Source organism: Vibrio orientalis CIP 102891 = ATCC 33934, assembly GCF_000176235.1.
GTDB lineage: Bacteria > Pseudomonadota > Gammaproteobacteria > Enterobacterales > Vibrionaceae > Vibrio > Vibrio orientalis.
This window is the reverse complement of the sequence record NZ_ACZV01000005.1, coordinates 1,441,787-1,499,457: the sequence shown is the minus strand read 5'-3', so window position 1 is coordinate 1,499,457 and position 57,671 is coordinate 1,441,787. Positions and strand designations below refer to the sequence as shown.

The window sequence follows — 57,671 nt, the reverse complement described above, 5'->3', positions numbered from 1 at the left end:
GTCACGGCGATCTATCAAAGCTCTTCACAATTACTTCGCAAAGTAAAAAAATTACCAGGTTGTTGATATTCGGAGTGCTCTATGTACATGGCTCAACCTGGCCATATTGATCATATCAAGCAGGTCAATGCTGGCCGTGTATATAAACTCATTGATCAAAAAGGTCCAATTTCTCGAATCGAGCTCTCTAAAAAGAGTGAGCTCGCGCCTGCGAGTATTACTAAAATTACTCGTGAGCTCATCGAGGCTCATCTAATTCATGAAACTACGGTTCAGGAAGCGACTAGTCGTGGGCGCCCTGCTGTTGGTCTACAGGTCAACAACGAAGGGTGGCAGTTTCTTTCGATGCGTTTAGGACGTGGCTACTTGACGATTGCGTTGCATGAGTTGGGTGGTGATGTGTTGATCGACACCAAAATTGATATCCATGAAGTCGACCAAGAAGATGTGCTTGCTAGGCTGTTGCATGAAATTGATGAGTTTTTCCAAACCTATACCGAACAGTTAGATCGTGTCACGAGTATTGCGATCACCCTACCTGGCCTAGTGAACTCTGAGCAGGGAGTGGTGTTGCAGATGCCACACTACAATGTAGAGAACTTGCCACTTGGCCCTGAAATTTACAAAGCGACGGGTCTTCCTGTTTTTATTGCCAATGACACTCGTGCTTGGGCGCTGGCTGAAAAATTGTTTGGTCATTCGCAAGACAATGAAAACTCCGTTCTGATCTCGATTCACCATGGGCTAGGTGCGGGGATTGTCCTTGATGGCCGAGTGCTACAAGGACGTCACGGTAATATCGGTGAACTTGGTCATATTCAAATTGATCCTCAAGGAAAGCTTTGTCATTGTGGCAACCGTGGCTGTCTTGAAACCGTCGCCAGCTCGCAAGCTATTCGTAGTGAAGTGACCGAACGAATTGCCCAAGGTGAAGACTCTTGCCTTGCGGAAATTGAAGAAGTGTCGGTTGAAGATATTTGTGAAGCAGCAGCAAACGGTGATCCACTGGCCGTTGATGTGATTGAAAAGCTCGGACGTTATCTAGGTTCAGCGATAGCGATTGTGATTAACCTATTTAACCCAGAGAAAGTGCTGATTGGTGGGGCGATTAACCAAGCTAAAGAAGTACTTTACCCTGCAATTCAAACTTGTATTGAAGAGCAAAGCTTACCAGTATACCACCAAGACCTAGAACTGGTGGAGTCGCGCTTTTATAAACAGGCAACAATGCCAGGTGCCGCTTTGATTAAACAGGCATTGTATGATGGCTTATTGTTAATGAAAGTGATTGAAGGCTAAGATCACAGATACTGCTCACTTACTGTTAAATTCTAAATAAACCCATATAATCTTGAGTGATGTATGGGTTTATTTTTATCTTAGCCTGTCTATAGGCTATTTTTACATTATCCACCTTTGGCGAGAAGTAGTATGTCTGGAGTTTTAAATACAGTTGATCAGCGAACCAACCTTGTAGGTGAGAACCGCTTGGAGCTGTTGCTATTCAGTTTGAACAGCAGACAGATTTTTGCCATCAATGTGTTCAAAGTACGGGAAGTGATTAAGGTCCCGCCCCTAACCAAAATGCCGGGATCCCACCACCATATTACCGGTGTGGCCTCATTGCGTGGCGTTTCTGTACCTGTGATCGATCTTCGAGCGGCGATAGGCTTTCCTCCATCGCGTTTAGAAAACCAAGAAGAAAACCTCATCATTACCGAGTACAACCGAACAGTACAGGGCTTTTTAGTTGGCCAAGTTCGCAATATCGTTAATACCGCTTGGACGGAAATTCAACCGCCACCAAAGACGGCGGGTAGAGCGAACTATTTAACCGCAATCACTCATGTAAAAGATGGCGATGAACTCAATATTGTTGAGATTATCGACGTAGAAAAAGTATTGGCTCAAATTATTGATTACGATATTTCTATTTCTGAAGGTGTGCTTGATCAAGATCTAGCCAATGAAATGGTAGGGCGTAATGTTCTTATTGTTGATGACTCGTCGACGGCCCGTTCTCAGGTTCGTGGAACACTCTCTCAGCTAGGGCTCAATATCATTGAATGTCGTGATGGTCTAGAAGCGCTCAAATTGCTTAAGTCTTGGGCCGATGAAGGTAAGAATGTGGTAGAAGAGCTATTGCTAATGATTACCGATGCTGAAATGCCAGAAATGGATGGCTATAAGCTTACCCATGAGATCCGCACTGATCCTCGTATGAAGGATCTCTATGTCACGTTGAATACATCACTCAGTGGTAGCTTTAATGACGCCATGGTCAAGAAGGTGGGTTGTGATCGCTTTATTTCTAAGTTCCAACCTGACTTATTGGTCGAGGTTGCCCAAGACCGACTAAGACAAGTGTTAAGCAAATAGAGCATCACCCGATCAATAGGGCGTGACCGTAATTCGGCTGAATGCTATATTTATGGGGTTATTTTGTTAATCAAAATGATGTAACTATCAAATGCAACTTTTCATCAGACTCTTAAGGTAGTTCTTATTAATGATATGGCTTTCTTCTAAGGTTGTTATGACCTTATGTATGTTGCTATATAGGGAATATAAGAAAAGAAGTATGGACGCTGAAGACAAGTTTTAGTTTGTCAAAGTAACAGCAAAAAGGGAGCTTCGGCTCCCTTTTTTTCTTGCCACTGAAACGTTAATGGAAATCTCTCGATTTGCTATGTAGCCCTTGCAAGCTATCGGTCATGTCGATCAAACGCCCCGCAATGACATGATGAACATCACCTTCTTTTTCTAAAATCCCTTTTACTTGTAATATTTTCGCGGTTAAGTAGGCGGATTTTTGCGCTCTCGCCGTTGCTTTCCAAACTACAACATTAATGTTGCCTGTATCATCTTCTAAGGTGAAGAAGGTAACACCCGCTGCTGTGCCAGGTGATTGCTTACCTGTCACGACCCCTGTCACCGTGACTAATGATTGGTGCTGCTTATTTTTTAACTCTTGCATACGAGTAAAGCGGCCGAGTACGCCTGCGTCATCGAGTAGAGTAATAGGGTGTTTAGCCAGAGAAAGTCCCGTTGCGGCATAATCTTCAAGTAATGTTTGGCTTTCTGTTGGTGTCCCAATAAGTGGCGCTGTGTCATCTTGGGTATCTTGAAACAGGGGTAAATCGGAGAGTGAGTCCATCATTGCCCAGCGGGTTTGATAGCGATTCTGACTCAGAGTGTGCATGGCATTCGCGGAAGCAAGTAGGTCGACATCTCGGCGGTTTAGGCCAATATGTTTGATTTGGCCTGCGTGAGTAAAACCACTTTTGGCTCTTGCGTGGATGAGTTGTTTGGCGCTTTGCGGGCTGAACCCCTTTATTTGCCGAAACCCTAGGCGTATTGCCCAACCACCTTGATGAGAGACCATCTGATGGTCGTAGAGCGATACATTAACGCAAATAGGCAAGATGACTACCTTGTGTCGATGAGCATCTTGTACCAGCTGTGAGGCGCTATAAAAGCCCATCGGTAGGCTGTTAAGTAAAGATGTATAAAACGCTTCAGGGTAATAGTGTTTTAGCCATGCTGAACAATAAGCAAGGACAGCAAAAGAGGCTGAATGACTTTCAGGAAACCCATACTCACCAAAGCCCAGAATTTGCTCAAAGATTCGTTTGGCAAATTCTAGCTCATAGCCACGACTGAGCATGCCTTCGATAAGTTTGGTCTTAAACTTTACGAGGTCACCACTTTTCTTCCAAGCGGCCATCGCTCGTCTTAACTGATCGGCTTCACCACCGCTAAAGCCAGCCGCAACCATCGCAATTTTAATCACTTGTTCTTGGAAAATAGGTACGCCAAGAGTGCGTTGTAAGACACTGCGTACTTCTTCGGATGGGTAGTTGATTTGTTCTTCACCATTTCTACGCTTGAGGAATGGATGGACCATATCGCCTTGAATCGGGCCCGGTCTGACAATCGCAATTTGAATCACCAAGTCATAGTAAGTTGCGGGTTTTAGTCGTGGCAGCATACTCATTTGAGCGCGTGACTCGATTTGGAACACACCTACAGTGTCTGCTCGCTGAATCATTTGGTAGACATTGGCATCGTCTTGACGACGGGTGATTTCAGCGATGCTAAGGGATTGCTGGTGGTACTTTTCCACCAAGTTAAAGCATTTTCGAATGGCAGATAGCATACCAAGTGCAAGGACATCCACCTTAAGCAGCTTGAGTGATTCCAAATCGTCTTTATCCCATTGGATGACGGTACGATCCGCCATTGAAGCATTTTCAACGGGGACGAGTTCATACAGTGGCCCTGCGGCAATAATAAAACCGCCCACATGCTGGGAGAGATGGCGTGGGAAACCCAGAATATCGTTGATCAAGGTAATAAATTGCTCACCTTTGAGCGAGTCTGGTTGTAGGCCCAATTCAACGATTTGCGCTTGCCAGCCTTGAGCCCGGTCTCGACGATTAACGTTTTTAATAAAGTAATCGAGCTGGCTTTCTTCAATACCGAGCGCTTTACCGACATCACGCACAGCACTTTTAAAGCGGTAAGAGATGACCGTGGCGGCGAGAGCTGCGCGCTCACGGCCATATTTTTGGTAGATGTATTGAATCACTTCTTCACGTCGTTCATGTTCAAAATCGACATCAATATCAGGCGGCTCATCACGTTCTTTACTAATAAAGCGCTCAAACAAGACCGAGATTTGTCTTGGATCGACGGCAGTGATTTCTAAGCAGTAACAGACCACAGAGTTAGCGGCAGAGCCGCGCCCTTGATAGAGAATATGATGGCGCTTGGCAAACATCACGATGTCGTGAATGGTTAAAAAGTAAAAGGGGTAGTTGAGCTCTTCGATTAAGCACAGTTCTTTATTAATGGTTTGCTGAATGTCGCTAGGCACACCTTCTGGGAAGCGGCGCTTTTTCCCTGTTTCGACTAATTGCCTGAGATAGCTCATTGGCGAGTAACCGTCAGGAACAAGTTCGCTCGGGTATTCGTACTGAAGCTCCTTGAGGCTAAAACTGCATCGCTCGGCAATTGCAACGCTTTCCGCGAGCCATTCTGGCTTAAACAGTTTGCTGAGTTTTTCTTGGCTGCGCAGACTTCTTTCGGTATTGGTCAGCAGTTGTTCGCCTAGTTCATTGACACTGCAACCGTGTTTGATAGCAGTGAGTGTATGCTGCAAGGGCAGGCGTGTGGCGGTGTGCATTAATACCCCACCACAAGCGGTGATAGGTAAATGTAGTTGTTCTGCTAATTGTTGGCAGTATTCAAGGTACTGTTTGTCATCACAAGATAGATGGCGCTGAACCGCAAGCCATAGACGATGTTGATGCTGCTGAGCTAGCCAGTGTCCCCATTTTTTATCGCTTGGCTTGTGACAAGGCAGCCACAGAACGAAGCAATGTCGAATCGACATCAAGTCCCACTCAGACAGTTGGTATTGTCCTTTCTCTGAACGCCTTCTCGCATTGGTGATGATACGACATAGTTCGGCATACGCTTCTCGACTTGGGCAGATCAGCACCACTTGGCATTCCTCATTGAGCCAGAACATACTGCCGATAATCAGTTTGATGTTGAGCTGCTGATTTTTTATCGCACTATAAGCTCTCACTACTCCGGCAACCGAGCACTCATCAGTGATAGCCAGTGAGTGGTAGCGTAAAAAATCCGCCTGTAAGATCAGCTCCTGAGCATGGGAAGCGCCAGTTAAAAAGGAAAAGTTGCTCTGACAAAAAAGTTCAGCATAAGCCATGGCGTTACCTTGATTAACTAAATAGACCGTGGGTAAACCACTGCATCTCTTGGTTACGAAATACCCATAGCCAGCGTCCTTGATCGCTACGTGCGACGAAGTAATCTCGGGTCATGTCATCACCATCCCACCATCCAGTTACAAATCGTTCTGGGCCTTGAATCAGCGATACCTTTTCAGATAGAAGCTCTGGAGTTGGCAACATAAAGTTAGGTCGGAGCTTATTGCTCGCCAGTTTCTTTGGGATTGGCAAGGTAGGGTCACAGAGTAAGGTCGACTTTCCTGGGCGAGGATCGTGATTGTGCGCGGTTTTCCGTACCTGCTCTTTACCTAATTTGGCCTGCAGAAGACCGATTAGCTCCATTTCAGTTTGTTCGCCTTGAAAACCTTTAAATAGATCTGCGCTGGTGGATTCAAGCTCACCACTGCGGATTAAGCGTAGTGTTAAGCCTTGAACGGGGGCTTCAAGTTGCAAAGATTCCATCGTGAGCTGGCACAGCACCATCCAACGATTGGCAAAGTAATCCCCACTGGCGGAATAAAATGGAACGGAGCGCGCTTCTTTATCTCGTTGCTGCAAAACAAGTTCAAGCTCATAACCGACTTGATTACGTATGGTTAAGAAGATTTCTAGTTTTTTAAGTAGCTTAGATAACGGCTTTTCAAGCCACTGGATATTCTCAATATCAAACAGTAACTCTTGATAGCTCTCAAACTGTTCTGGTGGGTGATAGAAATCAATAGGGTGTTTAAACTGTCCCATTAGTCGGCCAATATAATTGACTAAATCAATATCGAAGCGGCGTGCCAACTCCTGCATGGGAATTTCCAGTAACTCACGTAAGGTTGCCACCCCAACTCTTTGTAGTTTCTCGACTTTGTTAATCTCTAACTCGGTGGCTTGGAGTGGGAAAGGCTTTAGAGCATCAATAATCACCTGTTTATCTAGTGTTAATAGCTGTGTATTAGCTTTCGCCAGTAACATGGCTGAAAAAGGAGAAAATCCTATCGAGAATTGATAGTGAAAATCGAGCTGATTTAAATGTTCGGATACGCGTTGCCAGTAAGCCTCTAATCCGCCATAGAGAGAAAGCATATTGGTGACTTTGAGCAGGATACCTTGGGGGGGAAATAAGCAAATATCAGACGTCACCATATACAGCCATTGGGCGATATTCATCAATGCTTGCTGCTCAACATTTTCATCATAAGGGTGGACTTGCAGTTGGTGACAGAGAGCACTGGCGGTCCCTAATCCCATACCAAGTTCAATACCTTGCTCATGGGCAGCCATATTGTGCTGGACGACCTTAAAGCGTTTGGATTCTACAATCGCTAAGGGTAGGGCAGTCTGCTCTGAAAACAGTCCATCTAACTGCAATGCAGGAAAGTGTAGGTATAACCAGCTCTGCATGTTTAACCTTGCTGCCTTAAAGGGAACGGAATAACCACTGGCGACTTTGGTTGTAGGGTTAGACTTGGCCAGTGAGATGTCATATCAATGATGAAGCTGCCTTGTGGCCACCCGCCTTTTCTTTTGGTAATAGTCACTTCGATCCCTGATGGGTGAGGGGCTAAATGCATGCTTAGATTAACGGGTAAAGAGAAAACGTTTTTGTTCTCGGTCTTAAACAAAAAGTGGACGGCATTACCGCGCTCACTCGCCACTTGTAAGCGCCTTGCTTGGTGAACTTCTAAGCTAGAGTGCCATAGCAGTACGTTGCTACAAGCCCCACTACGTAAGCATTGCTCTGCGGTCCATAATGCTTCTTTTTCACTCCTTGGGTAGACAAGTAAGACTTTATTGTTATCAATCCCTTCATTGCATAACTGTTCTGCACAGAGATCCCCCGGGGGCTGAATAAAGACCGATAAGCGCTCTTGGCTGGTATTTTTTAGATGTGGGATTAACAGACGCAATTCGCCAATACTTGAGGCGCCTTGGAGCTCAATAACACCATGTTTAGGAAATCCCCCCTCTAGCTTTTGATCAAGAAGATCATAGCCTGTTGGGTAGTGGTCAGAATGCTCCGGAGTTTGTACTCCAGACCAAAGCCATTGTTTCTGTTTAAGGTTTTCGATTAATTCATACATAATAATTTACCTGTATATATATACAGTATAAATTATTATTAATTATCGGCAAGGGGATGAAAGATTGAATGGATAAAAAAACGCCTTGTGCTTCGATTCAAAAACACAAGGCGCTGAATTTTATTTAGAAAAATAAGATCTATTTTTTTGGTTGGGCGTCAATACACTCGCCATTGACAGCTTGACCTTCTGGTGCCATCAAATATAGGTAAAGTGGCATGATATCCAGTGGTGTTTTTAGCAGATCGGCATCTTCTGCAGGGTAAGCTTTGGCACGCATTCCGGTACGTGTCGCACCTGGATTAATGGCATTAACGCGAATAGTGGTGTCGCTAAGTTCATCGGCAAGGATCTGCATCATACCTTCTGTAGCAAACTTCGACATTGCGTAAGTGCCCCAGAATGCGCGACCACTGTGACCAACAGTGGAAGAGGTAAATACAATACGAGCATCTTCTGATTTATGTAGCAAAGGAAGCACAGCTTGTGTCAGTAAGAATTGGGCCTTAACGTTGACCTGCATGATATCGTCAAAGTTATCTTCGCCGATTTGGTCAAACGGGCTGATCACACCGAGTAGACTTGCGTTGTGAAGTACGCCATCTAAGCGGCCGAATTGACCTTCAATGGTATCCACCATATCCAGGTAGTTTTGCTTCGTCGCGCCTTTCATATCGAGCGGAATAATCGCCGGCTGTGGGTAACCCGCAGCTTCAATTTCGTCGTAAGTTTGTTCCAGTTTTTTCACTGTACGACCAAGTAAAATCACGGTGGCGCCGTGCTGAGCATAAGAAAGCGCGGCTTGTTTACCAATACCCGCGCCCGCACCAGTAACCAGAATGACTTTACCCTTCAAGGCATCTGAAGAAACAGCATATTCCACGATGTGTATCCTTATTGTAATGATTTACTTTATGATTCCGTAAGATGGTGGTTACAATACACTAATTCGCACATTAGAGGATAATCACATTGGAATTTTTGTTGGACTACGGGCTGTTTTTAGCCAAGATTGTGACTGTCGTAGTCGCAGTGGTTGCGATTTTAGTTATAGCCAAAGCGGCTGGTGGAAAAAGCGGTGCGGCGAAAGGTGAGTTGGAAATTACCAACCTAACTGAACAGCACAAGCATACAGTAGAGCAGCTAGAGCACCACCTTCATGATGAAGCCTTTATCAAAGCTCGTGATAAAGCAGAGAAAAAACAGGATAAAGAGAAAAACAAAACTCGCGAGAAAGAGATCAAGAAAGCGTCAAAAGAAGGCGATCTTGATAGCAAACGCGAACCTCACCTGTTTGTGTTAGATTTTAAAGGCAGTATTGATGCTAAAGAAGTGGCATCGCTACGTGAAGAAGTAACCGCGATTCTAGCGGTGGCTCGTGAAGGTGATGAAGTGCTGCTACGCCTAGAGTCTGGCGGTGGTATGGTCCATGGTTATGGCCTTGCATCGTCTCAGCTTGATCGCCTTAAAGCGGCAAAGCTTCCATTGACTATCTCGGTAGATAAAGTGGCAGCAAGTGGCGGTTACATGATGGCATGTATTGCGGACAAAATTGTCTCTGCCCCATTTGCAATCGTAGGTTCTATCGGCGTGATTGCTCAGTTACCAAACTTTAATAAAGTGCTGAAAAAGTATGATATTGAGTATGAACAGTTAACGGCAGGTGAGTACAAACGCACTTTGACTATGTTCGGTGAAAATACCGATAAAGCGCGTGAGAAATTCAAGCAAGAGCTAGAAGAAACTCATGGCTTGTTCAAAGATTTTATCCGCGAGCGTCGCCCAGCACTTGAACTAGAGAAAGTGGCGACAGGTGAGCATTGGTTTGGCACACAAGCGCATGAACTAGGTTTGGTTGATGAGATTAAAACTTCAGACGATCTGGTTGTTGAGGCGTGTAAAGATAAAACCGTACTGGCTATTCACTATGTTGAGAAGAAAAAGTTAACCTCAAAGCTTGCAGGCCTTGCGGGTGAAGCTGCTGATAATGTATTGATGAAGCTAATCGACCGAGGTCAACGTCCAATTGTATAAATGGATGACCTATTAAGTAACGCCCGCCATTTGGTGGGCGTTTTTGTATTTAATGCGAAATAGGTGTTGTGGCCAGTGCGGCGGCTATAGCATGTCCCGAATTCGGAAATAAGACATGGCTAACACTAATGCAGGGGTGCGGAACAAGCGCCCACCCGGGAATGGGTGATGGGGAATCTTGTCAAAAATGGCGAAGCGCTCAGCAGTGGTCGCAATACATTCTGCCATTAAGGTGCCCGCCATACCGGTTGCAGCGATACCATGGCCGGAGAAGCCTTGTGCGAAGTAGACATTGGGCTTGATACGGCCAAAATGTGGGGCGCGATTGAGAGTGATGGCTACATTGCCACCCCAAGCAAAATCGATCTTGGCGTCTTTAAGTTGTGGGTAGATATCGACCATGCGTGACTGCATCGCTTTTTCAAGATTGAGTGGAGCAACCCCTGAATAGCTAACTCGGCCGCCAAATAACATTCGGTGATCGCCTGAGCAGCGGAAGTAGTCAAGTACAAAGTTAATGTCACACGCTGAGATGTGGTCTTTCATCAGTTGAGCTGTGACGTCTTCACCTAGTGGTTCAGTGGCACAGATATAAGTACCGACGGGCATAACACGATTTTCTAGTTTGGTTTCCAGCCCATCCATATAAGCATTACAGGCCAGCACCACATGATTTGCTTCGACGCTACCTTGAGCGGTAAATAGTGTCGCAGGGTCACCATGCTCAATCTTTTTACATTCACTCTGCTCATAGAATTCAACCCCCGCAGCTTGAGCGGCTTTAACCAAGCCTAGCGTGTAGTTCAGAGGGTGAAGATGGCCGCTGTTGGCATCAAACATACCGGATGTATAACGGTCACTAGCGATATGTTCCCGTGTCTTATCTTGATCCCACATTTCGAGAGATTGGTAGTCATAGTTTTCGGTAAGATCGTCATGCCATGCTTGGAGTTCTCGGTCATGCCTTGGCTTCATGCCCAAGTGCACCATACCATCGCGCCAATCACAGTCGATATTGTATTTTTTAATGTTAGCTTTAGTCAGTGTGAGAGCATCAACTGACATATCCCACAACTTACGAGCGTCTGATTTACCAACGAGCTTTTCTAAAGTGTGTTGCTCCGACGCCCAACCAAAAATCGCCTGTCCGCCACTACGGCCCGATGCGCCCCAGCCGACTCGCTTACCCTCAAGAACAATGACTTTAAAACCACGATTGGCAAGTTCAAGTGCAGCGGTCGCGCCCGTAATACCTGAGCCAACGACACAAACGTCTGCCTTGTGTGCGCCTTTTAACATCGGGAAATCGAAATTTTGATTTGCTGACGCTGCGTAGTAAGAGTGCGTGTGCTTTGCTTTCATAGCCTTGTCCTTAAAACTAAAGTTGAACTTACTTGTACCATTGGTACTCAAGTGGGGATACTTGAGCTGAAAAGTGCTCTTGCTCATGCTGTTTATTGGCGAGATAGATTTTACAAAACTGCTCGCTAAATTGGGCTTTAAAGAAATGACTTTGGTCGAACAATTCCAGTGCTGCTTGCCATGATGTGGGGATTGATGGGCCTTCAACCAATGAGGCATCACCTTCAATTGGAGCGGGAGGGAGTTGTTTCTTCTCTATTCCGTCGAGGATCGACGCTAGGATCACTGCTGTTGTTAAGTAAGGGTTTACATCAGCACCGGCAACTCGATGTTCAATGCGGCGGTTGCTGTTTTCACTGGCAGGTACACGGACGGCAACCGTTCGGTTATCCCAGCCCCAAGTCGCTTGTAGCGGAACAAACATATTGGGTTGTAGACGACGATAGGAGTTCGCATTCGGCGCTAACACGGCCATGCTCTCATCCATATGATTAAGGATGCCAGCAATTGCATGGAGCAGGGTATTTTGGTCGCCAGCGAAGATGTTTTCACCGTTGCTATCAAGCAGACTGACATGCACATGGCAGCCATTGCCCGCATGCTCCGTATAAGGTTTAGCCATAAAGTTGGCATAGAACCCATGCTTCTTCGCTACAGCGCGTACCACTCTTTTTAGCAGCATCGCTTGGTCACAGGCGAGTAGAACGTCGCTACAGTGACGCAAGTTAACCTCAAACTGCCCCGGCGCGTATTCAGCGGTAATATTGTCGGCGGGAATATTTTGTGTCTCGCATGTTGCGATCACTTCATCAAGGAACGCTTTAAACTCATCCAGCTCGTCGAGCGAATAGACCTGAGTCTGGGTCATTCGCTCACCACTGAGTGGCATGATTGGTGGCTGGGGCTGACCATCTGCATCCGGTTTTAAATCTTGCAGGTAGAACTCGAGTTCAATGGCAACACACGGTGTTAAGTCACGCTGAGCAAATTTGTCTAATTGTCCTTGTAGAACATGGCGCGGATCGGCAAAGAACGGTTGTTGGCTGTCCGGCTCATACATGGTGACAATTGCCTGCGCGCTGTTTTCAAGCCAAGGAGTGAGCTGTAATGAATGGTCGACTAGCATACATAGTCTATCGCCATCTCCCTGTTCGAACCCTAAACCTGTTTCTTCGACGGTTTCGCCGCAAATATCTAATGCAAAAACAGACGCGGGTAAGCATATCCCTTGCTCTGAGATTTTATCCAGTTGCGAAGCGTTGACCCTTTTACCACGGATAACTCCGTTAATATCAAACAGCATCAGGTCGACTGTGGTGACAAGAGGATTCGCACTGATGAACTGCTTTACCATGCCAGCAGTTCCGTGAACGGAGCGTGCCTCTTGTGGGGTGGTGATAGTTTGTTTGACTAGCTCGTTCATTGTTTATTCGTTTCCTTCAGTTGATTACCGTTTATGGGGGATGTGCAAGTGCGTCCTTACTTTCCTTCCTTCGTGTGTTGAGCCACACGTTAGCCATATTTTTGCCGATAACAATCCTACTCATAGTGATGAAAAAACATCCAACGCACGGTATTAACCTTACATAACGTTTAGTAAAACACAACACTATTGTTAATTATTTGTAAAATACATGTATCAAATTATCAAAATAATTAACAATTGTGGTTGACAATTAACCAGTTCAAGGTCAATCCTATTTCAAGTCGCTGACAAATTTGTCGCCAAACAATAGGTGAAGTATTCATGGAAAAGATAACTAAGTGGATTGAGAGTAATAGGATTACTGAGGTTGAATGCCTGATCCCAGACATTACCGGTAATGCGCGAGGCAAGATAATGCCTGCTAAAAAGTTTCTTCGAGAGGGAGGTATGCGCCTTCCCGAAGCGGTTTTTTTCCAAACAGTGACTGGTGACTGGCCCGATGATGAAAGCATGATTGACCTAACAGAGAAAGACATGCTTCTGGAACCGGACCCAAATACGATTCGTTTTGTTCCTTGGACTAAAGAGCCGACGGCGCAGGTCATTCATGACTGTTACACAGTGGAGGGTGATCCGGTCGATATCTCACCACGAGCTGTGCTGCGCCGCGTATTAGATCTCTACAAAAAAGAAGGCTGGAACCCGATTGTGGCGCCAGAACTAGAATTCTTTTTGGTGAAGAAAAACCTCGATTGGGATTACCCATTAGAGCCGCCAATTGGCCGTAATGGTCGCCCAGAAACTGCGCGTCAGTCATTCAGTATCGATGCGGTTAACGAGTTTGACCCTATCTTCGAAGATATGTACGACTATTGTGAAGCGCAAGAACTGGATGTAGATACTCTGGTTCACGAATCGGGTGCTGCTCAGATGGAGTTGAACTTCGATCACGGCGAACCACTCGACAGAGCCGATCAAGTGTTTCTATTTAAACGCACGGTTCGTGAAGCGGCACTTAAACATGATGTTTACGCAACCTTTATGGCCAAGCCGATGGAAGACGAACCAGGCAGTGCGATGCACATTCACCAAAGCTTGGTTGATGACAATGGTAAAAACCTGTTCGCTGATGAAGATGGCTCAAACAGCGAACTCTTCCTCAACTATATCGCCGGGATGCAGAAGTATACTCCAGCCGCGATTTCTTTCTTTGCTCCTAACGTCAACTCTTACCGCCGCCTGGTATTTGGTGAATCGGCACCAACCAATGTTGCTTGGGGGGAAGATAACCGCACCGTAGGTTTACGTGTACCCATTTCGGACAAAGGTTCGCGACGTATTGAAAACCGTTATGCCGGCGCAGATGCCAACCCATATTTGGCCATGGCACTGACTCTCGCGTGTGGTTACTTAGGCATGAAAGAGAAACTCACACCAACGGCTAAAAGCACTGGTGATATGACGACAGAACCGTACTCGTTACCACACACACTTGAAGATGCCTTGGTATTACTTGAGCAGAGTGATGAGCTGCGCGAGATATTAGGTGACCGTTTTGTCTCTGCTTATGTGGCTATCAAGCGCAAAGAGTATAAAACATTTTTCCAAGTGATCAGTTCTTGGGAGCGTGAGTTCCTATTACTGAACGTATAAATCACGACTTGAGTCATTTGGCACTATAGCCAATTGACCTGATGTAAGGCGAGCTAGTCAGGCAGTCAGTTTGCCAAGTTTATTTCGATATCTGATCAAGATGAGAGTTAACTATGTCTACATGGATTGAACAAGATAGTGCACATTGTCTGCACCCATTTACTAACTTTAAGTCACTAAATGCTAAGGGTTCTCGCATTATTACTAAAGCTGAGGGCGTTTATATTTACGATGAGGATGGTAATAAAATTCTTGATGGTATGGCGGGGCTATGGTGTGTCAACCTTGGCTACAGTAGCCAACCACTGATTGATGCAGCAACAGAGCAGCTCAAGCAATTGCCTTATTACAATCTGTTCTTCCAAACCACTCATCCACCGGCAGTCGAACTATCGACGCTACTAGCAGAAATTACACCAGAAGGGATGAACCACGTTTTCTTCACCGGTTCTGGCTCTGAGTGTAATGACACAGTGCTGCGTATGGTGCGTCACTACTGGGCGAGCAAAGGGAAAGCGAGTAAGCAAACGGTGATCAGTCGTCACAACGCTTACCACGGCAGTACCATGGCGGGTGCAAGTCTAGGTGGTATGAAGTTTATGCATGCACAAGGCGGTCTACCGCTACCAAATATTGTTCATATTGATCAGCCATACCACTTTGGTGAGGGCCAAGGACAAGACGTCAATGAATTTGGTTTAGAGCGAGCTCGTCAGCTTGAAGCGAAAATCCTCGAGCTAGGGGAAGACAACGTCGCAGCATTTATCGCAGAACCGATTCAAGGTGCGGGTGGCGTGATCATTCCACCAGACAGTTACTGGCCAGAAATCCAAAGAATTTGTGATAAGTACGAAATCTTATTGATTGTCGATGAAGTGATCTGTGGTTTTGGTCGTACTGGAGAATGGTTCGCTAGCCAAGCCTTTAACATTAAACCTGATCTGATGTGTATGGCGAAAGGCATTACGTCTGGATACCTACCGTTAGGCGGGGTGATGGTTCGAGATCATGTAGCCAAAGTGTTGACCGATGCCGATACCGAGTTTGCGCATGGCTTCACTTATTCAGGCCATCCGGCGGCGTGTGCGGTAGCTATTGCCAACATCAAAGAAATGCAGCGACTTAATGTCGTCAATCAAGTGCGTGAGGAGATTGCTCCATACTTTGCGCAGCGTTGGGGCGAGCTGGCGGATCATCCATTAGTCGGTCAAGCACGTTGCAAAGGCTTAGTTGGCGCGATTGAACTGGTCGCAGACAAGCAAACCAATCAGCGCTTTGACAAAGACCTCGATGTGGGCACGCGTTGTCGAGAGCACTGTTTTAATGCAGGCGTTGTATTACGAGCGGTGGGAGATTCGATGATCTGTTCGCCACCACTGATTATCAGCAAGGATGAAATCGATCAATTAGTCACTAAAGCGAAACAAGCATTAGATAACACATTGGCGGACGTCAAGTCTTAGTCGGTCACGTACACGAGCAACAAGCAAGAGGAACGGAGATCCAAATGGTTAAACTAAAAGCATATATCGGCATAGCGTTAGGCGCAGCGATCGCTGTTGTACCTTCAGTGGTGCACGCAGGCGAAGAGAAAGTTCTTAACGTTTATAACTGGTCAGATTATATCGCAGAAGACACGATAGCGAAGTTTGAACAAGAGACAGGCATTAAGGTCGTATACGATGTTTTTGATTCTAACGAAGTGTTAGAAGCAAAAATTCTCTCGGGCAATACTGGGTTTGATATTGTTGTACCGAGTAACGACTTTTTAGGACGTCAGGCCAAAGCGGGGGCTTTCCAGAAGCTAGACAAAGCTAAGCTAAGTAACTACAAAAACTTAGACCCTAAGTTGATGTCGATTCTGGCTGATACCGTTGATCCGAATAACGATTACTCGATTCCATATCTATGGGGCACGACGGGTATTGGTTATAACGTCGAAAAAGTAGCAGCAGTTCTTGGTAAGGACGCGCCAGTCGACAGTTGGGAGCTGGTCTTCAAGCCGGAGAATATGGAAAAGCTCGCTCAGTGTGGTGTGGGTTTCTTGAACGCTCCGTCTGAGATTATGGCGGCTTCACTTAACTATTTGGGTAAAGATCCAAATAGTACTAAAACCAGTGATTACAAACAGGATGCCCTTGCGTTACTTAAGCAAGTTCGTCCTTACGTGACTTACTTTCATTCTTCACAATATATCAATGACTTAGCTAATGGTGACATCTGTGTTGCTATCGGTTGGTCTGGTGATGTTCTTCAGGCGGCCGATCGTGCAGCTGAAGCGGATAATGGGGTAGAAATTGCCTACTCAATTCCGAAAGAAGGCGCACTTGCGTGGTTTGATTTGATGGCGATTCCGAAAGAAGCGAAACACCCAGAAAACGCTCACCTGTTTATCAACTTCCTAATGCGTCCAGAAGTCATTGCTGAAGTGAGTAACTATGTTTGGTACGCAAACCCTAACTTACCATCGCGTGAGTTTATCGATCAGGAAATCCTAGACGATCCAGGCATCTACCCTACGCCTGAGGCACAAGAGAAATTATATAGCTCGAAAATGTTGCCGCATAAAGTTTCACGCACAATAACCCGTACGTGGACTGACTTTATTAAAAACTAAGTTGTAAGGCGAGCTCTCAATGGGCTCGCCGTTGTAGGGAGAATGATATGAGTGTGATGTCTATTGAAACCGATTTAGCTCATAGCCAAATTGAACCTGAGCCGCCGAAACCTCTGCTTGAGATTCGCGGTTTGACCAAGGACTTTGGCGGCCATGTTGCGGTAGATAATGTTGATCTGACCATTAATCAAGGGGAACTGTTTGCTTTATTGGGAGCTTCTGGGTGCGGTAAATCGACGTTGCTGAGAATGTTAGCGGGTTTTGAACAGCCAACGGAAGGGCAAATTCTACTCGACGGAGAAGACCTAGCCAATATTCCACCTTATCGCCGTCCAGTAAATATGATGTTTCAATCCTACGCACTGTTTCCTCACATGACGGTGGCAAAGAATATTGCTTATGGATTAAAGCAAGATGGCATGCCGGCGAAAGAGATTGATGCGACCGTAAAGCAGATGTTGGAGTTAGTTAGAATGTCTGACTACGCCAAGCGTAAACCTCATCAACTGTCTGGTGGACAAAAACAACGGGTTGCGCTGGCTCGTAGTCTAGCCAAGAAACCTAAATTACTGCTTCTTGATGAGCCGATGGGGGCATTGGACAAGAACTTAAGAGAGAAAATGCAACTTGAGGTGGTCGACATTCTTGAAAGTGTTGGCGTGACATGTGTGATGGTAACGCACGACCAAGAAGAAGCGATGACGATGGCAAGTCGCATTGCGATCATGAATAAAGGCCAGTTTGTTCAGATCGGCTCGCCTGAAGCGATTTATGAACACCCGAACTCAAGATACACCGCAAGATTTATCGGCTCAGTTAATGTGTTTGAAGGTGTCCTAGCGACCAATAATAAAGATAGTGCCACCATTGCGACGCCAGACCTTGCTACACCAATTCAAATTGCACATGGCGTTTCCGGTGCGCCGGGTATTCCGGTTTATATCGCGATACGACCAGAGAAAATGATGCTCTGCGAACACGCATCCAATGCTGAGAACTTCTGTTCAGGTGTGGTTGAAGACATCGCTTATATGGGCAATCAATCTATCTATCATGTGCGATTAGACAGCGGTAAATTAGTGACAGCAACACTGCAAAACACCAGCCGACACCGCAAGGACATGCCGACATGGGAACAAAGAGTCAATCTTTGTTGGGAAATGGAAAGTAGTGTGGTGCTTAAGATATGAAAACTCATGCCAAACTCAACTTCTGGCGTGTTGTTCCCACGCCAAAGTGTTTATTACTATCGGTCCCCTATGGGTGGTTGTTACTGTTTTTCTTACTCCCGTTCTTAATTGTTTTCAAAATCAGTTTTGCAGAAGCACAGATTGCCATTCCACCCTATAGTGAACTGTGGAGTTATGCCGAGCAGCAAATACAGTTGCTGCTCAATATCGGCAACTACCAATATCTGGTTGAAGATGATCTCTATATCTCTTCTTATCTACAATCCATTCGTATCGCTTTGGTCTCGACGCTGCTATGTTTGCTGATTGGCTTTCCGATTGCTTGGGCGATTGTTCACTCAAATCCTGCGACGCGAAATGTTCTTTTAATGCTCATCATCTTGCCGTCATGGACCAGCTTCTTGATTCGTGTCTATGCCTGGATTGGCATTTTGAAAAACAATGGTTTGCTGAACAATATGTTGATGTCATTGGATGCGATTGACGAGCCTTTGAAGATCCTCCATACCGATGTTGCGGTCTATATTGGCATTGTATATACCTACCTTCCTTTTATGGTGCTGCCTATCTATACCGCCTTGATGCGAGTGGACTACTCATTAATTGAAGCATCGAGCGATCTTGGGGCTAAGCCTGTGACCACGCTATTTAGCATTCTAGTACCTCTGACCAGAGCTGGAATCATTGCGGGTTCGATGCTGGTGTTCATTCCAGCGGTGGGAGAGTTCGTCATTCCGGAACTGCTTGGCGGACCGGATTCAATATTGATAGGTAAAGTCCTATGGCAAGAGTTCTTCAATAATCGAGATTGGCCTGTGGCTTCCGCTGTCGCCATTGTGATGCTGTTACTGTTAATGATTCCGATACTGTGGTTCCACCGCTATCAAAAACGTGAGTTGGAGGCGAGCTAATGGACGCAATACCTGTATACAAAACCAAATGGAAGTGGGCAATACTCGCGGCGGGTCTAACGTTTCTATACCTACCCATTATGATTCTTATTATCTATTCATTTAATGAGAACAGATTGGTAACGGTATGGTCTGGTTTCTCTATTAAGTGGTACTTTGAGCTGTTAGAAGACGATCTGCTGATGGGCGGGGTTAAGCTGAGTTTGTTAATCGGCTTCCTGTCGGCCAGTGCTGCGGTTGTTCTCGGCACCATCGCGGCATTTGTCTTGAATCGATTTGGCAAATTCCGTGGTGAAACCGGCTTTGCCTTTATGATCACTGCACCACTGGTGATGCCGGAAGTGATTACGGGCTTGTCATTGCTGCTGCTGTTTATAGCACTCGGACAAGTGTTCGATATTTTTTCGCAGCGGGGTATGTTGACCATCTGGATAGCCCATGTGACTTTCTGTACAGCTTATGTAACAGTTGTCGTCAGCTCTCGCCTTCAAGAGGTCGATCGCTCGATTGAGGAAGCGGCGATGGACTTGGGTGCGCCACCGTGGAAAGTGTTCTTCCAAATTACCTTACCGACGATTGCTCCAGCGATTCTAGCTGGCTGGCTACTGGCGTTTACACTCTCTCTTGATGATCTAGTGATAGCGAGCTTTGTCTCTGGGCCAAGTGCGACGACATTACCGATGGTGGTGTTCTCCAGCGTGCGGTTGGGGGTTAGCCCCAAAATCAATGCACTAGCAACGTTGATTATCTTGGCGGTAGCCTGTGCGACCTTTATCGCTTGGTGGGTGATGGCCAAAGCGGAAAAGCGTCGGCAACTGGAAATGAAACTTGCTGACGAATAACATCATTGAAGGTGATGGTATAGCTTGCTATGTCATCACCTTTATTTATAATTGTTGGCTTAATTTTGCGTAATGATAATCAATTTGTGTTATTAGTGTTGCAATAACTTTCAGAGGATAGGCCATGGATGTTGGGAAACAACTGAAAACAATCAGAACGATGCGCGGGCTGTCTCAGAGAGAATTGGCTAAGCGCAGTGGTGTCACTAACTCAATGATTTCTCAAATCGAGCAGAACCTCGTCAATCCATCGGTGGGTTCACTGAAGAAAATCCTCGATGCCATTCCAATCTCTATGGGTGAGTTTTTTACGCTTGAAGTCGAGGCGAAAGACGACATCTTTTTTACGGTCGATCAAATGGCGGATCTCGGCGATGGCAAGATAAAGATGCTACTTGTTGGCGCTAAGCGTGAAGGTAGGCAGCTAGCCATTTTACGTGAATTCTATCCGCCGGGTTCAGATACCGGTCCGGATTTTCTGCAGCACGAAGGTGAAGAAGGTGGTGTGGTGATCCGCGGTGAAATTGAAATCACCGTCGGGAGCAAGACTCAGGTGCTTAAAGCGGGTGATTCATATTACTTTGAAACCAGAAAGCCGCACCGCTTCAGAAATAAAGGTAAAGTCGAGTGTGAGTTGATTAGTGCTGCGACACCGCCGACGTTTTAAACTTTTGCGCCCTGTTGGTGATGGCAGCCTGGCGTGAAGTACTTATCTATTTAACTAACTACCTAACTACCTAACTACCTATTTATGTCCCGTGACACCTTATAAACAAGGTACCACGGGATGTGTCGTTTTACGGGTGAGCGAGCTTAATCTAACTCAATCCATGTTGATTTCATTTCGGTGTATTTATCGAGTGCGTGCAATGACTTATCGCGTCCATTACCACTTTGTTTATAGCCGCCAAATGGCATGGTCATGTCGCCGCCATCCCAGTTATTGACGAACACTGTGCCAGCACGTAGCGCGCGTGAGCAGCGTACAGCGGTTGAAATATCCGCTGTCCAAATCCCGGCAGCTAAACCGTAGTCACTGTCATTCGCCAGTTCAATTGCCTCTTCGATGGTGTCAAATGTCGAGACACAGAGTACTGGACCGAAAATTTCTTCTTGGAAAATACGCATCTCACGAGTGACTTCAGTAAAAATTGCTGGCTGTATAAAGTAGCCGCCCGTCTCTTGACGTACTGGTTGACCGCCGCAGATGAGCTTAGCGCCTTCCTGTCGACCTATCTCAACGTAATCAAGAACGCGCTTAAACTGAGCTTCATCAACAATCGCACCAACGCGCGTATCTGACGCGAGAGGATCACCTGGCTGCCAGTTCTTAACCTTGTCTAGCAGCTTTTCGATAAACTGATCTTTGATCGAAGAGTGAACCAGTAACCGAGAGCCCGCAGTACACACTTCGCCTTGGTTATAACAGATGGCTGAAACCGCGGTCGCTGCGGCTTTATCAATATCCTTAACATCATGGTTAACGATATGAGGGCTTTTGCCGCCACATTCCATAAAGGCGCGTTTAAGGTTAGACTCGCCGGCAAAAGAGAGCAGTTTTTTACCTACCGCAGTTGAGCCTGTAAAGGTAATACAGTCAACGTCGTTATGCAGTGCTAACGCTTGCCCTGCTTCGTGACCAAAGCCGGGTAGAACCTGTAACACACCATCTGGGATACCCGCTTTCTTGGCTAATTCGGCCAGTAAAATCGCCGTGAGTGGAGATTTCTCTGATGGCTTAATGATCACCGAGTTACCAGTCGCAAGCGCAGGGCCGATTTTCCATGCAGCCATGACAGTTGGGAAGTTCCAAGGGACAATCGCGGCCACTACGCCAAGAGCTTCTCTGGTGACCAGTGCTAAAGCTCCCTCTGTCACTGGCGCAACTTCGTCATAGATCTTATCAATCGCTTCTGCATTCCACGCAATACAGCGCGCTGTCGCGGGCGCATCATAGCCCATCGCATCTCCGATTGGCTTACCCATGTCGAGTGATTCTAATACCGCAAACTGCTCCTTGTGCTCATCGAGCACTTTGGCGTAGTTAAGAAGAATGGCCTTTCGTTCCGAGGGGGGTAAACCTGCCCAAATACGACTTTCAAAGGTTTGGCGCGCGACTGATACGGCAAGATCAACATCTTGCTGAGCGCATCGCGCAACAGACGCGAGAACACGGCCAGTTGCAGGGTTAATGATCTCAAATGTTTCGCCACTGTTTGCGTCTTGCAATTGCCCATTAATAAACGCTTGTGTTGAAAACTTAATCGTCTCTGCTTTGTTCTGCCAGTACATAGTATCCATAGTTGTGCCTTAATCCTTAAAAGCTTGCTGGTGAATTTGCGCTTATGATGACGCACTCTTCTTCAGCCGTGTTTCTAAAACGGTGAGGGCGGGTACTATCAAAGTAATAACCATCCCCAACATGGAGTGTAACGGTATGGAGATCGACGGTAAGTTCAAGTTGGCCTTGAACGACAACACCGCACTCTTGGCCTTCATGCGTGAGCATTTCTTCGCCCGTATCGGCATCAGGCTTGAGGGTTTCTCGCAGCATACCGATATGCCGGTCGCCATGAAAATGACCAACCTGACGATAACTGATCTCTCCTTGTCCAATCTCTGGCTGCTCCTCCTTTCGTGTGTAGAACTGCTCTGGTTGTGGGTCGTCAATGGCAAAAAACTCGGCCATCGAAGTTGGTATTTTGCTAAGTAATTTGCTTAAAGAGGCCACTGAGGGGCTGACCGCGTTATTTTCTATCTGAGAAATAAAGCCATTTGTTACCCCTGCACGTTTAGCGAGCTCTCGCTGAGAGAGTCCTGCTTTCTCACGAAGTGCTTTAAAACGAGTGCCAATTGCCGTATCCATGATGTGAATCCTCAAAATACATCGGTGATTAGTAAATTAAACACGGATAGGTGTTTATTTCATCACTTTTGACCCGTAATGTTTAAAATTTAAACATTGCATGGCGAAAATTTCCGAGCTATAGTCGTTTTTGTTAAATATTTTATAACACAATTTTAACAAAATGGTTAGGCGTTTATTAAAAGAAACGCTTTAATTGATATCACAGACAACAACGTCTTAGTCATTGATTGAGGAAATGCACATGCAGGATCTCGAAAACACAAGCAACCTAGACGCATTTTGGATGCCGTTTACCGCTAATTCGCAGTTCAAGCAATCACCAAGAATGATGGTTTCAGCCGAAGGAATGTACTATCGCACAGATGACAACCGTCAGGTGCTCGATGGTACGGCAGGACTATGGTGTTGCAACGCAGGCCATGGACGCAGAGAGATCAGCGAAGCTGTGAGCCAGCAAATCCATAACCTAGATTTTGCGCCGACATTTCAAATGGGTCACCCTCTACCATTTCAGTTTGCTGAAGAGCTGGCGGAAATTGCCCCAGCAGGACTGAATAAAGTCTTTTTTACTAACTCAGGGTCTGAGTCCGTTGATACTGCGCTGAAGATTGCGCTGGCGTATCAACGCACGATTGGACAGGGAACTCGCACTCGCCTGATTGGTCGAGAAAGAGGCTACCACGGAGTAGGATTTGGCGGTATTTCGGTCGGTGGTATTGTCAACAACCGTAAAACCTTCGGTAGCCTTCTGACTGGGGTAGATCATCTTCCTCACACTCTCAGTATTGAACACAGTGGTTTTAGCCGTGGTCTACCAGATTATGATCCTGGTTGGGCAGAAAGTTTGCAAAACATCGTCACTCTGCATGATGCGAGCAACATCGCCGCGGTGATTGTTGAACCTATCGCAGGATCGACAGGGGTCATTCTGCCACCAAAAGGTTACCTGAAGAAGTTAAGAGAAATCTGTACTCAGCACGGTATTTTGCTGATCTTTGATGAGGTCATTACCGGTTTTGGACGCCTTGGCAGCCCATTTGCCGCGCAAGAATTTGATGTTATTCCAGACATCATTACCAGTGCCAAAGGACTCACCAATGGTGCGATCCCGATGGGAGCGGTGTTTGTTAGTGATGAGATCCACGATGCGATGGTCAGTCCAGAGAGTCAGGCGATCGAATTGTTTCACGGCTATACCTACTCAGGCCACCCTGTGGCAGCGGCAGCGGGATTAGCCACTCTCAATATCTATCGTCAAGAGAGCTTGTATACACGTGCTTCTGACCTTTCGCAATATTGGGAAGACGCAGTACACAGTCTTAAAGGGCTGCCGCATGTTATTGACCTGCGAAACTATGGACTGGTGGCAGGTATTGAGTTATCGAGTATTGCCGGTAAGCCGGGTTCTCGAGCTTTCCAAGTTTTCCAAGCCTGTTATGAGAAAGGGGCACTGATACGTGTCACTGGCGACATTATTGCCTTGTCACCACCACTCATTCTTGAAAAACACCATATTGATGAACTGTTTAATATTTTAAGTGATGTGCTGAGCACGATTGAATACAAGGAATAATTATGTCGATTTTGGTTTCAAACTTTATAAATGGATCGGTAGTTGAAAGTACAAGTTCTCGTAGCGCGGACCTGTTTAATCCCGCGACTGGTGAGCGACGTGGTCAAGTACAGCTATCAAGTGCACAGGAAGCAGAAGAGGTTGTACAGGTAGCCAAAAATGCTCAGGCAGCGTGGCAGGCGACACCGCCGCTACAACGTGCACGCGTTATGTTCAAGTTTAAACAGCTACTGGAAGAGAACGCGGATGATCTCGCGACTTTGATCACTGAAGAGCACGGTAAAGTGCACAGTGACGCGTTAGGCGAACTGACTCGTGGCCTTGAAGTGGTCGAGTTCTCTTGCGGTATTCCACATCTGCTAAAAGGTGAGCACTCCCTCAATGTGGGGCGCGAAATTGACAGCTATTCAATGATGCAGCCTGTTGGTGTGTGTGTCGGTATTACGCCATTTAACTTCCCGGTGATGGTTCCGCTGTGGATGATTCCAGTCTCTTTGGCATGTGGTAACAGCTTCATTCTTAAACCGTCAGAGAAAGATCCAAGTGCTGCTTTGGTACTGGCGAAACTACTGAAGCAAGCGGGTCTTCCGGATGGCGTCTTCAATGTGGTGCAAGGTGACAAAGAAGTGGTTGATGCGTTGCTAGAGTCACCAGATGTCGCTGCGGTGAGCTTTGTTGGTTCTACGCCAATTGCTGAAGCGATTTATGCTAAAGGCAGTGCTAACGGTAAGCGAGTGCAGGCATTAGGCGGTGCGAAGAACCACCTAGTTGTGATGCCGGATGCCGACCTTGATGGAGCAGTAAACGCGATTATGGGCGCGGCATATGGTGCGGCGGGTGAGCGCTGTATGGCGATTTCAGTTGCCGTCGCTGTCGGAGAAGAAACCGCGGACCGATTAGTTGAAAAGCTTAAACAGAAAGTCGAGGCATTACGTGTTGGGCCAGGGTTGGGTGTGACGCCTGAAAATGAAATGGGCCCACTGGTTAGTGAACCTCACAAGAACAAAGTGCTTGATTACATTCAGTCTGGTGTTGAACAAGGTGCCAAACTGGTCGTCGATGGACGTAATTTTAATGCGGGCGCTCCGGGTTACTTTGTCGGTGGTACTCTGTTTGATAACGTAACCGAAGACATGACAATTTATAAAGAAGAGATCTTTGGGCCGGTGCTTTCTGTCGTGCGAGCTGATGACTATCAGCATGCAGTCAACATGATTAATGAACATGAATTTGGCAACGGAACTGCTATCTTTACTCGTGATGGGGATACGGCACGCAACTTTGCTGAACAAATAGAAATTGGCATGGTTGGTGTCAACGTTCCAATTCCAGTACCTATGGCATTTCATAGCTTTGGTGGTTGGAAACGTTCAATCTTTGGCCCATTGAATGTCCATGGTAATGATGGCGTACGTTTCTATACTCGTATGAAGACCGTGACGGCGCGTTGGCCAAAAGGTCAAAGGGAAAGTGAATTTGTTATGCCAACAATGAAATAGGTGAACAATGAAGATAGGAATCATTACTTGCGGGCACGTGGACCCATCGTTAGCGAGCTACCATGGACAGTACTTCGACATGATTGCGGCATCGCTCTATGAAGTGAATAACCAATTGGAGTTCGTTGATTATGATGCCACACGAGGTGAATTGCCGTGTTTGGATCAGTGCGTTGGGTTTATTATCACCGGTAGTGTCCATAACGCCTATGATAATGATCCTTGGATTGTTGAGCTGGTTAGCTGGATACGTCGCTGCGAAGCGATTAGGCGGCCTTTAGTGGGCATTTGCTTCGGTCATCAGATTATCGCCAGAGCGTTAGGTGGCACAGTGATGAAGTCTGAAAAAGGCTGGGGGCTGGGCAGTTATACGGCGAATGTCAGCGTACAGAAAAAGTGGATGAACCTACCAATGGATAGCGTGAGGATGCTGGTCAGCCACCAAGATCAAGTTGTCACTGTTCCAAAGGGAATGAAGGTTATTGCTGGCAATGACTTTTGTCCTAACTTCATGCTAGCCAAAGATAATCACATTTTCACGGTACAAGGACACCCAGAGTTTAGTAGTGAGTTTACTGGCAAATTGGTTGAAAAACGACGTGAGATTATTGGTAGTGCTCATGCAGAAGATGCCTTCAGACAACTGAATAAGCCACAAGACTCGGCTCTGATCCTACATTGGATTGATTCCTTTCTTAACATGGTTGAGCAACCAGTCAGGCGATCCCCATCGCTGCACCATGTGCTCTAGATGTTCAATCTCTGCATTTAGCTAATGTTAGGGAAAATTTAACCTATCAGTTCTTTGAACTGGTAGGTTTTTCTTTTCAGGCGCTGAGTCACTATACCAATGGGGATAACGGTTGAAAGAATAAATAAAAATATTGCCATTTATTAAGGATAAATGAACGTATATACTTACAATATGTCGGATAGTATAAGAAGTACCAGGTACACTGGATGTTAATAAAAAAACTCGAAGCCCCACATGATATGCAAATTGGTGCGAGGTTTGAGACGAAAAAGCACGGTTATGTCACAGTGATTGAATACTATAATACGCACACTGTGATTGTTGCTTTTGAAAATACTGGAAACATCCGCGCCATTACTGCGGCAAAATTGCGTAGTGGTCAAGTTTCTGATCGCTCCGTTCCACCCCAATCCTCTATGGTAGGGGAGAAAGTTGAATCTATTAAACACGGTATATTAACCATCATCCAAGTTGAGTCGGAAAATATTGTTGTTTTAGAAAATGAAGAGGGTGAAGAGATCCGAATGTTGCTGCCTGCCGTGCAGAAATTAAAGGATAAAGTTGATGAGCTTGATGGTGAAAAAGAAGCACCTGAACTGCCAACGTCACTTAGCGCATTAACTAAACGCAATAAGAAAACCAAAGATGTAAATAGCCTGCTTAAAAAGATGCTGACAGACTACGGTAAGTAAAATACACCTTTTCCTTGTATAGTGAACAGGGTTCATACTCTAACTTCACATTTTTCTATTCCCTCCTTCATTGCAACTAAAATACATAAAATTATCCACTACTCCGAAAGGGTGATTGATGACCTTTTGTGCATTTTAGTTGCCCATTATCGAGATCTGCGTCACAAGGTCATTTTGATTTTGTGATGGTGATCTATTCTGTTTTGGTGTGATTTGGATATTATTCTTATCAACAAATAGACGGAAGTTAATTTATCTTCCTAATAAAACCTTACAGAGAAAATATTATGAAAAAAATTATGGTTGTTTGTGGAAACGGTCTTGGTACATCTCTAATGATGGAGATGGCAGTGAAAGAAGTAGCAGGAAAAATTGGTCTAGAAGCAGAGGTTGATCATGAGGATTTATCTTCTGCTGCGTCAAGCAACGCGGATATCTGGGTGGCAGCAACAGATGTAGCAAACCAACTTTCTGAAGCAGGTAAAACAAATATTGTTAGCCTAACAAATATTTTCGATAAAGCTTCAATTGAAGAGCAATTAAAAGCATTTATGTAAGGGGATAATATATGGCTAACTTCTTTGAATTTATGCTTGGCTTATTAAAAGAGCCAGCAATAATGGTGGGGTTAATTGCTTTTGTCGGTTTAATTGCTCAGAAAGCAGATATTTCAACTATTTTAAAGGGCACGATTAAAACCGTAATGGGTTTCCTAATTTTAGGATTTGGTGCAGGTGCGTTAGTTGGCGCACTAAATAACTTCTCAACGGTATTTACAGAAGCATTTGGTGTCAGTGGTGTTATTCCAAATAACGAAGCGATTGTTGCTTTAGCACAAGAAGCGTTTGGTTATGAAATGGCACTAATTATGTTCTTTGCCTTTGTGGTTAATATTCTTTTAGCGCGCTTTACTCCGCTTAAGTATATTTTCTTAACTGGTCACCACACTATGTTCATGTCTATGCTGGTTGCTGTAATCCTATCTACAGCAGGTATTACGGGCACAGCATTAGTGGCAATGGGTTCAGTGATTGTTGGATCTCTTATGGTTATCATGCCAGCACTTGCTCAGAAATATACTGAGAAAGTGATGGGTACAGATCAGCTAGCAATGGGTCACTTTTCGACTTTCTCTTACCTAGTTGCAGGCTTTATTGGTAGCAAGTTTGGTGACACGTCAAAGACAACTGAAGATATCAATGTACCTAAGAGCTTAATGTTCTTACGTGACACACCAGTAGCCGTTGCGACGACAATGGCTATCTTCTTCCTGTTTGCTTCAATCTTTGCTGGTGGCGACTTTGTAGAAACAGTCTCTGGCGGTCAAAACTGGGTTGTGTTTACCTTTATGCAATCACTGACGTTTGCAGGTGGTGTCTACATCGTTCTGCAAGGTGTGAAGATGCTGATCGCGGAAATCGTTCCTGCGTTTAAAGGTATCTCTGACAAGCTAGTACCGGGTGCAAAACCTGCTCTAGATTGCCCTATGGTATTCCCAGTGGCGCCAAACGCAGTCCTTATCGGCTTCCTATCTTCATTCGCGGCTGGTTTAGTAGCGATGGGTATCCAAGGTATGTTTGATTGGACAATTATCGTAGCGGGTGTAGTACCACACTTTTTCGTTGGTGGTGCAGCCGGTGTTTACGGTAACGCAACGGGCGGTCTGCGTGGTGCAGTGCTAGGTGCATTTACTCAGGGCCTATGTATCTCATTCCTACCTATGCTACTTCTTCCTGTACTGGGCGGGCTAGGTCTTGAAGCAACAACATTTGCTGATTTTGACTTCGGTGTAGTAGGTCTACTTCTAGGGTGGTTAGTATCATGAGCATTATGAATCTAATTGGCGACAATATTGTTATCTCCAACGAACAGAACCTAACGGTAGATGCCGCACTAGAGATTACCTGCTCAAAGCTTGTTGAGCAGGGTAAGGTAGAAACGACATATCTAGAGGCTATCAAGCAAAAGCACAAAGAAATCGGTGCATACTATGTGCTAGCGCCTAAGATTGCGATGCCACATGCAAGGCCTGAAGATGGGGTAAATGAAGCGGCGCTACAAATCACAGTGTTTAAGAATGGTGTGGATTTAGAGTCGGAAGATAATGGTGATGTGTTCTTCTCAGTCACTCTGGCTGCACTGGATTCTGATAGCCATATTCAGACTATCGTTGCACTGTCAGAGCTGTTCCAGAATGATGAAGATATTGAAGCAATCATTGCTGCTGATAACGAAGCAAGTATTGCGAACATTCTGAATAAGTACTGATAATCAGATTCCCCCTTCTGAAAAGTTACTAATAAAAAGCCCTCGCTAGTCACGAGGGCTTTTTTCGTTAAGAGATTAATATCGTTAAACACTCAATAAAAAAAACGCTCCTGTGTAAGGAGCGTTTTTAACTTCAAGGCTTATTGAGCTTTAGCTTGACCGCTTGGTTTGCGGTTCGCTGGCTTACGGCGTTGCTGGCCATTGCCACCGTTGTTGCTGTTTGGCTTTCCACCAGCAGGCTTGCGTTTCGCTTGGCCGCCATTACCACCATTACCGCCGTTACCACGGTTTTCACCATTTGGCTTATTGTGACCAAAGTGACGTTTGTTTTTGCTAGCGGGTTTGTTACCGCGCGCATTATCGCCAGAGCGTTGGCCATCAGCATGTTCTGCTTTTGGCTGGCTAGGTTTTTTCGGCTTCTTCGGTTTCTTTGGCTTGATCGGACGAGTATCTAGTCGAGATTCTGGCAATTCATTAACTGGCTTAAAGCCTTCTAGCTCGATACGTGGCAGCACCTGTTGAATTAGGCGCTCGATACCAAATAGCTCACCTGCTTCATCTGCTTCAACCAGTGAAATTGCTCTACCCACTTCACCGGCGCGGCCAGTACGTCCAATGCGGTGAACGTAATCTTCTGACACATGTGGTAGCTCGTAGTTAACCACTTGAGGAAGCTGAGGAATATCGATACCACGTGCAGCGATATCTGTTGCGACTAACACGCGAACATCACCCGATTTAAAATCTGCCAATGCACGAGTACGAGCACCTTGGCTCTTATTACCATGAATTGGTGCAGCGGTAATGCCTTCTTTATTAAGGAAGAAAGCTAGGCGATTTGCACCATGCTTAGTACGACAGAAAACAAGTGTCTGCTTCCAGTTACCATCTTTAATCAGCTTAACCAGCATTGGCGCTTTTTTGCGTTTGTCTGCAGGGTAGATGCTTTGCTCGATGGTGACCGCGGTAGAGTTCTCTTTGTTTACTGATACTTCGACAGGATCGTTTACTAGACCTTTTGCTAGTTCGCGGATCTCTGCTGAGAATGTCGCTGAAAAGAGTAGGTTTTGGCGCTTAGCTGGCAGTACGTTGAGGATCTTACGGATATCACGGATGAAGCCCATATCTAGCATGCGATCGGCTTCATCTAGAACCAGTACTTCAAGCTGATCAAACTTCACTGCATTTTGTTGGTAGAGATCCAACAAACGGCCCGGAGTTGCGACAAGTACGTCACAGCCTTTACGTAGCTTAAGCATTTGTGGGTTAACTTTTACACCACCGAACACTACTTGAGAGGTAAGACTCTGGTGACGGCTGTACTTAAATACGTTTTCTTGAACCTGGGCAGCCAGCTCACGAGTCGGCGTTAAGATAAGCGCACGGATGTGGTTGCCTTTTACACGTTGGCCATTATCAAGACGTTCTAGGATCGGTAGAGTGAAGCCTGCAGTTTTACCTGTACCTGTCTGCGCAGCTGCCATGACGTCTTTCCCTGAAAGTACCGCAGGAATTGCTTGTTCCTGAATCGGAGAAGGGGTGTCATAACCTTGTTCTTCAATTGCTTTGAGGATTGGTGCAGAAAGGCCTAAGGAGGTAAAACCCATAAATTGATCTCTGTAATGTGTAAGCGGAGAATCACGTAGAGTTGTTCTACATGAAAAAGGGCGCCATTCTGCGCCCTTTATCGATGAACATCAACCTAATTATTGTCTAGCGGTTGGTATATTACTGATATCTATGCCGCTGATTTATTTCGGCTAGGGAAGAAGCGAACGATCGAAGCGAGTACAAAGCCCGAAAGCATACCAAACAGGTGAGCCTCGACGGCCACTCTCGCATTGATTAGCTCGACAGTCGAGTGTGATGCCCCCATGGTTAGCTCCCAAGTGACTTTGGCAATAACGCCAATCACTAGTAGCCAACTGCTTTTGCGTCCATTAAGGCTCTCTTGCAAGGCAAAATAGGCAAATAACCCATGTAGTAAACCGGACAATCCAACATAGCCATTCATATCGCTGAGGAAGTTGAGTGCACCTATCGCTAAGCTAATAGCAATCAGCAGTAATGCGAGTGACTTCTCTGTGGGTTTGAATATGAAGCTAATGACCCATAGTCCAGCGAGATTCATGGCTAAATGTGCAAAGTTGGTGTGAGTGAAGTTTCCTGATAGGATTCGCCACCACTGCCCGTCAATAATCTGCTGACGCTGCCAAGCCGCTAATGAGGCTATAGGTTCGAATTGTAGGCCAAGGCAGAGTAGACTGATTGTCAATAATAGAAGAAATAAGCGCACACTATGTCCCGATACTGTTCTCAATGTGGTAAATCACTCAAAGCGTGTATTTGCCAATGGATACAAAGCCTAACATCGAATGTTGAGTTGGTCATCCTACAACATCACAGTGAAACAGATCGGCCAATGGGCACCGCGCGCATCCTTAAGCTTTCTTTAGCTAACAGTTTTTGCTTTGTCGGTGAGGATTTTTCTAGCAATGATCAGCTCAACCAATTATTAAATGATGGGCAATACCAACATTTTATACTTTATCCTGGGGAAGGAGCTCTCACTCATAATGAGGTAGCGGAGCAAGTTGCCAATCAGCAAAAGGTTCGCGTGATTTTGCTCGATGGTACGTGGAAAAAGGCCTACAAGATGTGGCAACTGTCGACAAACCTGCACCCATTGCCATTAGTACGTTTACCAGATGACTTGCAAGGTAATTACCGAATTAGAAAAGCGCCCAGTGACAACAGCCTTTCAACGGTTGAAGCGGGCTACCATATTCTTTCTCTCCTTGAACCAGAAAAAGACTTTACGCCGCTGATTGACGCTTTTAATCAGATGATTGAGTTTCAAATCAAGCAGATGCCCCCCGGTGTCTTTGAGAAAAATTACCTTTCTTAAGCGGATTTTCTTCTACACTTATTTCTAAGCGCGATATTGTCATTAGACCTTTTGGTTGAATATAATGATGCGCAATCGTTTTACTTTATTCGTGTGAGGTAAACGATACTTCGTATAATCCCATTGATAAGGTGTGGGAGTCTCTACCTGAAACCGATAATTTCAGATTACGAAGAGTAAAGTGCACAGCGCTTTTCTCTTTGTATGCTTGAAACTTTTCTAGAGAAAAGCGCTTGTTGGAACCCAGTCAAAATGAATGGAGACACAAGCGTGAATAATCAAATCGCCTTTATAGAGCAACTACCAAAAGTTGAACTTCACTTACATATCGAAGGTTCACTCGAGCCTGAGATGATGTTTGAGCTAGCCAAGCGCAATGGCATAGAGCTGCCTTTCACTACCCCACAAGAAGTCAGTGCTGCGTATCAATTTACCAACCTACAGTCATTTCTTGATATCTACTATCAAGGTGCCAATGTGCTGATCCATGAGCAGGACTTCTACGATCTGACATGGGCTTATTTGCTTCGCTGTCAGCAAGATAATGTAATTCATACTGAGATTTTCTTTGACCCACAGACGCATACCAGTCGCGGGATTGCTTTTGATACCGTGATTAATGGCATACATCGAGCATTGAAAGATGGCGAAGAACGACTCGGTATTAGCAGTCAGATCATCATGTGCTTTTTGCGTCATTTAGATGAAGAGAGCGCGTTTGATACCCTATTTGAAGCCTTGGCTCACAAGGATAAGATCGTTGGTGTGGGTCTAGATTCTTCAGAGCTCGGCTATCCGCCAGAGAAATTTGCTCGCGTTTATCGCAAAGCGTTAGAAGAGGGATTTCTCACGGTTGCCCATGCAGGAGAAGAGGGGCCAGTGAGTAATATCTATGACAGTTTGGAACTACTGAAAGTGAGCCGAATTGACCACGGTGTGCGTTGTTCCGATGATGAAAATCTGCTGCATGCGTTAGCAAACAACAAGATGCCACTGACGGTCTGCCCATTGTCGAATACCAAATTGAAAGTGTTTGAAAAAATGGAACAGCATAATATCGTTGACCTGCTCCGCCGCGGTCTCTGCGTAACGATAAACTCCGATGACCCCGCCTACTTTGGGGGGTACATGAATGCGAATTTCAAAGCCGTTGCGCAAAGTCATGATGTGACAAATCAAGAGCTCGCAAACTTCACCCGCAATGCAATTGCCGCCAGTTTCATTAATGATGAAGAAAAAAGTCGACTACTAGGTAAGCTTAACCAATTTGTTAGCGAGTTTAATTACTAATTGGAAGGGATGATGGCTAGAGTAACAAGGTTGTCACTCTAGCCATAGGTTGGATTAATGAGAAGAGAATAACTGTTGGTGCAGTCTTTGAGCGTGACCGTCTGTCATCGAAGAGATGTAATCTGCAATCACACGATAGCCGTCACTCTCGTCATTTCTATTTGCCCACTTTTGTTTGATATCGATAGGCAATAATCGCTCTGGGTCGGCATTGAGCGCTTCAAAAATATCCATAATGATCTGTTGGCCTTTGTACTCCATCACCTGAACATGAGGGACTTGGATGACGTACTGGCTGACAAAACGTTTTAGGATCTCCAAAGCATTCGCCATTGAAGGTTCAAGTACGGCGTTAAAGGCCAGCAACTGCGATTCAAATGGCGCATCGACTGGCTTAATTGAAATGCTGGTCAGTAGGGCGTTCACCATACCGCCAATCGCATCTTTACGCTGGTGGTGAGTGCCAGACAACAGCATGTCTGAAATCGACGCGATATGTTCTTCAAACCATGGGTCGCCACACTCTGCGAGCTTACTTGCTGCACCTTCAACCCATTGGTTACGATTGACCATGCCAAGAACCAAGGCATCTTCTAGGTCGTGGACGCCATAAGCGATGTCGTCGGCGAGTTCCATAATAGAACAGTCGATAGACTTATAACGGGTCTTCTTATGTTCAGTTTCTAGGTATTGCTCATCACGCATCTGACTAAAGATAGCTTTGTCGTTTTCACTCAGCGGCGCTAACACCCAATCAAACAGGTCTGCATCACAGTCATAAAGCCCTTTAGCGGGTGACCAATCACGTGCTCTGAGTTTGCGTTGATGGGAAACACATTCAGGCATGACATCAGCACGGGCTTGGCTGAGCAGCGCTGGGTACTTGATGAGACCGAGCAAAGTGCGGCGAGCCAAGTTCATACCAAACAGTTCGGTATAAGGCTCCAGTTTAGTGACGATACGAAAAGTCTGCGCATTACCTTCAAAGCCGCCATGGTCTCGCATCATATAGTTAAGAGCGACTTCACCGCCATGGCCGTAGGGCGGATGGCCTATATCATGGGCTAAACATAATGAATCAATCAGGCTATCACTAGGCAAAAGGTCACGGAACTCTGGTTGCTTCTTCTTAATCTGGGCAACAATACCGGTACCCAATTGCGCCGCCTCAAGTGAGTGAGTCAGACGGGTGCGGTGAAAATCATCGAAACTATTGCCGTGAACCTGAGTTTTAGCCTGCAGACGCCTAAAAGCGGCAGAGTGAAGAATACGAGCGCGATCGCGTTGGTAGGGACTGCGGTGGTCGTCACGACGAATTTTATGCTCATCGTCGTGTCTTTCGAACCATAAGGAGCTGATTTTAAACGTCATAGGTGTACTCCCTTGTCTTTTTTCTTACCGTACACCCGTTACATGATAAATACAAAGAATTACACGTGAGAACAGCGAAATATCGCCGTTTGACGTGTATCTGCGGTTAATCCTTCATACTTAGAACCAATATTGCAGCCACACCAAGAAAGAGCGTCATCATCAGGAATACATCGTTATAAGCCATGATAGCGGCATCGCGCTGCATGGTACCCAACAAACTAGCTTGAGCTTGAAGCATCGCCGTTGCAGCATCACTACCAGATTGAATGAAGAAAGCTTGCTGCTGGTGCAGTGCATTCCAACCATCAAGGCTGACCGCGCTCAATGACTCTTTAATATGGCCTAGATGCTCACGTGTCTTGTTATCCAACAGCGTTGCGATAATGGCAATGCTGAATGCGCCGCCCAAGTTACGCATGACATTGGTTAACGTCGAAGCGTCGGGTGTATCGGGCTTGCTAATGTTCTTCATCGCTACTAAAGAGAGTGGCACCATAATAAACGGGCTACCAATAGCACGCAGCAGCATCGACAAAATCAACTGCTGGCCGCCGAAGTCGACGGTCATGTGGGTGTTCACGTAGCAACTCAGACCAAACATCGCAAAGCCAAAGGTCACGAGATACTTAGGCTTAATGATTTGGGTCAGTTTAGGCACGAGAGGGAAGATGAGTAACTGAGGAAAGCCCATCCACATCAGTACTTCGCCAATTTCCATTGCGTTGTATTGCTGAATTTGAGTTAAATAGAGCGGCAATACGTAAATGGACCCCAGTAATGCCATACCTAAAATCAAGTAGGCGATACAAGACATCGCAAATTGGCCATTTCGCAGTAAACGCAGGTTAACCAGTGGTTTCTTATGCTGGAGTTCATTGATAATGAAATAAACCAAACTCACCGCGGAGATAATACTCAGAGTAATAATGAAGCTTGAGCTAAACCACTCTTCACGATTTCCTTCTTCCAATACCACTTCTAGGCAGCCAAGGCCGAGTGCCATGGTGGCAATACCAAACCAGTCGGCTTTTTTCAGTGTTGACAGTTCTAACGGCTCATCATCTAGACCGTAGCGAATCATCGCAATCAGTAACAACGCTGGTGGAATGTTGATGTAAAAGATGTAATGCCAAGATAAGTTCTCTGTCAGCCAGCCACCAAAGGTAGGTCCGATGGAAGGCGCGAAGGTTGCCGTTACGCCAAACAGCGCCATGCCCACCGCGCGTTTATTGAGCGGCAATAATTGAATGACCAACGAGAATGCCAGAGGGATTAACGCACCGCCACTAAAGCCCTGCATTGCTCGGAAGACGATCATTGAGGTCATGTTCCAAGAGAACGAACAGAGCAAAGAGGAGAGGGTAAAGATGCCCGTTGTCCAAGTGAGATAACGTCGTTTACCGAGTGCTTTAGATAGCCAGCCACTGAGTGGAATTGCGATCATCTCAGCCACAAGATAAGAAGTCGAAATCCACGAGCTTTCATCCAGAGTTGCAGATAGAGCACCTTGAATGTCTTTTAGCGACGAGTTGGTGATCTGAATATCTAAGATAGCCATAAATGCGCCAAGAAGACCGCCAAAAAGCGCGATCCAGTGACGAACGGGGACCTCTTGTTCTTGATCTGCGTGATCAACGACTGCTTGGCTCATGATTAGCCTCGCGTATCAATGGTAGTGACCACGGATAAACCTGGTAGCAGGCGACCTTGAAGCTCTTTTTGATCTGGGATGACGATTTTAACCGGAACACGCTGAACGATTTTAGTGAAGTTACCCGTCGCATTTTCAGGTGGTAATAGTGCGAACTTAGCTCCAGTCGCTGGTGAGAAGCTGTCTACGACTCCTTCCAATGTTTGACCCGGGAAGGCATCTAATTCGACTTCTACTTTTTGCCCTTGGTGAATGCCGCTCAACTGAGTTTCTTTGAAGTTGGCTTCAATCCATACCGCATTGTTTGGCACTAGACTCATTAATGGTGTCCCAGCCTGGACGAGTAACCCTTCACGTACGCTACGTTTACCAATAACCCCATCCGCAGGTGCGTAGATTTTGGTGTAATTTAGGTTCAGTTGCGCTTGCTCTAGTTGGGCATTCGCTTCAGTCACTGATGCTTTCGCTTGTTCAACTTCGCTGGCGATAACCACTAGCTGATCGTTTGCTGCCGCTAGGTTGGCTTTGGCTTGCTCCAATTGTGCCAGCGTGACTTTTTGTTGCGCCAGCATGCTGTCGACTTCATCTTGAGAAGCGTAGTTACGTTTCAAGAGACTGCGAGAGCGAGCGACTTGCTGAATAGCGCGATCGTACTCTGCTTGCGCGGAATCAACTTGGCTCTTAGCTTGGTTAATTTGGCTACGTTGCAACGTTTGTTGAGCGTATAAGTTATTTACGCTTGATTGAGCGACGTTGAGGTGTGCATTCGCTTGGTCAAGTGTCGCTTGGTAATCACGGTCATCGATTTGTGCTAGAAGATCGCCTTGTTTAACCACTTGGTTATCCGTTACATAGGATTTAACAATGTAGCCGGAGACTTTTGGGCTGATCGTCGTGATATCACCTTGAAGGTAAGCGTTGTCTGTTGATTCGAAGTATTGACCATAGCCAAACCAATAGCCGCCACCTAATAGTCCGAGAGACAGCATAATGACTGTCGCAATAAAAGGGGCTTTGTTGCGCGTTTTTTTCTTGGTTTGCATGTCGTGTGTTTCTGTCATTGACGGATTCTCGAATTCATTGAATGTAACGAATTGTAAATGATCTGTATTGGTTGATAAGATAGGAAAAACTGAAAACACTGTTGCAATAATTTAACTAATGATGGGATGTAGGGGTAACTGATGGATTTGAATGGGGTTAATGTATTCGTCCAAGTGGTTGATTGTGGAAGTTTTACTCACGCAGCCGAATCGTTACGAATGACTAAGTCGACTGTTAGCCGAAAATTGGCGGAACTTGAACAGCATTTAGGTGTGAGGTTGATCACTCGTTCAACGCGCAGTTTGGTACTGACTCCTGAGGGTGAAAAGTTCTACCAGTCTGGCCTGCAAATGTTAGAAGTGATGAATCAAGCTGAGCTTGAAGTCTCTGCTAACCAAGACTTAGTTAGAGGCCCTTTGAATATTGTGTTACCTGTCGAGCTAGGGCATCAAGTATTGGGCTCCTACATTAATCAATTTTTAATGCAGTACCCGAATGTCACTATGAATTTAGAACTCTCAAATAGAGAGGTAGATATCGTCGGTGAAGGCATCGACCTCTATGCCCAGATCGGAAAGTTAGAAGATTCAAATCTTGTTTCCCGTTATCTAACCGCGTCAAAGCGGGCCTTGGTCGCAAGCCCGGACTATCTTGAAGAGTACGGGATGATTGAGCATCACCTAGACTTAATCGCGCCCCATCAAATGGTTGAAGTCTCCAATAAAGCGGTACGTTTGCCAAAGTGGCATTTGCAACTGGATGATGACAGCTCTTATCAGATTGACCTGCCATACCGACTGCGAGTCAATACCATCACTGCGTGCCTTAAAGCCTCTCTTGATGGTTTAGGGATTGCAGTGTTACCTGAATTTATCTGTCGTGAACATTTTGCTACAGGTCGTTTAGTTCGCTTGTTACCAGAATATAGAATGCCAGAGGTGGAAGTGAGCCTTGTTTATGCTGACCGACAGTTGATGCCGAAGCGTAAGAAAGAGTTAATTGACTTCCTACTCCACAGCTTTAAGAGCGATCAGACAACGAACATCAGCTGATTTCATCCAAAGAAAGCTCAAAGCTTGGCGCAAAGACATTGAGAAAATAGTCCATCTCACGGCTACTGCGCTCTTTTAGGGTAATATCTAAGCGCTTTTTAGCCAGCGCGTATTCGTGGTTGCCCGCGCTCAACTCCTCTAAACACTTTAAGTAGGCACAAATCGTGTCTGCTTGTTTGACGATATCAGCGTCTTCTTCATGTGCTGCGGTAGAAACAAGAAAAGGAGCGAAGTCTTGTTGGAACTCTTCAGGTAGCATTGAAAGTAGTTTCTGCTCTGCGGCCGCTTCAATCTTTTTATACTCTTTAGCAATCTCAGGATTGTAGTATTTGACTGGAGTGGGTAAATCGCCAGTTAGCACTTCACTGGTGTCATGGTACATGCCTAAAATTGCGATGCGTTCTGGATTGAGATTAGCGCCAAACTTCTTGTTCTTTATCAGAGCGAGAGCATGGGCAACGAAAGCGACCTGCAAGCTATGCTCAGAAATATTCTCAGTCGACACAGAGCGCATCAGCGGCCAGCGCTGAATCAATTTCATCCGCGCCAAGTGAGCGAAAAAGTGACTTTCCTTATAATTGTGTTCTGAATCGTTGTCTTGCGGCATTTCTTTACTCCATGAAATGAAAAGGGTACTCAATGAGTACCCTTTAAGCATATGAAAGAACGAATCTAATTACTACTGGCTGTAGGTTGAAAGGAAACGTTCAAAGCGACCAATCGCAACCTCTAAATCTTCAACGTGTGGCAAAGTCACAATTCGGAAGTGATCCGGTTTTGGCCAGTTGAAGCCTGTGCCTTGCACTAGCAGTACTTTTTCCTGAACGAGGAAGTCTAGAACCATTTTCTGGTCGTCTTTAATGTTGTACATCTTAGTGTCGATTTTCGGGAACAGATACATTGCTCCCTTTGGTTTGACACAAGAGACCCCAGGGATCTGGTTGATCAACTCCCATGCACGGTCACGCTGTTCAAGCAGGCGGCCGCCAGGAAGAAGTAACTCATTAATACTTTGGTAGCCACCTAATGCGGTTTGAATCGCATGCTGCATTGGCACGTTGGCGCACAAACGCATCGAAGAAAGCATGTCTAAGCCGTTGATGTAGCCCTGTGCTTGGTGCTTCGGTCCCGTTAGGAACATCCAACCGCCGCGGAACCCACATACACGGTAGGCTTTTGATAAACCGTTAAAGGTTACAACCAATACATCTTCAGTCAGAGTCGCTACTGAGGTATGCGTTGCACCGTCGTATAGTACTTTGTCGTAAATCTCGTCAGCAAAAATGATCAGTTTGTGCTGGCGTGCAATCTCAATCACTTCTAATAAGAAGTCACGGCTGTAGACGGCGCCTGTCGGGTTGTTTGGGTTGATAAGAACAATGCCGCGGGTTTTTGGCGTGATCTTACTCTTAATATCGTCTAAGTCTGGGTACCAGTCCGCTTCTTCATCACACATATAGTGAACCGCTTTACCCCCTGATAGAGCAACAGATGCTGTCCATAGTGGGTAGTCCGGTGCAGGGACCAGCATTTCATCGCCGTTGTTTAGCAATGCTTGCATCGCCATCACGATTAACTCTGAAGCGCCGTTACCAATGTAGACATCTTCAACGTCTAATGAACGAATGCCTTTGCGCTGGTAATGTTGTACAACGGCTTTGCGTGCGGAATAAATACCTTTTGAGTCGCAATAGCCTTGAGATGTCGGCAAGTTACGAATCACATCAACCAAAATTTCGTCTGGGGCGTCAAAGCCAAATGGGGCAGGGTTACCGATGTTAAGCTTCAGTATTTTATGTCCCTCTTCCTCCATGCGCTTAGCATGTTTGAGTACAGGACCCCTAATGTCATAGCAGACATTGTCGAGTTTTGACGACATCCCGATATTTTGCATTGATTAAAACCTAAAAATAATTAAATAACTTTATTAAAGTAACCTAAAAAACGGTTCTTTAGAATAAAAATCTGGTTTGATGGCAACAATAAAGCCTTTGTAGCACGCCCGTTATCACAGGATTTCGCAAAACATTGTTTGCAACCTTGATTTGAGTGAGGTCTATAAATAGAGTAGCGGGGTAAAATGAATAATAATTTCGATGCATACGAGGCTGATTTGTCATACTTTCATCAAGCCGTTACTGAACTGATCGAACGCGTAAAGGATGCGGAAGATGGTACAACCCGTCTAGTTCAAGTTCTTGAGGAAAAACCTGACTTTCCATTTATTGACTGGTTAGACGCCCAGCCATTATTTCCAAAGTTTTATTGGCAATCTCGCGATACTCGCGAAGAAGTGGTTGCGTTAGGTCAGTTACATACTTTCGTTGATCCTGCGCCTGCTTACGCGATTTTAGCCGATGATCAGCGCATTTGGGGTGGTCGTTCCTTTGATGGCCACACCGGAAAAAATCGTCGTTGTATGTCTTCTTTCTTTTTTCTGCCGCAAGTAGAGTTAATCCGTTTTGATGACAAATGGTCGTTAGCGGTCAACCTTAATGCAGAGAAACATCGCACCCTCGCTGGCTTATATAAGCTGCAATTAGACGTCGCTCCGCTACCACCTATTTCATCTCATATTGAAAGTATTCAGCATGTGCCTGAAAAAGAACAATGGTCTGAGTTGGTTGAGAAGGTGTTAGCTGGGATTGAAAACGATGATTTCAAGAAAGTGGTATTAGCACGAAAGACGACAGTCTCACTTGATCAACCGTTGTGTGCTTCTCGTTTGTTGAAATCGAGCTACTTAAGCAACCATCATAGCTTTCACTTTTTGCTCTCATTAGATAAAGACCACAGCTTTATTGGTTCAACGCCAGAGCGTCTTTATTTACGCCAAGGTCAAGAGCTCTACACCGAAGCGTTAGCGGGAACGATTGGCCGAGGCAGCAACGCGAGCCAAGATATGGAGCTAGCAAACTGGCTAGCCGGTGATAGTAAAAACCTCAATGAAAATCAGTATGTAGTTGACGATATCATTGAACGTTTATCGCCTTATTCAGATGACGTCGTCGTAGAGCAAGAAGCGAGGCTAGTGCGACTGCGTAAAGTGCAGCATCTCAAGCGCAGTATTCATGCGCATTTACACAAAGGTACTAATGGCGTTCAGTTGCTCGGCGCACTTCAACCAACGGCGGCGGTTGCAGGCTTACCTCGTCAAGAGTCGATGGACTTTATCCAACAACACGAACCGTTTGCTCGTGGTTGGTATGCGGGCTCAATGGGCTTTATTAGTCATCAGCGTGCTGAGTTCTGCGTCGCAATCCGCAGTGCGTTAGTGCTAGATGGTGAAGTGCAGCTATTTGCCGGCGCCGGGATTGTGCCTGGTTCTGTTGCCGAGTACGAATGGCAAGAGCTGGATAAGAAAATGTCGACTTTACTGTCGCTGATCTCCGATCACCCACCTCTTGGAGTTGCTTCTTAATGAGCGACCTAACACAGACAAACAATCAAGCGGTACTGAATCGAATTTGGTGCCAAGTATTACTTGAAGAGCTGACTCGTCACGGTGTCACAGAGCTTTGTGTGGCGCCCGGTTCGCGTTCAACGCCACTGACGCTTGAAGCTGATGACAATCCTAAACTGAATCTACACACTCACTTTGATGAGCGTGGCCTTGGCTTTCTTGCGCTAGGTCTAGCAAAGGCAAGTGGTAAGCCTGTGGCGATCGTTGTGACGTCGGGTACCGCGGTAGCCAACCTACTTCCTGCTATCGCTGAAGCTAAGTTGACCGGAGAAAAACTGGTTGTGCTTACGGCAGACAGACCAATTGAACTGGTTGGTTGCGGTGCCAATCAAGCCATCAATCAGTCTGGTATTTTTTCCTCTCATGTTACATCAGCGCTTGAACTGCCGAGCCCTTCATTGAATACACCTTTGAAATGGCTCCTGACGTCGATTGACCAAGTGATGTTTGAGCAAAAAGTGCAGGGCAGTGCTGTACATATCAATTGCCCATTTCCTGAGCCACTGTATAGCAGTGAAAGCAAATCACTTTATCAGCCTTATATTGACCAAGTAGAAGCGTGGCTTTCAGGTACAGACACTTATATTCGTCACCGAAGTTATGCAAATGACAGCCATATCAATGTATCGGATTTTACCGATAAAAAGGGTGCTATTGTTGTTGGTAGCGTAAGCCTGAGTGAAGCGAAGAAAGCCAAACAGCTGGCAGAAAAACTCGGTTGGCCAATCTTGATGGACCCACAGAGTGGCGCGACGTCAGATTGGGCCCATTATGATATTTGGCTGCAAAATAGTGATAATGCGGCGCGGTTGAGTCAGTGTGATTTTATTTTGCAAGTCGGCTCTCGAATTGTTTCAAAACGCCTCAACCGATGGATGTTGGAACAGATAGAAACAGGCGGTGCTCAGTATCATTACCTCGACCCAAAGCAAGAGAGAAACAACCAAGCTCATCTGATGCAAGTACATCATATATCGGCGATTGAACCTTGGCTTAATCTTGCTATAGAAGCCGTGCTACCACTCGCTAATACTGCGGCAGGATGGGGTGATGCTCTTCGTCAAAATGCCGCGCATGTAAGGTCATTAGCTAATCTACATCTTACCGCTCAGTCGCCATTAAGTGAGATTGGCTTAGCGTTAAGCGTGAATCAATTCCCTGAAGGTACAGAGATATTTTTGGGCAATAGCTTATTCGTTCGGCTGGTAGATATGTTTAGTGGCGTCAGTGACTATTCGGTTTATACCAATCGAGGTGCATCCGGGATTGATGGATTGATCGCGACTGCCAGTGGCGTCATACGTGAAACTCAATCTCCGACCGTAGTGTTTATTGGTGATACATCGCTGCTTTACGATATGAATTCACTCGCGCTAATGTCGAATCAATCGACGCCAGTGGTTGTGGTTGTAACCAACAACGATGGCGGCGCAATATTCGATTTACTGCCAGTCCCACCGCAGCAGAAACAATCGCTCTACCAGATGCCTCATGGTTTTAATTTCGAGTATGCTGCCAAGCAATTCAAACTGGCGTATAGCAAACCTGAAACGCTAGCTGCTTATACAGAAACAGTGAATGGTCATTTACTTCATGGGCAAGGGACGTTATTGGTTGAGGTTCAAACCCCTCCGGAGCAAGCGTCTTCTCAACTGAAAGAGTTTATTCAACAAGTCTATGCTCTCTAGTCACGTCACTTTCAGCGATAGCCAATCAGAACCCATCGTTGTTTATCTACATGGCTTGTTGGGCTGTGGCAAAGATTGGCAGCAAGTTCGTCAGCAACTTGCTGATTTTCCCTCTATCACCATCGACCTTCCAGGGCATGGTTTGAGCGCATTACACTCTTGTTTCAATTTTGAGGATTGTTGCAATCAAATATCTGACACTCTTCTTACCCATGTGAGGCCAGAGCAGCCTATAGTATTGGTTGGCTATTCGATGGGGGGAAGGGTAGCCATGTCCGGTGTGGCGAATCACTATTTCTCACCTCTGAATATTCAACGTCTTGTTGTTGAAGGTGGAAACTTTGGCTTGCAAACAGAGCAAGACAAAAAAGCTCGTTGGGATAATGATCACTGCTGGGCCGAACGGTTTAGAAATGAGCCAATTGAGCAGGTGTTGGCCGATTGGTATTTGCAGCGCGTCTTTAGTTCACTAAACCATGAGCAAAGACAAAACCTGATATTAAAACGCAGTGCTAATCTAGGTACTTCGGTAGCGGATATGCTTGAAGCGACCTCGTTAGCTAAACAAGATTACTTGCTTGAGCGACTAAAAAGCTCAGGTGTAACAACCCATTATATTTGTGGCGAGAAAGACAATAAGTTTAGTCAGTTGGCCGAACAAAGCGGTTTGTCTTTTAGCCAAATTGCACAGGCTGGGCACAATGTTCATATCGAACAGCCTCAAGCTTTTGCAGAAATCATAAAAGCTCAACTCAATTCACTTTGAATCGTTAGGTTGGGTCATTAGGTAAACAAACAGGAATCACCATGGCAAAAACAGTCGGTATCTCAGAAGAAGAACTATACGCACCAGTTAACTGGAATGACTGCAGCGGTGAATATGAAGATATTCAATACCATAAATCAGCAGATGGCATCGCAAAAATTACTATTGCTCGCCCTCAAGTTCACAATGCTTTTCGTCCGCAAACAGTAAAAGAGATGATCAATGCTCTTGCTGACGCTCGCTATGACGAAGGTGTTGGTGTGATCATGTTAACTGGTTTAGGTGAGAAGGCTTTCTGTTCTGGTGGTGACCAGAAAATTCGCGGCGACTACGGTGGTTACCAAGACGATACTGGTACTCACCACCTAAACGTTTTAGATTTTCAACGCCAAATCCGTACTTGTCCAAAACCTGTAATCGCAGCGGTTGCTGGTTGGGCAGTCGGTGGTGGTCATGTTTTGCATATGATGTGTGACCTGACGATCGCGGCTGAGAATGCGCAGTTTGGTCAAACTGGACCAAAAGTGGGCTCATTTGATGGTGGTTGGGGCGCATCTTACATGGCTCGTATCGTAGGTCAGAAGAAAGCTCGTGAAATCTGGTTCCTATGTCGTTTCTACGATGCTCAAGAAGCATTGGATATGGGCCTAGTGAACACAGTTGTTCCAGTTGAAGAGCTAGAAAAAGAGACCGTACGCTGGTGTCGTGAAACTTTACAACACAGCCCAATGGCACTACGTTGTCTAAAAGCGGCACTGAACGCTGACTGTGACGGCCAAGCGGGTCTGCAAGAGCTAGCAGGCAACGCAACCATGATGTTCTACATGACAGAGGAAGGACAAGAAGGGCGTAATGCATTTAATGAAAAGCGTCGTCCGGACTTCAATAAATTTCCACGCAACCCTTAATTTGTTGTTGATATCGTCGCTCTAGCCTCAATAGCTACGTCGAGGATGCTCATTTATGCTTATAAACTGCGCGTCCTCTCGTTGCTCTTACGGCTATAGCTTAGATATCGACATACAAATGGGTGAAATATCCAATACAAGCTACATTTAAATCAAAATATAAAGGGATATTGCTATGAGATCAGCCAAACTGTATCGCTATGAATTGCCGATGGACAGTGGCGTGATACTGCGTGAACAAAGGCTAAAACATCGTGAAGGTTTTGTTGTCGAGCTAAGCTCCGGCGGTGATGTTGGTAGAGGTGAAATCGCACCACTACCTGGCTTTAGCGTAGAAACCATGGATGAGGTTTACTCGCAACTCGTTGAGCAACTCGAATTGTGGCAACAAGGTTCAGAGTTAAAACTTGATGAGTTATATCCGTCTGTCGCATTTGGGCTTTCAATGGCTCAACTGGAGCTTAACAAAGAACTTCCGGCAAACGGTTGCTATCAAGCAGCGCCTCTGTGTTCCGGTGACCCGGATGAATTACTGCCAAAGCTTAATGCCATGACAGGGGAGAAAGTCGCTAAGATCAAAGTTGGCTTATACGAACCTATCCGAGACGGGATGCTAGTCAGCCTATTTTTAGAATCGATTCCTGACTTGACGCTACGTTTGGATGCTAACCGAGCGTGGAGCGCAGAGAAAGCACAGCAGTTTGCGAAAAAAATTGCTCCGTCACTGCGTGGCCGAATTGCTTTTATTGAAGAGCCTTGTCAGGTGCCTGGTGATAGCTTTTCATTTGCGATCAATACGGGGATTGCAATCGCTTGGGATGAAACACTGCAACATGCGATTCGTAAAGATGACTTTAAGCTTGAGGACTTAAACGGTGCTAAAGCCATTGTCATTAAGCCGACCCTAATTGGTTCAGTGGAGCGCTGTATTGAGTTGATCGATAGAGCGAAATCGCTTGGGATCAAAGCAGTGGTAAGCTCTAGCATTGAGTCTAGTTTGGGGCTAACTCAGCTCGCAAGATTTGCGCATTGGCAGTTGCCAGATGAAGTGCCAGGGCTAGACACGGTTGGGCTATTTGCTCAGCAGCTTGAAATCCCATGGCCTTCTTCTGAGTTGCCGGTTGTAGGCTTATCTGAACAGCCATTGCTATGGCAATCGTAATGCAGCGCGAACTTTCTTTTTTAAAACAATGGGCTCTAACGAGCCCATCTTTATGTGCACTCGAAACTTGTGATAGAAATTATACTTGGGCTGAGCTGGATGATTTAGTCGCCAAGGTAGCAAATCACTTGAATCAGCAGGGGTTAGAGGCTGGAGAGGTGCTTACTTGTGTCGGAAAGAACAACCTCGAGCAGCTAGTTATCTATCTAGCTTGTCTAGAGTTAGGCGTTACCTGCGCGCTGACTATGCCGCAAACTCGCACAGAATTAGACAACAAACTTGATACCTTATATTCAGCGAAGCAGATAGCGAAGGTATGGGTCAATGTTGAGTCAAATGCGCTAAGCCCAATCAGTAATATCCGATATGGTGAGAATAAAGCGCCCTTAGAAGTTAGTGCTTACAAACCAGATAACCTCGCTTCAATTGTTTTTACATCCGGTTCGACAGGCGCGCCGAAAGCGGTTGCTCATACTTCTGGTCAACATTTCGCTTCAGCGTCCGGTTTATTAGCGCAGTTCACATATAAGCAAGGCGATACTTGGCTACTTAGTTTGCCTATGTACCACGTTTCTGGCTTAGCGATTGTCTATCGATGGCTCTATAGCGGTGCAACCATCAAAGTGGGTAGCGGTGATTTGGCAACGGATATTGTTGGTGTTAGTCATGCCTCATTGGTTGCCACGCAATTACAGCGCTTACTTGACGATCGTATGCGTTTATCACTGAGTCATGTATTGCTGGGCGGCAGTCATGTTGCCTTAGAACTGAGTCAGCAGGCCGCTAAACAAGGCATCGAAACTTGGCTGGGCTATGGCATGACCGAAGCTGCTTCGACAGTGACGGCTAAACGTATTGATCAACACTACAGTGCGGGCAAAGTGCTCCCCAATCGCGAATTGAGACTGGAAGGGCAGAGGATCTATATCGGTGGAGAAACCCTCGCATCGGGTTATTACCGCCAAGGGAAACTAACTTCATTTGTCGAAAATGGTTGGTTTGACAGCAAAGATCTAGGCGAGTGGGTGTCGGGTGAGCTGAAAATCATTGGCCGTGCGGATAACCAGTTCATTTCTGGTGGTGAAAATGTTCATTGCGAAGAAATTGAAGCCGCCCTGATGCAGGTGCCTGATATTGCTCAAGCTATCGTTGTACCTATCGCCGATGTTGAGTTTGGTCATCGTCCTGTTGCGATCTGCTCATTTACCACTGTATTGGAAAAAAGCGAAATTGAGGCTTATCTAAAACAAGCGTTAGTTAAGTTTAAATGGCCAATTGCCTATTACTCAATGCCTGAGAGCTTGTTACGAAGCGGAATTAAGGTGTCAAGAAAGTCAGTGAAAGAGTGGCTAATTAAGCAGGTCTGACACTAAGTGACTCTCAGTGATTCACTACTTTGCTTAGCAACTTAGTTAATTTGGCAATTTCATAGTACAAATATGAATTTATCAATCTTATAACTCTAACTCATAATAGCTCTAAGCTTAATATGGAAATTGGAATAAGAATGATAAAAGCAGTGCTAGTTATCGCAGTCATTTTGCAGATAGTCGTCGCCGTGCAAAGCGACGGTTTAGTTAGAGCTCTGGCTGAGCTTTCTGCGTTTTTGCTCGTATCCGTATTGGTTCTAAGTGCCAATACGCAAAAGCGCAAAAAGCTAATCCCAAATGCTGATGAGTTTTAAGCGAGAGTGAGCCACGCTAAAGAAGTGGTCGAAATCAAAGCCCATAGCGTCACACCGAATATTAACGGTTTAGGGCCGGAAGACTTCAGCTTCTCTACTGAAATTCCGCAGCCAATCAAGAACAAACATACCACCAGCGCACGCTTAGCAATATCAAAGATACCCTGATAAACGACTTCAAATTGCGGCAGTAAGTCACTGAATGCAATCGCTGCGCAATAAAACAAGATGAAGTATGGGATAGTGATTTTCTTCGAATCGCTACGGAATAGGAACGCACTAAATAGGGCAACCGGAATAATCCACAGTGCTCTCGCGAGTTTTAGTGTTGTTGCTGTGGTTAGGGCCTCTTCACCATAGGCGGAGGCTGCACCAACAACTGATGAAGTATCGTGAATCGCGATTGCTGCCCAAGTACCGAACGTATGCTGATCCAGATTTAACGCATGGCCTATAACGGGGAATATAAACAATGCAATCGAGTTGAGAACGAATACCGTTGCCAATGCCAACCCGATTTGCTCGTCGTCAGCTTTTATCGCAGGTGATACAGCCGCAATCGCGCTTCCGCCGCAGATGGCGGTTCCTGACGAAATTAAATATCCTGTCTCTTTGTTTAGCCTCATCCATTTAGCAACCCACCAACCTATCAGTAGCGTACCAAAAATAGTGGCGATAATAAGGCCTATGCCATCAGACGTTACCGCTAACGCTTGATCAAAATGAATACCGAATCCGAGTCCAACGATGGAATAAGCGAGAAGCTTTTTAGTGAACTTAGACAGGTTTAAATCTGCGGGTACTAGGCCTAACGATGTGAGTAAAAATCCAATAACAAGAGCGGTTGGTGAAGACACATAAGGCGTAATACAAACAATGAGAGCAAGACCGAAAGGGAGGTATTTAGTTATGTTTTTCATTATAAAGACAATAGTAGGCAATTACATGACAGTGTAGCGTAATTGCCTTGATAAATAGAGCTGAATGTATTGAACATACGTTTAGAAAAACTAAACGTATGTCTTAACTTGGCGATTTGAGTTCTAAATTATTGCCAGTCACCGCGCAGCTCAGATACCTTTTGATGCATGCTAGCGGTTGAAGCAAGGCTAGAATCGACGGGCGTCCCGACTTCTATTTCGATTTTTGACCAGAAACGAGACGGTAAACCTTTACAAGCTGATCCTTTATAGCGGCTGAAATAGCTACCCCATAACCCTTTTAGGGCCACAGGTATAACTGGAACAGGGCTACGTTTTAGGATCAAATCCATACCGCGTAAGAACTCGTTCATCTCGCCATCGGAGGTGAGCTTACCTTCAGGGAAAATACACACGATGTGTCCCTCGGCCAGCGCTTGTTCAACGTCATTGAAAGCGCGGACGATAGAGCGTCGGTTGGTCGCAGAGATTGGGATCACCCCTGCACGGTTTAAAAAGCGTCTTAAAGGCGGCAAATTGGCGTAATCTTCCTCCATGACGAAACGTATTAACCTTGGGCATACCGCGCTGAGTAAGAGCGCATCCATATAGCTGACATGGTTGCAAACTAGCAATGCACCACTTTTTTGCGGCAGGTTATGCAGGTTCTTATGAGTGACGCGATACATGGTATGAGTGAGTATCCACAACAGGAATCGCACCACAAAAATGGGTACCTGAAGGCAGAGGTAAATCGCGATCAAAAGATTCATCACTGACAGTAACAAGAAAAGCTGAGGAATGGTTAACTCTAGAATCGTTAGACAGATAATCCCTAAAACAGCGCTACCGACCATAAATAGGGAGTTGAAAATGTTTAGTCCCGCGATCACTTGGGCACGTTCAGTTTCTTTGGCACGTTGCTGCATCAGCGCATAAAGCGGAACAATAAAAATCCCGCCTGAAACGCCGAGCAGTAGCAGGTAGGCAAACACAGGCCAAAGTGACTGATACGCAACAAAATCACTAAAGCTAGCAAAGTCGGGAAGCGTCGCAGGGATAGAGGTCGCCATCAGTGCGCCAAATACTGTAATGCCAAGACTACCGAGTGGAACAATGCCGACTTCAATTCGGTGGTTTGAAAGTTTGTCACAGGCGAGTGAGCCAATCGCAATACCAATTGAAAAGAGCGCCAGTAAGAATGAAACCGCACTTTCACTGCCGTTAAGGTGAAGCTTGGTAAAGTTAGGAAACTGCGTCAAATAAGCCGCGCCAAGGAACCAAAACCAACTAATCGCCATCAACGCTTGAAAAATAGTTCTATCTGCTTTGGCTATAGCTATGGTCTGTTTCGTTTGTTTTATAGGTTGCCAACGGAATTTGAGATCAGGTGCACTTGCCGGTGCTTCAGGGATTGAGCGGCTAGAAGTGTAGCCAAGCACCGCGAATACCACCACACAAATTGCGGCAACATATTTAGCACTCTCTGCCGAAGCAATAATGCCTGCGCCTAATGTGCCGAGTAGTATTGCCAGAAAAGTTCCTGTTTCAACAAGTGCGTTACCAGGTACTAATTCATCCGATTTAAGTTGCTGGGGCAGTAAGGCGTATTTCACCGGGCCAAAAAAGGCGGACTGTGTTCCCATAAGGAAGAGCAGGATAAGCAGAATGATGTAGCTCTCGGTAATAAATCCGATCGCGCCTAAGCACATGATGCCAATTTCAGCGAGTTTAACCTTGCGTATAAACCAAGCTTTTTCGTATTTATCAGCAAGAACGCCAGCAGAAGCAGAAAAAAGAAAAAAGGGCAGAATGAATAAGCCCGCTGCTAGGTTGATGAATAGATTACTTGATACGGGTAATGTACCTGCACCAGCAAATGCGACAAATAACAACAGAACGTTCTTAAAGATATTGTCGTTGAACGCCCCAAAAAATTGAGTGATAAAGTAGGGCAAGAAGCGCCTTTGCCCAAGAAGCGAAGCCTGACTATTAGGCATTTGTGATCCTTATTCCTTTAGGATTTACCAATTGGTTAGGTAGTTAGACAGTAAGTTCTCAATGAGCTCTTTACCATCAATAGGTTCGGCAGCAAAAAACTTGTCGTCGACACTGAGCAGTGTAATACCATGTACACCAGACCATAATACACGACTTGCTTGTAACACTTCTGCTTCACTACGATTAGGTGCCAGAGCTTTTAACAGGTGCTCTAGCATGCCAGTCATTGAATCAATACGAGCAGACTGCCATTCAGGAAGTGGTTCACCATTCATATTATGTTCGAAGATCAGTTGCCAGCGGTTAGGGTGGCGCTGGGCAAAATCGTGGTAACAATAGGCCAGCTCATAAAGTGCCGTTTCAGCGTTCTTGCTGTTGGTTACCACTTGATTAGCTTCTTGGGTCAGTTCATCGAGAGTTTGGGCCACGGCATGCAGCAGCAGTAAGTTATAGTTACCAAAAACGTTAACCAATGTACTCGGTACATAGCCAATCATATTCGCTATCTTTCGTAAGCTAAGATCGTGGTGCGAGTTAGTCGCTAAAAATTCTTTGACGGTATTAAGTGTTAAAGCAACAAGCTCTTCGCGAGTATGATCGTTTCTTCGGGCCATGGTAAGTTATCTAAAATGAACATTGTTCAATATTTTAATTATCAGATGCCTATTGCGTCAACTGACAGTGCTATTATTTGCAATATTCTGATACATGTAATCAAGACGTTTTAGTTTGAATATAAGCTAGCTAAGGTTAATATGATTAGATAAGTATAAATTCATAACCTTGATAGACACAAAAGGAAGAACATGAAACGACTTTTTTCTCTTGTTGCCCTACTGATGGTCTCAGTCGCGATTACTCCAATCGCTGAGGCGAAAAAGTTTGGTGGTGGTAAATCTTTTGGCAAAAGCTTTAAGACAGCACCGGCGCCGAAACAACAGCAACAGAACACCAATACGATTGGTAAAGATCAAACGACAAAAACGCAGAGTTCTAGCAAGAAAGGCCTAATGGGTGGTTTACTTGGTGGTTTACTTGCTGGTGGTCTACTAGCTGCGTTCTTTGGTGGAGCATTTGAAGGTATCCAGTTTATGGATATTCTTATCATGGGCTTGATTGCCTTTGTTATCTTCAAGCTAATGCGATCCATGCTTGGGGCGAAGCAGGGTAGTATGAATCAGCAGCGTCAACAGCCTGCTTTTGGTGGTTCAGCGCCTAAGTTTGAACAGCCAAATGTACATAACTTTGAGCAACCACAGAACGCACCACAAGGTGGTGGCTTCGGTTTTGGTGCTCAAACGGACGTACCACACAACTATCCACCGGGTTTTGACCAATCGGCATTCATCAATGGCTCACGTGAACACTACCGCATCCTTCAAGGTGCTTGGAACCACAATCAGTTACACACGATTGAAGAGTATGTGTCGCCAAGCCTATACGAAGATTTGAAAGCGGAACGCGCGAAACTAAACGGTGAGCAGCATACTGACGTGATGTATGTTGATGCGGAAATTGTTCGTGCAGATCACGACGCAACTAAAGCGCAGCTTAGCCTACAATTCAGTGGCCGTTACCGCGATGCTGTAGAAGGCATTGAAGAAGACATCACTGACATCTGGCACTTAGAGCGTGATTTAACTACGCCTAACGCACCATGGTTGATTGTTGGTATTCAAGGCTAAATTAGCCTCGCCAGTCAATAATTCGAACGCCCAAGTTAACGCTTGGGCGTTTTTGTATTTGAGCTAAGGCGAGTCCGCTTGGTAGGATAGATATAGTAAAACTACAATCATAAAGGTAAGTAAAGTGGCTGAATTTAAATACAAAAACCTATCTCAAGAAGAACAAGATAAGCTAGATGCAGCGACATTTCGTCGTCTATTAGCTCACCTCGATGAAAACAAAGATGTGCAGAATATAGATCTGATGATTCTGGCTGGCTTCTGCCGTAACTGTTTTAGCAAGTGGTACAAAGCAGAAGCAGAGAACCAAGGTTTAGATCTGGATATCGATGATGCACGTGAGCGTGTATATGGCATGACTTACGATGAGTGGAAACAGAATCATCAACCTAAAGCAACGCCAGAGCAGTTAGCAGCCTTCGAGGCGAGACAGAATAAGGGTTAATCCTTGTTTAGAAATAAGAAAACCGCGATCGAGAGTCGCGGTTTTATTTTATGCCAAAGGCTGACGTTGTTGTAATTCGCTTGAGCAAGCGTTTATGAAGAAACCCTCACTCAAGCATTTTTAAATTCTATTGTTCAATCTGGCCTGTTTGTTCAAAAGCTTCTAATTTTGCTGCATATGGCTGTAGGTCACCAATATTCTCTTTTACCCACTCTGGGTTGTAGTAAGTATCAAGGTAGCGCTCGCCACTGTCACAAAGTAGTGTCACGATAGAGCCTTTCTCACCACGTTGTTTCATTTCACTTGCTAGCTGCAACACACCGTATAGGTTAGTACCTGTTGAAGCGCCGACTTTACGACCAAGCATTTTTTCTAACCAATGTGCAGTCGCCACTGATGCTGCGTCGGGGATAGTACGCATCTCATCTACAACACCAGGAATAAAACTTGGCTCTACACGCGGGCGGCCGATACCTTCGATTTTGCTTCCGCAATCGCCAGTCAGGTTCTTATTACCTGTTTTAAAGTAGTCATGGAATACAGAATTTTCAGGATCAACCACACACAGTTTAGTGTCGTGTTGCTGGTAACGGATGAAGCGACCGATAGTAGCTGATGTACCGCCTGTACCTGGGCTCATAACAACCCATGCTGGCACTGGGTGATCTTCCATTTCCATTTGGTTAAAAATTGAATTGGCAATATTGTTGTTACCACGCCAGTCTGTTGCACGTTCCGCGTAAGTAAATTGATCCATGTAGTGGCCATTTAGCTCTTCTGCTAAACGATGAGATTCTGCATAGATTTGGTCTGAGCGATCAACTAAGTGTGCTGTGCCACCGTAAAACTCAATTTGTTCGATTTTTTTACGTGCAGTGCACTTAGGCATAACTGCGATAAATGGCAAGCCAAGTAGGCGCGCAAAATAAGCTTCAGATACCGCAGTACTGCCAGAAGATGATTCAATAATCGTTGTCTCAGGGCCAACCCAACCATTACAGATCGCGTATAAGAACAGTGAACGAGCAAGACGGTGTTTAAGAGAACCCGTTGGGTGCGTACTTTCATCTTTAAGATAGACGTCGATGCCATCAATGCTTGGCAGTTCAAGTTTGATTAAGTGGGTATCGGCGCTACGTTGGTAATCTGCTTCGATTTTACGAACAGCGTTATTAATCCAGTTATGGTCAGTACACATAGGGTTTCTCCTTAGAATCGTTATGTTATTAATCTAACGAGTTTTCGGGAGAAAAACTTTGCTATTTATGCTTTGATTTGCTTTATTTGGAGAAAAGTTTTCTACAAAGTTGATGTTATGGAAATTGAACTGGATAAAATCGACCGAAAAATACTCGATCTACTGCAAAACGATGGCACGCTTTCTTTGAATGACTTGTCAGAAGCGGTCAACTTAACCACTACGCCATGCTGGAAAAGGCTCAAGAAGATGGAAGAGGCTGGGATCATTCAAAAGCGCGTAGCCTTATTGAACCCTGAAAAGCTCGATTTATCTTTCACTGCCTTTGTGCTGGTCAAAACCAGTGATCATTCACATGAGTGGTATAACCAATTCGTCTCTACTGCTTCTGAGTTTCCTGAGGTGATGGAGTTCTATCGTATGGCAGGGGAATACGATTACATGATGAAAGTGCTAGTAAAAGATATGCAATGCTTTGATCACTTCTATAAGAAGCTAGTGAACTCAGTGGCAGGCATTTCTAATGTCACCTCGACCTTTGCGATGGAACCGCTTAAGTATACGACTGCGCTTCCTATATGTAATGACTAACAACCAATAGAAAAATGCCACTCGCTAGGAGTGGCATAGTTTTAATTAGTTAGTATAGATTGAGTTAGTCCGTAAAACGCATCACGCCTTCTTGAACAGCGCTGGCCACAAGATGGCCTTGGCGGTTGTATATCTCGCCTCTCACTAGACCACGAGTATTGCTTGCCGTTGGGCTATCAATCACATACAACAGCCACTCATCCATTTTAAATGGGCGGTGGAACCAGATCGAGTGATCGATGGTAGCGACTTGGAATTTCGGCGTCATCAGTGATACACCGTGTGGATGTAAGGCGGTCACTAAGAAGCCCCAGTCAGACGCATAACCCAATAGATATTGGTGGATTAACTGGTTATCTGGCATCGCGCCATTGGCTTTGATCCACAAGTATTGCTTAGGCTCGACTTTCGGCGGATTCAGTGGGTTAACCACGGTAACCGGGCGCATTTCAATTGGTTTTTCACCACAGAATGTTTTCTTAAGCTTTTCCGGTAGAAAGTCGGCTATTTTCGCAGCGAGTTCTGATTCAGATGCAAAGTTCTCAGGTCCAGGGATATCTGGCATGGTGTTTTGATGCTCAAAGCCAGGAGCCTCACCATGATAAGAAGCGGTTAAGTAGAAAATAGGGCGACCATTTTGAATAGCCTTAACTCGACGCGTGCTGAAACTGCGGCCATCGCGGAGATTTTCAACATCATAGATGATCGGCTTTTCAGGATCACCAGGGTATAAAAAGTAGCTATGGAATGAGTGGACAGTTCGATCAGCATCAACGGTGTATCTCGCAGCAGATAGCGCTTGCCCTATCACTTGTCCACCATACACTTGAGGCAAGCCTAAGTTTTCACTTTGTCCTCTAAAAAGCCCTTCTTCAAGCTTTTCTAGTTGCAGTAAGTTCAATAACTCGTTGAGAGGTTGGCTCATTGTCGACTACCTTAATTACGCCTTGGAGCGATGTTCACGTTGTTGTAGGAAAATTCAAACAGATGTTTAATTTTAGGTCAAGATCTCATCTTTACCGTTAAGCTGCTGTCAAGATTCAGACGTTGACGATGACAATATTACAGCGTCTACATATAATCGTTATAAATTTAATTGCTTATAGGTAAGTTTCATGAAAAAGGCACTAGCATTCATTTCATCATTAGTATTAGGAGTAGTATTGGTGGGTTGTCAATCAGAGCAAGCAGAAACTGAGCAGGCAGCAGTAGAATCAATTACCGGTACACTAGCGTACCGTGAGCGTATTGCACTGCCAGATGATGCAGTGGTTACGATTACTCTACAAGATATCTCGTTAGCAGATGCGCCAGCAAAAGTTATCGCAAAGCATCGCTTCGAGACAGCAGGTTCGCAAGTTCCTTTCGAATTTGACCTTGCTTATGACCCTGCAAAAATCGAAGCTCGTCACCGCTACAGCGTGAGTGCTCGCATTGAAGTGAACGGCAAGCTTAAGTTTATTACGGATACGTCGTACCCAGTAGTGACTGATGCAGATAAGACAGATAATGTAGACCTACGCCTTATCGGCGTTCGCTAATCAAAATCTTTATGTCGGTGGTCGGCTAAGGCTGCCACCGATATTTCCTTAAGCTAACTTTCCCATCATTACTCACTTCTATTCCCTCAGCGATCAACGCCTCCCTCTGTCGAACTAAATCTTCACCTTTCAATGAAATGCGTCCTTGGCTATTGATGACGCGAAACCAAGGTAATTTACTCTTGCTAGGAAGATTGCCAAGTGCTTTACCAACATGACGGGCATAACCGGGATAACCTGCCATTTTTGCGATCTCACCGTAAGTACTGACTTTTCCGAGAGGAATTTGGTGAATTACAGCAAAGATTTGCATCAAAAACTGGTCCATAATCATTTAGTCCTAGTACAGATTTCCAAAGGAATGGATAAGGAGAGGGCATGCTATTTTCAACGTTTCAATTCTTAATAACAACCCTATTGGCGGTTGTATGTGCTCGAGCTATCAGTCTAAGTGAAGGCGATATTCCCGTTCTCGCGATGCTTATACCTGCATTGTGGATTTTGCCTCAGGGAGGATTGGTTGGCTTGCTACTTATGGCAGCGATGACCGTTTATGGGTTAACACTACCTTATCAACCGATCACCTTATCAATCAGTCTTTGGGTTCTATTTCCTTTACTTATGGTGGCGTTTTCAAAACGTAGTAGCCTAGCCGTAGTATTGACCAGCGCCTTAATCGTGACCACGTTAATGGTTGGGATCATGGTTACCCAAGCAGGTGACAAACTTGCTGGTGAGCCAATGATTACCATGACCCAAATACTATCCGTGATGGTCAT

Annotated in this window: 53 protein-coding genes and 1 riboswitch (1 of these 54 cut by a window edge); of the genes, 32 read left to right on the top strand and 21 right to left on the bottom strand. The window is 45.4% G+C overall.

The window, feature by feature from the left end; genetic code table 11:
- Positions 1 to 81: 81 nt before the first annotated feature.
- Together mlc and VIA_RS17450 are read left to right on the top strand one after the other, a co-directional pair.
- Positions 82 to 1,299, top strand: coding sequence for a sugar metabolism global transcriptional regulator Mlc (mlc, locus tag VIA_RS17455; protein ID WP_004414636.1), 1,218 nt, complete (start codon positions 82 to 84; stop codon positions 1,297 to 1,299).
- 132 nt (positions 1,300 to 1,431) lie between these two features.
- Positions 1,432 to 2,379 (top strand): chemotaxis protein CheV, encoded by a 948-nt coding sequence (locus tag VIA_RS17450; protein ID WP_004414634.1) that lies wholly within the window; start codon positions 1,432 to 1,434, stop codon positions 2,377 to 2,379.
- 286 nt (positions 2,380 to 2,665) lie between these two features.
- Here VIA_RS17450 and VIA_RS17445 read toward each other — a convergent pair whose 3' ends face one another.
- From VIA_RS17445 to VIA_RS17430, 4 genes are all read right to left on the bottom strand, one after another.
- Positions 2,666 to 5,737, bottom strand: a complete 3,072-nt coding sequence (locus VIA_RS17445; RefSeq protein WP_004414633.1) for an error-prone DNA polymerase — start codon at positions 5,735 to 5,737, stop codon at positions 2,666 to 2,668.
- A 13-nt stretch (positions 5,738 to 5,750) separates the two neighbouring features.
- Positions 5,751 to 7,151 (bottom strand): Y-family DNA polymerase, encoded by a 1,401-nt coding sequence (locus VIA_RS17440; RefSeq protein ID WP_004416673.1) that lies wholly within the window; start codon positions 7,149 to 7,151, stop codon positions 5,751 to 5,753.
- Between the two features lie 2 nt (positions 7,152 to 7,153).
- Positions 7,154 to 7,831: a translesion DNA synthesis-associated protein ImuA gene (imuA, locus tag VIA_RS17435; protein WP_004414630.1), complete on the bottom strand. Its 678-nt coding sequence runs from the start codon at positions 7,829 to 7,831 to the stop codon at positions 7,154 to 7,156.
- A 139-nt stretch (positions 7,832 to 7,970) separates the two neighbouring features.
- The gene (locus VIA_RS17430; protein WP_004414628.1) at positions 7,971 to 8,714 is read right to left on the bottom strand and encodes a YciK family oxidoreductase; all 744 of its coding nucleotides are present in this window, start codon (positions 8,712 to 8,714) and stop codon (positions 7,971 to 7,973) included.
- A gap of 89 nt (positions 8,715 to 8,803) precedes the next feature.
- Here VIA_RS17430 and sohB point away from each other — a divergent pair, with 89 nt between their 5' ends.
- Complete coding sequence (sohB, locus tag VIA_RS17425; protein WP_004416672.1) at positions 8,804 to 9,865, top strand: protease SohB; 1,062 nt, start codon at positions 8,804 to 8,806, stop codon at positions 9,863 to 9,865.
- An 84-nt stretch (positions 9,866 to 9,949) separates the two neighbouring features.
- Here sohB and VIA_RS17420 read toward each other — a convergent pair whose 3' ends face one another.
- Together VIA_RS17420 and VIA_RS17415 are read right to left on the bottom strand one after the other, a co-directional pair.
- Positions 9,950 to 11,227, bottom strand: a complete 1,278-nt coding sequence (locus VIA_RS17420) for an NAD(P)/FAD-dependent oxidoreductase (RefSeq protein ID WP_004414625.1) — start codon at positions 11,225 to 11,227, stop codon at positions 9,950 to 9,952.
- Between the two features lie 28 nt (positions 11,228 to 11,255).
- A complete protein-coding gene (locus VIA_RS17415; RefSeq protein WP_004414623.1) occupies positions 11,256 to 12,650 on the bottom strand; it encodes a glutamine synthetase family protein in 1,395 nt (464 codons plus the stop codon).
- A 324-nt stretch (positions 12,651 to 12,974) separates the two neighbouring features.
- Here VIA_RS17415 and VIA_RS17410 point away from each other — a divergent pair, with 324 nt between their 5' ends.
- The 7 genes from VIA_RS17410 to VIA_RS17380 all read left to right on the top strand — a co-directional run bounded on the left by VIA_RS17410 (position 12,975) and on the right by VIA_RS17380 (position 20,533).
- Complete coding sequence (locus VIA_RS17410) at positions 12,975 to 14,306, top strand: glutamine synthetase family protein (RefSeq protein ID WP_004416670.1); 1,332 nt, start codon at positions 12,975 to 12,977, stop codon at positions 14,304 to 14,306.
- A gap of 113 nt (positions 14,307 to 14,419) precedes the next feature.
- Positions 14,420 to 15,769: an aspartate aminotransferase family protein gene (locus tag VIA_RS17405; RefSeq protein WP_004414619.1), complete on the top strand. Its 1,350-nt coding sequence runs from the start codon at positions 14,420 to 14,422 to the stop codon at positions 15,767 to 15,769.
- Positions 15,770 to 15,813: 44 nt separating this feature from the next.
- Positions 15,814 to 16,923: an extracellular solute-binding protein gene (locus VIA_RS17400; RefSeq protein WP_004414618.1), complete on the top strand. Its 1,110-nt coding sequence runs from the start codon at positions 15,814 to 15,816 to the stop codon at positions 16,921 to 16,923.
- A 47-nt stretch (positions 16,924 to 16,970) separates the two neighbouring features.
- Entirely contained in the window at positions 16,971 to 18,113 is a 1,143-nt protein-coding gene (gene potG, locus VIA_RS17395; protein ID WP_004414616.1) for a putrescine ABC transporter ATP-binding subunit PotG, read from the top strand.
- Positions 18,110 to 19,024 (top strand): putrescine ABC transporter permease PotH, encoded by a 915-nt coding sequence (gene potH, locus VIA_RS17390; RefSeq protein ID WP_004414615.1) that lies wholly within the window; start codon positions 18,110 to 18,112, stop codon positions 19,022 to 19,024. The genes potG and potH overlap by 4 nt, the downstream gene beginning before the upstream one ends.
- A complete protein-coding gene (locus VIA_RS17385; protein ID WP_004414613.1) occupies positions 19,024 to 19,866 on the top strand; it encodes an ABC transporter permease subunit in 843 nt (280 codons plus the stop codon). The genes potH and VIA_RS17385 overlap by 1 nt, the downstream gene beginning before the upstream one ends.
- Positions 19,867 to 19,990: 124 nt before the next feature.
- Positions 19,991 to 20,533 carry a cupin domain-containing protein gene (locus VIA_RS17380; protein WP_004414610.1) on the top strand — a complete coding sequence of 181 codons (543 nt, stop codon included), beginning with the start codon at positions 19,991 to 19,993 and terminating at the stop codon, positions 20,531 to 20,533.
- 146 nt (positions 20,534 to 20,679) lie between these two features.
- On the opposite strand, the gene VIA_RS17375 is transcribed toward VIA_RS17380, so the two are convergent.
- Positions 20,680 to 22,167, bottom strand: coding sequence for an aldehyde dehydrogenase (locus VIA_RS17375; RefSeq protein WP_004414607.1), 1,488 nt, complete (start codon positions 22,165 to 22,167; stop codon positions 20,680 to 20,682).
- Between the two features lie 16 nt (positions 22,168 to 22,183).
- Positions 22,184 to 22,732, bottom strand: coding sequence for a cupin domain-containing protein (locus tag VIA_RS17370; RefSeq protein WP_004414604.1), 549 nt, complete (start codon positions 22,730 to 22,732; stop codon positions 22,184 to 22,186).
- A 244-nt stretch (positions 22,733 to 22,976) separates the two neighbouring features.
- Here VIA_RS17370 and aptA point away from each other — a divergent pair, with 244 nt between their 5' ends.
- The 7 genes from aptA to VIA_RS17335 all read left to right on the top strand — a co-directional run bounded on the left by aptA (position 22,977) and on the right by VIA_RS17335 (position 29,521).
- The gene (aptA, locus tag VIA_RS17365; RefSeq protein WP_004414603.1) at positions 22,977 to 24,308 is read left to right on the top strand and encodes an omega-aminotransferase AptA; all 1,332 of its coding nucleotides are present in this window, start codon (positions 22,977 to 22,979) and stop codon (positions 24,306 to 24,308) included.
- Positions 24,309 to 24,310: 2 nt separating this feature from the next.
- Positions 24,311 to 25,807, top strand: coding sequence for a CoA-acylating methylmalonate-semialdehyde dehydrogenase (locus VIA_RS17360; protein ID WP_004414601.1), 1,497 nt, complete (start codon positions 24,311 to 24,313; stop codon positions 25,805 to 25,807).
- Positions 25,808 to 25,814: 7 nt separating this feature from the next.
- Positions 25,815 to 26,558, top strand: a complete 744-nt coding sequence (locus VIA_RS17355) for a type 1 glutamine amidotransferase (RefSeq protein WP_004414599.1) — start codon at positions 25,815 to 25,817, stop codon at positions 26,556 to 26,558.
- A gap of 209 nt (positions 26,559 to 26,767) precedes the next feature.
- Positions 26,768 to 27,253, top strand: a complete 486-nt coding sequence (locus VIA_RS17350) for a hypothetical protein (RefSeq protein ID WP_004414597.1) — start codon at positions 26,768 to 26,770, stop codon at positions 27,251 to 27,253.
- Positions 27,254 to 27,540: 287 nt separating this feature from the next.
- Positions 27,541 to 27,810 carry a PTS sugar transporter subunit IIB gene (locus VIA_RS17345; RefSeq protein WP_004416665.1) on the top strand — a complete coding sequence of 90 codons (270 nt, stop codon included), beginning with the start codon at positions 27,541 to 27,543 and terminating at the stop codon, positions 27,808 to 27,810.
- Between the two features lie 11 nt (positions 27,811 to 27,821).
- Complete coding sequence (locus VIA_RS17340; protein WP_004414591.1) at positions 27,822 to 29,078, top strand: PTS ascorbate transporter subunit IIC; 1,257 nt, start codon at positions 27,822 to 27,824, stop codon at positions 29,076 to 29,078.
- On the top strand, positions 29,075 to 29,521 hold the full coding sequence (locus VIA_RS17335; protein WP_004414589.1) for a PTS sugar transporter subunit IIA: 447 nt from the start codon (positions 29,075 to 29,077) through the stop codon (positions 29,519 to 29,521). Before VIA_RS17340 ends, VIA_RS17335 begins: the two co-directional genes overlap by 4 nt.
- 140 nt (positions 29,522 to 29,661) lie before the next feature.
- Here the strand turns inward: VIA_RS17335 and VIA_RS17330 are convergent, their stop codons facing one another.
- Together VIA_RS17330 and rrtA are read right to left on the bottom strand one after the other, a co-directional pair.
- Positions 29,662 to 31,128 (bottom strand): DEAD/DEAH box helicase, encoded by a 1,467-nt coding sequence (locus tag VIA_RS17330; RefSeq protein ID WP_004414586.1) that lies wholly within the window; start codon positions 31,126 to 31,128, stop codon positions 29,662 to 29,664.
- Positions 31,129 to 31,259: 131 nt separating this feature from the next.
- Positions 31,260 to 31,817 carry a rhombosortase gene (gene rrtA, locus VIA_RS17325; RefSeq protein WP_004416663.1) on the bottom strand — a complete coding sequence of 186 codons (558 nt, stop codon included), beginning with the start codon at positions 31,815 to 31,817 and terminating at the stop codon, positions 31,260 to 31,262.
- Between the two features lie 3 nt (positions 31,818 to 31,820).
- Here rrtA and VIA_RS17320 point away from each other — a divergent pair, with 3 nt between their 5' ends.
- Both VIA_RS17320 and VIA_RS17315 read left to right on the top strand, forming a co-directional pair.
- Entirely contained in the window at positions 31,821 to 32,429 is a 609-nt protein-coding gene (locus tag VIA_RS17320) for a tRNA-uridine aminocarboxypropyltransferase (protein WP_004416661.1), read from the top strand.
- 90 nt (positions 32,430 to 32,519) lie between these two features.
- Positions 32,520 to 32,619, top strand: a riboswitch (purine riboswitch).
- A 62-nt stretch (positions 32,620 to 32,681) separates the two neighbouring features.
- Positions 32,682 to 33,719 carry an adenosine deaminase gene (locus VIA_RS17315; RefSeq protein ID WP_004414579.1) on the top strand — a complete coding sequence of 346 codons (1,038 nt, stop codon included), beginning with the start codon at positions 32,682 to 32,684 and terminating at the stop codon, positions 33,717 to 33,719.
- Positions 33,720 to 33,773: 54 nt separating this feature from the next.
- Here the strand turns inward: VIA_RS17315 and VIA_RS17310 are convergent, their stop codons facing one another.
- The 3 genes from VIA_RS17310 to VIA_RS17300 form a co-directional block, all read right to left on the bottom strand.
- Positions 33,774 to 35,090: an anti-phage deoxyguanosine triphosphatase gene (locus VIA_RS17310; protein ID WP_004414577.1), complete on the bottom strand. Its 1,317-nt coding sequence runs from the start codon at positions 35,088 to 35,090 to the stop codon at positions 33,774 to 33,776.
- A 106-nt stretch (positions 35,091 to 35,196) separates the two neighbouring features.
- Entirely contained in the window at positions 35,197 to 36,744 is a 1,548-nt protein-coding gene (locus VIA_RS17305) for a DHA2 family efflux MFS transporter permease subunit (protein WP_004414575.1), read from the bottom strand.
- Positions 36,745 to 36,746: 2 nt separating this feature from the next.
- Positions 36,747 to 37,805, bottom strand: a complete 1,059-nt coding sequence (locus tag VIA_RS17300; RefSeq protein WP_004414573.1) for an HlyD family secretion protein — start codon at positions 37,803 to 37,805, stop codon at positions 36,747 to 36,749.
- A gap of 123 nt (positions 37,806 to 37,928) precedes the next feature.
- Between VIA_RS17300 and VIA_RS17295 the strand changes: the two genes are divergently transcribed.
- On the top strand, positions 37,929 to 38,840 hold the full coding sequence (locus VIA_RS17295) for a LysR family transcriptional regulator (RefSeq protein ID WP_004414570.1): 912 nt from the start codon (positions 37,929 to 37,931) through the stop codon (positions 38,838 to 38,840).
- On the opposite strand, the gene yfbR is transcribed toward VIA_RS17295, so the two are convergent.
- Positions 38,833 to 39,447 (bottom strand): 5'-deoxynucleotidase, encoded by a 615-nt coding sequence (gene yfbR / locus VIA_RS17290; RefSeq protein ID WP_004414569.1) that lies wholly within the window; start codon positions 39,445 to 39,447, stop codon positions 38,833 to 38,835. The genes VIA_RS17295 and yfbR overlap by 8 nt on opposite strands.
- Before the next feature lie 72 nt (positions 39,448 to 39,519).
- Positions 39,520 to 40,734, bottom strand: a complete 1,215-nt coding sequence (locus tag VIA_RS17285) for a pyridoxal phosphate-dependent aminotransferase (RefSeq protein ID WP_004414566.1) — start codon at positions 40,732 to 40,734, stop codon at positions 39,520 to 39,522.
- Positions 40,735 to 40,953: 219 nt separating this feature from the next.
- Between VIA_RS17285 and VIA_RS17280 the strand changes: the two genes are divergently transcribed.
- The 7 genes from VIA_RS17280 to VIA_RS22445 all read left to right on the top strand — a co-directional run bounded on the left by VIA_RS17280 (position 40,954) and on the right by VIA_RS22445 (position 48,511).
- Positions 40,954 to 42,261, top strand: a complete 1,308-nt coding sequence (locus VIA_RS17280) for an isochorismate synthase (protein WP_174269813.1) — start codon at positions 40,954 to 40,956, stop codon at positions 42,259 to 42,261.
- The gene (gene menD / locus VIA_RS17275) at positions 42,261 to 43,991 is read left to right on the top strand and encodes a 2-succinyl-5-enolpyruvyl-6-hydroxy-3-cyclohexene-1-carboxylic-acid synthase (RefSeq protein ID WP_004414560.1); all 1,731 of its coding nucleotides are present in this window, start codon (positions 42,261 to 42,263) and stop codon (positions 43,989 to 43,991) included. The genes VIA_RS17280 and menD overlap by 1 nt, the downstream gene beginning before the upstream one ends.
- Complete coding sequence (gene menH / locus VIA_RS17270; RefSeq protein WP_004414557.1) at positions 43,981 to 44,757, top strand: 2-succinyl-6-hydroxy-2,4-cyclohexadiene-1-carboxylate synthase; 777 nt, start codon at positions 43,981 to 43,983, stop codon at positions 44,755 to 44,757. Before menD ends, menH begins: the two co-directional genes overlap by 11 nt.
- Before the next feature lie 41 nt (positions 44,758 to 44,798).
- On the top strand, positions 44,799 to 45,665 hold the full coding sequence (gene menB, locus VIA_RS17265) for a 1,4-dihydroxy-2-naphthoyl-CoA synthase (protein ID WP_004414553.1): 867 nt from the start codon (positions 44,799 to 44,801) through the stop codon (positions 45,663 to 45,665).
- 175 nt (positions 45,666 to 45,840) lie between these two features.
- Complete coding sequence (gene menC, locus VIA_RS17260) at positions 45,841 to 46,827, top strand: o-succinylbenzoate synthase (RefSeq protein WP_004416652.1); 987 nt, start codon at positions 45,841 to 45,843, stop codon at positions 46,825 to 46,827.
- Complete coding sequence (gene menE / locus VIA_RS17255; protein ID WP_004414548.1) at positions 46,827 to 48,194, top strand: o-succinylbenzoate--CoA ligase; 1,368 nt, start codon at positions 46,827 to 46,829, stop codon at positions 48,192 to 48,194. Before menC ends, menE begins: the two co-directional genes overlap by 1 nt.
- Before the next feature lie 140 nt (positions 48,195 to 48,334).
- Complete coding sequence (locus VIA_RS22445; RefSeq protein WP_004414544.1) at positions 48,335 to 48,511, top strand: hypothetical protein; 177 nt, start codon at positions 48,335 to 48,337, stop codon at positions 48,509 to 48,511.
- On the opposite strand, the gene VIA_RS17250 is transcribed toward VIA_RS22445, so the two are convergent.
- The 3 genes from VIA_RS17250 to VIA_RS17240 all read right to left on the bottom strand — a co-directional run bounded on the left by VIA_RS17250 (position 48,508) and on the right by VIA_RS17240 (position 52,046).
- Positions 48,508 to 49,431: a YeiH family protein gene (locus VIA_RS17250; protein ID WP_004414541.1), complete on the bottom strand. Its 924-nt coding sequence runs from the start codon at positions 49,429 to 49,431 to the stop codon at positions 48,508 to 48,510. The genes VIA_RS22445 and VIA_RS17250 overlap by 4 nt on opposite strands.
- A gap of 128 nt (positions 49,432 to 49,559) precedes the next feature.
- Positions 49,560 to 51,431 (bottom strand): MFS transporter, encoded by a 1,872-nt coding sequence (locus VIA_RS17245; protein ID WP_004414539.1) that lies wholly within the window; start codon positions 51,429 to 51,431, stop codon positions 49,560 to 49,562.
- Between the two features lie 24 nt (positions 51,432 to 51,455).
- Positions 51,456 to 52,046, bottom strand: coding sequence for a TetR/AcrR family transcriptional regulator (locus tag VIA_RS17240; protein ID WP_004414536.1), 591 nt, complete (start codon positions 52,044 to 52,046; stop codon positions 51,456 to 51,458).
- Between the two features lie 192 nt (positions 52,047 to 52,238).
- Here VIA_RS17240 and VIA_RS17235 point away from each other — a divergent pair, with 192 nt between their 5' ends.
- Together VIA_RS17235 and VIA_RS17230 are read left to right on the top strand one after the other, a co-directional pair.
- Positions 52,239 to 53,117: a Tim44 domain-containing protein gene (locus tag VIA_RS17235; protein WP_004414533.1), complete on the top strand. Its 879-nt coding sequence runs from the start codon at positions 52,239 to 52,241 to the stop codon at positions 53,115 to 53,117.
- Between the two features lie 124 nt (positions 53,118 to 53,241).
- A complete protein-coding gene (locus VIA_RS17230; RefSeq protein ID WP_004414529.1) occupies positions 53,242 to 53,562 on the top strand; it encodes a DUF1244 domain-containing protein in 321 nt (106 codons plus the stop codon).
- A 127-nt stretch (positions 53,563 to 53,689) separates the two neighbouring features.
- Here VIA_RS17230 and VIA_RS17225 read toward each other — a convergent pair whose 3' ends face one another.
- On the bottom strand, positions 53,690 to 54,760 hold the full coding sequence (locus VIA_RS17225; RefSeq protein WP_004414526.1) for a PLP-dependent cysteine synthase family protein: 1,071 nt from the start codon (positions 54,758 to 54,760) through the stop codon (positions 53,690 to 53,692).
- Positions 54,761 to 54,877: 117 nt separating this feature from the next.
- Here VIA_RS17225 and VIA_RS17220 point away from each other — a divergent pair, with 117 nt between their 5' ends.
- On the top strand, positions 54,878 to 55,351 hold the full coding sequence (locus VIA_RS17220) for an Lrp/AsnC family transcriptional regulator (protein ID WP_004414524.1): 474 nt from the start codon (positions 54,878 to 54,880) through the stop codon (positions 55,349 to 55,351).
- Between the two features lie 64 nt (positions 55,352 to 55,415).
- On the opposite strand, the gene tesB is transcribed toward VIA_RS17220, so the two are convergent.
- Positions 55,416 to 56,276 carry an acyl-CoA thioesterase II gene (gene tesB, locus VIA_RS17215; protein WP_004414523.1) on the bottom strand — a complete coding sequence of 287 codons (861 nt, stop codon included), beginning with the start codon at positions 56,274 to 56,276 and terminating at the stop codon, positions 55,416 to 55,418.
- Between the two features lie 190 nt (positions 56,277 to 56,466).
- Here tesB and VIA_RS17210 point away from each other — a divergent pair, with 190 nt between their 5' ends.
- On the top strand, positions 56,467 to 56,892 hold the full coding sequence (locus VIA_RS17210; protein WP_004416648.1) for a YbaY family lipoprotein: 426 nt from the start codon (positions 56,467 to 56,469) through the stop codon (positions 56,890 to 56,892).
- A gap of 25 nt (positions 56,893 to 56,917) precedes the next feature.
- Here VIA_RS17210 and VIA_RS17205 read toward each other — a convergent pair whose 3' ends face one another.
- Positions 56,918 to 57,220, bottom strand: coding sequence for a DNA base-flipping protein (locus tag VIA_RS17205; protein WP_004414518.1), 303 nt, complete (start codon positions 57,218 to 57,220; stop codon positions 56,918 to 56,920).
- 50 nt (positions 57,221 to 57,270) lie between these two features.
- Between VIA_RS17205 and VIA_RS17200 the strand changes: the two genes are divergently transcribed.
- On the top strand, positions 57,271 to 57,671 hold the 5' portion of the coding sequence (locus VIA_RS17200; RefSeq protein ID WP_004414515.1) for a VP0952 family biofilm-associated protein. 340 nt of this gene lie beyond the right edge of the window; 401 of the gene's 741 nt are visible here — the first part of the coding sequence; the start codon lies at positions 57,271 to 57,273; the stop codon falls past the right edge of the window.

What these genes read in the sequence shown, in the direction of transcription:
- mlc (WP_004414636.1), top strand. Translation starts at nt 82, where the DNA reads ATGTACATGGCTCAACCTGGCCATATTGATCATATCAAGCAGGTCAAT.
- VIA_RS17450 (WP_004414634.1), top strand. Translation starts at nt 1,432, where the DNA reads ATGTCTGGAGTTTTAAATACAGTTGATCAGCGAACCAACCTTGTAGGT.
- VIA_RS17445 (WP_004414633.1), bottom strand. Translation starts at nt 5,737, where the DNA reads ATGGCTTATGCTGAACTTTTTTGTCAGAGCAACTTTTCCTTTTTAACT.
- VIA_RS17440 (WP_004416673.1), bottom strand. Translation starts at nt 7,151, where the DNA reads ATGCAGAGCTGGTTATACCTACACTTTCCTGCATTGCAGTTAGATGGA.
- imuA (WP_004414630.1), bottom strand. Translation starts at nt 7,831, where the DNA reads ATGTATGAATTAATCGAAAACCTTAAACAGAAACAATGGCTTTGGTCT.
- VIA_RS17420 (WP_004414625.1), bottom strand. Translation starts at nt 11,227, where the DNA reads ATGAAAGCAAAGCACACGCACTCTTACTACGCAGCGTCAGCAAATCAA.
- VIA_RS17415 (WP_004414623.1), bottom strand. Translation starts at nt 12,650, where the DNA reads ATGAACGAGCTAGTCAAACAAACTATCACCACCCCACAAGAGGCACGC.
- VIA_RS17410 (WP_004416670.1), top strand. Translation starts at nt 12,975, where the DNA reads ATGGAAAAGATAACTAAGTGGATTGAGAGTAATAGGATTACTGAGGTT.
- VIA_RS17405 (WP_004414619.1), top strand. Translation starts at nt 14,420, where the DNA reads ATGTCTACATGGATTGAACAAGATAGTGCACATTGTCTGCACCCATTT.
- VIA_RS17400 (WP_004414618.1), top strand. Translation starts at nt 15,814, where the DNA reads ATGGTTAAACTAAAAGCATATATCGGCATAGCGTTAGGCGCAGCGATC.
- potG (WP_004414616.1), top strand. Translation starts at nt 16,971, where the DNA reads ATGAGTGTGATGTCTATTGAAACCGATTTAGCTCATAGCCAAATTGAA.
- potH (WP_004414615.1), top strand. Translation starts at nt 18,110, where the DNA reads ATGAAAACTCATGCCAAACTCAACTTCTGGCGTGTTGTTCCCACGCCA.
- VIA_RS17385 (WP_004414613.1), top strand. Translation starts at nt 19,024, where the DNA reads ATGGACGCAATACCTGTATACAAAACCAAATGGAAGTGGGCAATACTC.
- VIA_RS17380 (WP_004414610.1), top strand. Translation starts at nt 19,991, where the DNA reads ATGGATGTTGGGAAACAACTGAAAACAATCAGAACGATGCGCGGGCTG.
- VIA_RS17375 (WP_004414607.1), bottom strand. Translation starts at nt 22,167, where the DNA reads ATGGATACTATGTACTGGCAGAACAAAGCAGAGACGATTAAGTTTTCA.
- VIA_RS17370 (WP_004414604.1), bottom strand. Translation starts at nt 22,732, where the DNA reads ATGGATACGGCAATTGGCACTCGTTTTAAAGCACTTCGTGAGAAAGCA.
- aptA (WP_004414603.1), top strand. Translation starts at nt 22,977, where the DNA reads ATGCAGGATCTCGAAAACACAAGCAACCTAGACGCATTTTGGATGCCG.
- VIA_RS17360 (WP_004414601.1), top strand. Translation starts at nt 24,311, where the DNA reads ATGTCGATTTTGGTTTCAAACTTTATAAATGGATCGGTAGTTGAAAGT.
- VIA_RS17355 (WP_004414599.1), top strand. Translation starts at nt 25,815, where the DNA reads ATGAAGATAGGAATCATTACTTGCGGGCACGTGGACCCATCGTTAGCG.
- VIA_RS17350 (WP_004414597.1), top strand. Translation starts at nt 26,768, where the DNA reads ATGTTAATAAAAAAACTCGAAGCCCCACATGATATGCAAATTGGTGCG.
- VIA_RS17345 (WP_004416665.1), top strand. Translation starts at nt 27,541, where the DNA reads ATGAAAAAAATTATGGTTGTTTGTGGAAACGGTCTTGGTACATCTCTA.
- VIA_RS17340 (WP_004414591.1), top strand. Translation starts at nt 27,822, where the DNA reads ATGGCTAACTTCTTTGAATTTATGCTTGGCTTATTAAAAGAGCCAGCA.
- VIA_RS17335 (WP_004414589.1), top strand. Translation starts at nt 29,075, where the DNA reads ATGAGCATTATGAATCTAATTGGCGACAATATTGTTATCTCCAACGAA.
- VIA_RS17330 (WP_004414586.1), bottom strand. Translation starts at nt 31,128, where the DNA reads ATGGGTTTTACCTCCTTAGGCCTTTCTGCACCAATCCTCAAAGCAATT.
- VIA_RS17320 (WP_004416661.1), top strand. Translation starts at nt 31,821, where the DNA reads ATGTCCCGATACTGTTCTCAATGTGGTAAATCACTCAAAGCGTGTATT.
- VIA_RS17315 (WP_004414579.1), top strand. Translation starts at nt 32,682, where the DNA reads ATGAATGGAGACACAAGCGTGAATAATCAAATCGCCTTTATAGAGCAA.
- VIA_RS17310 (WP_004414577.1), bottom strand. Translation starts at nt 35,090, where the DNA reads ATGACGTTTAAAATCAGCTCCTTATGGTTCGAAAGACACGACGATGAG.
- VIA_RS17305 (WP_004414575.1), bottom strand. Translation starts at nt 36,744, where the DNA reads ATGAGCCAAGCAGTCGTTGATCACGCAGATCAAGAACAAGAGGTCCCC.
- VIA_RS17300 (WP_004414573.1), bottom strand. Translation starts at nt 37,805, where the DNA reads ATGACAGAAACACACGACATGCAAACCAAGAAAAAAACGCGCAACAAA.
- VIA_RS17295 (WP_004414570.1), top strand. Translation starts at nt 37,929, where the DNA reads ATGGATTTGAATGGGGTTAATGTATTCGTCCAAGTGGTTGATTGTGGA.
- yfbR (WP_004414569.1), bottom strand. Translation starts at nt 39,447, where the DNA reads ATGCCGCAAGACAACGATTCAGAACACAATTATAAGGAAAGTCACTTT.
- VIA_RS17285 (WP_004414566.1), bottom strand. Translation starts at nt 40,734, where the DNA reads ATGCAAAATATCGGGATGTCGTCAAAACTCGACAATGTCTGCTATGAC.
- menD (WP_004414560.1), top strand. Translation starts at nt 42,261, where the DNA reads ATGAGCGACCTAACACAGACAAACAATCAAGCGGTACTGAATCGAATT.
- menH (WP_004414557.1), top strand. Translation starts at nt 43,981, where the DNA reads ATGCTCTCTAGTCACGTCACTTTCAGCGATAGCCAATCAGAACCCATC.
- menB (WP_004414553.1), top strand. Translation starts at nt 44,799, where the DNA reads ATGGCAAAAACAGTCGGTATCTCAGAAGAAGAACTATACGCACCAGTT.
- menC (WP_004416652.1), top strand. Translation starts at nt 45,841, where the DNA reads ATGAGATCAGCCAAACTGTATCGCTATGAATTGCCGATGGACAGTGGC.
- menE (WP_004414548.1), top strand. Translation starts at nt 46,827, where the DNA reads ATGCAGCGCGAACTTTCTTTTTTAAAACAATGGGCTCTAACGAGCCCA.
- VIA_RS22445 (WP_004414544.1), top strand. Translation starts at nt 48,335, where the DNA reads ATGATAAAAGCAGTGCTAGTTATCGCAGTCATTTTGCAGATAGTCGTC.
- VIA_RS17250 (WP_004414541.1), bottom strand. Translation starts at nt 49,431, where the DNA reads ATGAAAAACATAACTAAATACCTCCCTTTCGGTCTTGCTCTCATTGTT.
- VIA_RS17245 (WP_004414539.1), bottom strand. Translation starts at nt 51,431, where the DNA reads ATGCCTAATAGTCAGGCTTCGCTTCTTGGGCAAAGGCGCTTCTTGCCC.
- VIA_RS17240 (WP_004414536.1), bottom strand. Translation starts at nt 52,046, where the DNA reads ATGGCCCGAAGAAACGATCATACTCGCGAAGAGCTTGTTGCTTTAACA.
- VIA_RS17235 (WP_004414533.1), top strand. Translation starts at nt 52,239, where the DNA reads ATGAAACGACTTTTTTCTCTTGTTGCCCTACTGATGGTCTCAGTCGCG.
- VIA_RS17225 (WP_004414526.1), bottom strand. Translation starts at nt 54,760, where the DNA reads ATGTGTACTGACCATAACTGGATTAATAACGCTGTTCGTAAAATCGAA.
- VIA_RS17220 (WP_004414524.1), top strand. Translation starts at nt 54,878, where the DNA reads ATGGAAATTGAACTGGATAAAATCGACCGAAAAATACTCGATCTACTG.
- tesB (WP_004414523.1), bottom strand. Translation starts at nt 56,276, where the DNA reads ATGAGCCAACCTCTCAACGAGTTATTGAACTTACTGCAACTAGAAAAG.
- VIA_RS17210 (WP_004416648.1), top strand. Translation starts at nt 56,467, where the DNA reads ATGAAAAAGGCACTAGCATTCATTTCATCATTAGTATTAGGAGTAGTA.
- VIA_RS17205 (WP_004414518.1), bottom strand. Translation starts at nt 57,220, where the DNA reads ATGGACCAGTTTTTGATGCAAATCTTTGCTGTAATTCACCAAATTCCT.